We start from the raw sequence: 55,773 nt of genomic DNA, 5'->3' as shown, positions 1-55,773 counted from the left end.
CGGGTCGGCGAATGTCTGGGAAATGTCGTTGATCGGGCTGGCCGGCACGCCAGCCTGTTCCAGTGCGGCAAGGATTTCGGCACGGCCGAAACGGGCAAGTGCGGGCACCGTGTGTCCGCGCAGCGCATGGCGGTTGGCGACGCGTGCCGAATTGGTGGCGAATGCCGGGTCTTCGGCCAGTTCGGGGCGGCCGATGACGGCGCAGAACTTGGCGAACTGGCTGTCATTGCCGACCGCCAGGATAAAATGCCCGTCGCTGACCGGCAGCACCTCATAGGGCGCGATGTTGGGATGGGCGTTGCCCATGCGGTTGGGCGCGGTGCCGGACACCAGATAGTTCAGGTTCTGGTTGGCGAGAACCGACACCTGCGTGTCGAGCAGGGCCATGTCGATGTGCTGGCCTTCTCCTGTCTTCTCGGCATGGCGCAGCGCCGCCTGCATGGCGATGACCGAATAGAGGCCGGTGAAAATGTCGGTGACGGCGACGCCCACCTTCTGCGGTTCGCGGTCCGGTTCGCCGGTGATCGACATCAGGCCGGACATGCCCTGCACGATGAAATCGTAGCCGGCGCGAGGCGCATAGGGGCCATCCTGCCCGAAACCGGTGATCGAGCAGTAGATGAGCTTCGGATTGACCGCCTTCAGGCTTTCGTAGTCGAGGCCGTATTTCTTCAGGCCGCCAAGCTTGAAGTTCTCGATGAGAATGTCGGCATCGGCCACCAGCCGGCGCACGGTCTCAGCACCTTCCGGCGTGGAGAAATCGAGAGCGATGGAGCGCTTGCCGCGGTTGCAGGAATGGTAATAGGCGGCTGACAGGTTCTCGCCGTCCTTGCCCTCGACGAAGGGCGGTCCCCATTTGCGGGTATCGTCGCCCTGCGGGCTCTCCACCTTGATGACGTCGGCGCCAAGATCGGCCAGCATCTGTCCTGCCCATGGGCCGGCCAGAATGCGGGCCAGTTCGATGACGCGGATGCCTTGGAGTGGTGGAGGGGCCATGGTCTGCTCACTGCTTTGAAATGAAGGTTGAAGAGGTGGTAGCAAGGCTTTCCGATGCTGTCACGCCGCGTGAGATGGGCCAGATCCGGTGGGGCAGACCCTTTCCAGCCACGCCATGAAGCCGGCCATGATCTGGTCCCGGTTGATCTCGTTGAGGCTCTCATGGCGGGTCTGCGGCCAGATGGTCGTGGTCACGTCGGAAAAGCCCATGGTCTTCATGCGCGAGGCAAGCTGGCGCATGCTTTTGCCGCCGTCCGTTGCAGGATCGCTTTCGCCGCCGACCAGATAAAAGGGCAGGGTGCGGCGGATGCCGGCGAATTGCGCATTGTCGGCTCCGTTGCCGGCAAGGCGAAACAGGTCGATCCACAGCGAGACCGACGCATTCCAGCCGCAGAGCGGGTCGGCGATATAGGCATCGACCACGGCCGGATCGCGCGACAGCCAGTCGAAGAGCGTGCGATGGCCGGGAACCGCCTTGCCCCATGCTTCAAAGGTCAGCTTCGGCAGAAGCCGCGAAGGCACGTCGGAGCCGAGGCGGAAGCGCTCGATGGCGAGGATTGCCCGTGCGGCGAGTGCGGGAAGGCCGGACTGGAAATTCGAATTCCAGACGGAGGCGGCATGAATGCGGCCGGAGTGACGCATCACATAGTTGAGCGCGATCATGCCGCCCATCGAATGGCCGAAAACCACGACCGGCAGGCCGGGATGTTTTTGGGCGATGAGGTCGTGGACGGCATCGACATCGGCGATCAGCTTGTCAACGCCATCCTTGCCGGCAAACCGGCCTTTGGTCGTATCGGGGGCCGCAAAGCGGCCGGGGGGTGCATCGGGCGCGCGGGTGAAGCCGTGGCCGCGATGGTCGTGCGCATAGACGTGGAAGCCGTGGGCGGACAGGAATTTTGCGAAAGCCGCGTAGCGGGCGGCATGTTCGGCAAGGCCGTGATTGATCTGGATGACGCCGCGTGGCACTGCCGAGGCAGGCTCGACATACAGGTTCAGCGTTGCCCCGCTGCTGGTCGAAAGCGTTTGTCGGTCGCTGAAGCTCATCTTTGTTCCCGCCCACCGGAAAACTGCACGATTGGCGCGGGTCCGATGTCCTTACGGGCAAGGGAGCGCCAGCCGCATGGCTGCACAGAAAGCTTTTACGTGCAACAGCTTCAGACGGGTCATGATGAATTCAGATGGAATGATGCGCGCGGCGACTGAACGGATCAGGCCGCACCTGTGGGGGCACCCTTCGCGTGTCTGGCAAGACGCTCCGGGGGCTGCAGCATCAGTTTCCGTGTACAGCTGTCACCTTGTTTTATGAACGGGTCCGGGCAAAATGACGGTTACGGGTATTATATGCAATAAACATGATATATCGATATGTCTTTCAGGGAGGATATATCGATGAAGTTGAGACTTGGGATCGCAATCGTCATGATGGCAATGGCTGTTTTTTCGACATCAGGCCCCGCCGGCGCGGGCGAACGCTACGGCCAGCAGAAGGTTGTCTATCACATCAATGGCGATGGTGGTCCCGAGGGCAAGCTCTACAAGGCGGCGCTGACCAATGTGCAGAACCACGTCAACGCGGTGGGGCGCGAGAATATAGAGGTGAAGATCGTTCTTCACGGCGACGGGCTGAAGCTGTTGATGCAGGCGCAGGACGATGTCACGCTGCAGTCGGCGGTGACCAGCCTGAAGACGCAGAACGTCTCCTTTCTGGTGTGCAACAACACGCTGACGGGCCGTCACATCGATTTCGAATCGGAGCTGTTCGAGGTCTTCGACGACGACATCGTTCCCTCCGGCGTTGCCGAACTCAGTCATCTGCAACAGCAGGGCTACACCTATATAAAGCCCTGACAGGTGCCATCAGGCCGGCCCGGCAGGGGGAGCAGGGGCATTGCCCCCAGCCGGTCTTTCGCCTACATAGCGGCCAACCTCCGATCACGAATTGTTCAAGGAAGAGCGCGTGGCACGCCAGTTCATCTATCACATGGCCGGCCTGAACAAGGCCTACGGCACCAAGAAGGTGCTGGAGAATATCCATCTTTCATTCTACCCGGACGCCAAGATCGGCATTCTGGGACCCAACGGCGCCGGTAAGTCGACGATCCTGAAGATCATGGCCGGGCTCGACAAGGAATATACCGGCGAAGCCTGGCTGGCCGAGGGTGCCACGGTCGGCTACCTTGCGCAGGAGCCGGATCTCGACCCGGAAAAGACCGTGTTCGAAAACGTCATGGACGGCGTTGCCAAGAAGACGGCCATCATCGAGCGCTACAACGAACTGATGATGAACTATTCCGACGAGACGGCGGACGAGTCGGCCAGGCTTCAGGACGAGATGGATCGCCTGAACCTGTGGGATCTCGAACAGCAGGTCGAGATGGCCATGGATGCGCTGGCCTGCCCGCCCAAGGATGCGGACGTGACCAAGCTTTCCGGTGGCGAGCGCCGCCGCGTGGCGCTGTGCCGCCTGCTGCTGGAAGAGCCCGATCTTCTGCTGCTCGACGAACCGACCAACCACCTTGACGCCGAGACCACCTCGTGGCTGGAAAAGCACCTGCGCGCCTACAAGGGCTCGGTGCTGCTCATCACCCACGATCGCTACTTCCTCGACAACGTCACCGGCTGGATTCTGGAGCTCGACCGCGGCCGCGGTATTCCGTACGAGGGCAACTACACCAAATATCTGGAAGCCAAGGCCAAGCGTCTCAAGCAGGAAGGCCGCGAGGACGACGCCCGCCAGCGCGCCATCAGCCGCGAGCGCGAGTGGATCCAGTCCAGCCCCAAGGCCCGCCAGACCAAGTCCAAGGCCCGTATCAAGGCGTTCGAGGATCTGCTCACCGCAGCGGATTCGCGTCGCCCGACCGATACCCAGATCGTCATCCCGCATGGCGAGCGGCTGGGCAATGTGGTCATCGAGGTCGAAGGTCTGTCCAAGGGCTTCGGCGACGAACTGCTGATCGAGAACCTGTCGTTCAAGCTGCCTCCGGGTGGCATCGTCGGCGTCATCGGTCCGAACGGCGCGGGCAAGACCACGCTGTTCCGCATGATCACCGGGCAGGAAAAGCCGGATGCCGGTTCGATCCGCGTCGGCGAGACGGTCAGGCTCGGCTATGTCGACCAGAGCCGCGATGCGCTCGATCCCAACAAGACCGTGTGGGAAGAGGTGTCGGGGGGTGCCGAAGTCGTCAAGCTCGGTAAGTTCGAAGCCAACACCCGCGCCTACTGCTCGTCCTTCAACTTCCGTGGGCAGGACCAGCAGCAGAAGGTGGGCAATCTTTCGGGCGGTCAGCGCAACCGCGTGCATCTGGCCAAGATGCTGCGCAACGGCGGCAACGTTCTGCTGCTCGACGAACCGACCAACGACCTCGACACGGAAACGCTGGCGGCGCTTGAAGATGCGCTGGAGAACTATGCCGGCTGCGCCGTCATCATCTCCCACGACCGCATGTTCCTCGACCGTCTGGCCACGCATATCCTGGCCTTCGAGGGCGACAGCCATGTCGAATGGTTCGAGGGCAACTTCGAGGATTACGAGCAGGACAAGATCCGCCGGCTGGGTCCGGATGCGGTCAATCCGCACCGCATGACCTACAAGCGCCTGACCCGCTGATATTTCAAACGACGCCCCGCCAAAAACGGGGCGTTTTGTTTTGTCGAGTAAGCCATTGGGGGAGCCATGAAAGACTGGTCGGCCACACAATATCTGAAGTTCGAGGACGAGCGCACGCGCCCCTCGCGTGACCTGCTGGCGCAGGTGCCGGCCGTGTCGCCCCGTCGCGTCGTCGACATCGGGTGCGGACCGGGAAATTCGACCGAGCTGCTGGCCGGGCGCTGGCCGGATGCGGAGGTTTCCGGCATCGATACGTCACCGGACATGCTGGAAAAAGCCCGCAAGCGCCTTCCGGACCTTCGTTTTGAATTGGCGGATGCCGAAAGCTGGTCGCCTGCGGAGAAGGCGGACGTGCTGTTCGCCAACGCCGTGTTCCAGTGGCTGCCCAATCACCCGCAGGTGCTGGTGCGGCTGATGGAGCAGCTTGCGCCGGGGGGCACGCTGGCCGTGCAGATGCCCGACAATCTGGGCGAGCCCTCGCATCGGCTGATGCGAGAAACGGCTGCCGAAATGCCGTTCGCGGCGAAGATCGCCGATGCGGCGCGCGATCCGCTGCCGCCCGTGCAGCATTATTACGACCTGCTGACGCCGCTGAGCGCGAGCCTCGACATCTGGCACACATTCTACAACCACCCGCTGGCCGGGCCGGATGCCATCGTCGAGTGGCTGAAATCGACCGGGCTGAAGCCCTTCGTCGATCCTCTGGAAGAGGATGAGCGGCAGGTGTTCCTTGCGCGCTATCCGGAAAAGATCGCGGCTGCCTATCCGGCCGCTGCCGATGGCAAGGTGCTGCTGCGCTTTCCGCGCCTGTTCATCGTGGCCGTGCGCAAGGACTGAAACTGCTCAGCTGTCGTCCTCGTCAGGGTCGAGGAGGCGCGTGGCCCGCCATTTCGTCAGCCATGCATTGATCTCGTCGACCACGAAGAACCGGGCCGAATCCCGGTCATAGCCTTCGGCCAGCAGCTTTTCGTAGTCCGTGTGCGCATGGCGGATATGGGCGACCGTTGCCAGCCAGACGGCGATGGAGGCGGGCAGGGCTTTCAGATGCGGCGCGCCGGCATCGGCCCTGATCTTCTCGATATCGGCGTAGGGCGCCATCGGCAGAAGCGTGGTGATTGCCTTCGCGATCGCCTTCTGGCGCCCGGTGGAGCGGATCATGTCCGCTCCTTGTTCGGGATTTTCGCGTCCGCGATGGCATCGACGGACGGGAAATAGGGCTTGATGTCGAGGACAGGCGTGCCGTCCAGCACATCGATCGCGTCCAGATCGATGGTTCCAGAACTCCGGTCGATGCGGAGGATGGTCGCGGTGTGCAGGCCGATGGGGTTGGGGCGGGCCGGCGAGCGGATCGCGAAAACGCCTTTGGCTTCAGTCGCATGGCGCGGTTTCTGCACAATCAGATTCCGCGGCGAATGGTGCAGCCATGTCAGGATGTGGATGTGGCTGTAGCCTTCGAGCCCGGAAAGCCCCTCGCGGTAAGCGGGTTCAAGCACCAGCCTTGCCGGTGCGTCACGCTCGCGCGCCTGCCGCATGTTCTTCGGGCATTCCTCGCGCAGGGTCCATGGCGAGGACATGCGGCCGATGAAGACGACATGCCCGTCAGGCTCCATCCCGGCGGGGTCTTCAGTCAGCTTCAGCTCGTCGTGACGTTGTTCAAACATGCTCTTGCACTCCGGATTTTCACATAACGGGTAGGATAAAAATCACCCGTTGCAAATCTGTCGACAATGACATAAACATATCTTTATATCTTTTTTGAATGTCACCCTGGGTAAGGCTGGGCATGAACGTCACCCTCGATACGATGGTAGATACCTTGAAGGCGGCTGCGGAATCCAGCCGGCTGCGCATCCTGATATTGCTGGCGCAGGGCGACCTGACGGTATCCGATTTCACGGAAATTCTCGGCCAGTCGCAGCCGCGCGTTTCGCGCCATCTCAAGCTGTTGCTCGAAGCGGGACTGATCGGCCGCTATCAGGAGGGGTCGTGGGCCTTTTTCCGGCTCTCGGATCAGGAAATGTCGCGTGCTTTCGTGATGCGGCTGATCGCCGGCGTCGATGCCGCCGATCCGCAGATCGAGCGCGACATGGAGCGGCTGGAGACGGTCAAGCGGCGCCGGCAGGAGCGGGCGACCGAATATTTTTCGCAAAATGCCGCGAGTTGGGACGAGATTCGCTCGCTGCATGTGCCCGACAAGGCGGTGGAGACGGCTATTCTGGAACTGGTCGGCAAGCGTCCATTCCAGTCCATGCTCGACCTTGGCACCGGCACCGGGCGTGTGCTGGAGATCCTGTCGCCGCTCTACCGGCGTGGCGTCGGCATCGACATGTCGCGCGAGATGCTGGCCGTTGCGCGTGCCAATCTTGAGCGCGCCGGCGTCACCAATGCGCAGGTGCGGCAGGGCGATATCTTCGCGCCGCCGGTGGAGCGTGATGCCTATGACCTCGTGACCATTCATCAGGTCCTGCACTATCTCGATGATCCGGCCCGCGCCATTTCCGAGGCCGCGCGGCTGCTGCGCCCGTCCGGGCGGCTGATCATCGTGGATTTCGCGCCGCATTCGCTGGAATTCCTGCGCGAAGAGCATGCACATCAGAGACTGGGCTTTTCCGACCGCCAGATCGGCGAGTGGTTTGCGGAGTCCGGGCTTGATCTGGAAAGCAGCCAGGAATTCGAGCCGCAGGGCAACAGCGGCGGCAGGCTGACCGTCAAGCTCTGGCTCGGTCGCGACCGTCGCCTGCTGATCGCCGATCCCATCCCAACCTCCCATGCAGTACGAATCGGGGAAGTCGCCTGATGAACCAGTATCGTTTTTCCCGGCGTGCCGATCTGGGAGACAGCATCCGTGTCTCGTTCGAGTTCTTCCCGCCCAAGACGGACGATATGGAGACGCGGCTCTGGGAAACCGTTACGCGCCTGCAGCCGCTGCATCCACATTTCGTGTCGGTGACCTATGGCGCGGGCGGTTCGACGCGCGAGCGCACGGCGCGCACCGTTGCCCGCATCATCCGCGAGACCAGCCTTGCGCCTGCCGCCCACCTGACCTGCATCGATGCCTCGCGCGAGGAAGTCGACGCCGTGATCCGGCAGTTCGTGGAGCTTGGCGTCACGCGTTTCGTGGCCCTGCGCGGTGATCCCGCTGCGGGTGCCGGCACCGGCTACCGGCCGCATCCTGACGGCTATGCCAATGGCGCGGAGATGGTGGCGGCGCTTCGCCGTCAGGGCGATTTCGACATTTCGGTCTCGGCCTATCCCGAAAAGCATCCCGAAAGCCCGGACTTCGCCACGGATATCGATATGCTCAAGCGCAAGGTGGACAACGGCGCGACGCGCGCCATCACCCAGTTCTTCTTCGACAACGACGTGTATGAGCGCTATGTCGAGCGCGTGCGCCGTGCGGGCATCTATATCCCCATCGTTCCGGGCATATTGCCGGTTCACAACATCGGGCAGGTCGTGAATTTTTCGGCCCGCGCCGGCGCGCATGTTCCCCTGTGGCTGCGCGAGCGCTTTGTCGGGCTGGAGAACGATCCGCAGACGCATGCGCTGGTGGCCGCCGCCGTGGCAGCCGAGCAGGTGCACGATCTCGTCGAGCGTGGTGTCAGCGATTTTCATTTCTACACGATGAACCGTTCCGATCTCGCCTTCGCGGTGTGCCATATGATCGGCATTCGCCCGCGCAACGGAAACGGAGCGAGCGTGGCCGCTTGACGAGACGGCCACAGGCCAAACACCACAAACAAAAAAGGCCGGGCTCTGTGCCCGGCCTTTCTGTTTGATCTCTGCTTTCAGGTTGTGGGTTCTGTATTACTGGCCCCCGTGACCTTCAGGTCAGGGAAGGACGCCTATGATCAGAGCGCCGACGAACGCGAAAGCGGCGCAGATTATCAATGCGTTGATAGGCCTCGTAAGTCCCATAAATAGCCTCCTTCTGAAAAGCTATTCACGGAATCTAGAAGCATTTTGCCGGCAGACAAGCAAAAAATTTTCGCCATTGCGGCGGATTTGTGGAGAGGTTTCTGCCTACTCGCTGAATTTGCAAGGTAAAACCGGTTTAACATTTGTGCATAAATTATGACGGTGCAACCTGTGGCGAGGGGAAATCCCGGATGACGCCATGCAGGTTGTGCTGCCTGCGATGACGAAAACCGGCGCAGGGATTCGGTGCCTGCGCCCTCAATAGCTGCCTTGACGCATGTGGGCTTCGCGAAACCGGCCCTGCGCTTTTTGCGAAAGGGCCTCAAAGCCGGGACAGAAGATCCATTGTCGGCCAGCCGTCGGCGGGGATGCCGAGGCGGATCTGCTCCTGCCTGACCGCCTCGCGCGTGTTGGTGCCGAGAATGCCGTCGACATTGCCGACATCGTAATTCAGGGCCTGAAGCTTGCGCTGCAGATCCTTCATCTGCTCCATGCTGAGCCCCTGTTCGGGCGAGCGCGGATCATAGGGCTGGGCACCGTCGAGGCGGGTGGCCAGCACCGCCGCCGTGAGGGCGTAGGTGAAGGACTGGTTCCACTTCAGGTAGACCTCGAAATTATCGTAGGTGAGGAAGGCCGGCCCTTTGCGGCCCATCGGCAGGGCAAGGCCGGCGGTCTGGCCATTGTCGGCCAGCGGGCTGCCGTCGCGGCGGGTGACGCCCCACTGGTTCCACTGGGCCACGGACAGCTTGTTGGTGCGACTGGTCTGCTCCCACGGCAGATCGTCGGGGATGCGGACTTCCTCGATCCAGGGCTGGCCCGGGATCCAGCCGCGCGACTGGATCTTCTTGGCGGTGGTCATGATGGCGTCAGGCGCGCTGTTGCGCAGGTCGACAATGCCGTCATTGTCGCCGTCGACGCCGTTGTTGAGGTAATCCGCCGGCAGGATCTGGGTCTGGCCGATCTCGCCGGCCCATGCGCCCTTCACGTCGGCGGGCAGCACGCCGCGGTCGATGAGGGTGAGAAGCGGCACCAGATGCGGGCGGAAGAGCTGCGGGCGGCGGCAGTCATGCGCCAACGTCACCAGCGCGTTGAGTGTGGGGAAATCACCCTGCACGGCACCGAAATCGGTTTCCAGCGCCCAGAAAGCGGTGATCACCGAGGCGGGCGCGCCATAGTCCTGCTCGGCCCGGTCGAAGACGGAGGCGTATTTGCGCATGTTGGTTGCGCCGTGCTTCAGCCGGTAATCGGAGATCATGCGGCCGGAGAACTCGATGAAGGTCTGCGAGAACACGCCCTGCGAGCGGTCGCGTGCCAGAACGCGGGTGTCGATGTCGGCGCCCTCAAGAGCGCGCAGGCCCGTTTCGCCAACGCCGGCGGCCCGGGCTTCCTCAGCCACGCCCTGCTTCCATGCATCGAAATCCGTGCCGCATTCCTGGGCAATGGCCGCACTGGACAAGGCCGTCATCAGTGTAGCAAAGGCAAGAACAGGCGTACGCATGGGTTTCCTTCCGGACTCGACGGGATTCTCAAAGGCATCCTTAAAGGGCGCTCTATGGCAACCGCTTATGTCGAAAAGCGGGCAGGAGCCATGGCCGGAACCATGAATGTCATTGGCTCAGGGCTGTCAACGGGTGTTCTGCTTCAGCCATTTTTGCCAGGCGGCCTGTGTCCCGTTGAACACGTTTATGTCGGCCTTGCCCCTGATGCCGGGCACGATGCCGGTGCCCGTATATTGCCAGAAGGTGAAGGGGTGCGGCCCGTAACGGTTCGACGGATGGCCGGCGACGGAGCGCAGCCAGTAGGGGTAGCCATGGAAGGTGGCGAGCCTGTTGTCGTCGAAGAAGTCGATCGAGGTGTAGATGATCGGCTTCTTGCCGTAGTGGTTCTCGATGGTCTTCAGGAAGATCGACATTTCCGTTCGCACCGTCTCAGGCGGCGGGCGCAGCTTGCAGGTCGGAGACTGCGGGTTCCATTCCATGTCGAGCACGGGCGGCATTGCCGACGGGTCCTTCGGCACGTTCTGGATGAACCAGCGCGCCTGCTCGATGGCCGGGCGGCAAAAATAGTAGAAGTGATAGGCCCCGCGCGGCACGCCGGCGGCCTTTGCGCCGCGCCAGTGCTCTTGGAAATAGTCGTCCACGCGGTCGCCGCCCTCCGTGGCCTTGATGAAAGCGAAGGAAATGCCGGCGGCCTTCGCCTGCGCCCAGTCGACCGAGGTCTGGTATTTGGACACGTCGGTTCCGTGCACGGCATAATGCCATGGCGTGGTTCCCTGCCAGTCATGCGGGTTGCTGTCGCCAAAGCGTGGAGCTTTGCCGGAGACAGATGAGGGGGCGGTGGTGGACGGCACGCTCGTGGGGGCCATGTCCTCCAGCGTGGTGGAGCAGGCGCCGAGCAGGGACAGTCCCAGAATGAATGCCAGTCGGCGCATTTGTAACCCCAAACCCGTTTGCAATGGCAGGTGCAGGCGCCGGGGCATCCCGCAGCGCTTCCCCGTCCCGACGGAATGAACTCTTCCTCAGGTCATCGCCCGGACATGGTTTATATTCGGTTGATGGGGCGGTGCAGAACCGCAAATATGCGTGCGTGTTCAGGGCGAATCGAGGGGAAGGCGATGCGGTTGTTCATCAGGCTCCTGAAAGCGGTGGCGGGGCTCGCCGTGCTTGTCGTTGCCGGCATGTTCGCATGGCTCTATGCAGCGCCGCCCGAACTGATCCGGGTGGGCTCCGGCTATGCCGCCAAGATCGTCTGCTCGAACGTGTTCATCGCCGGGCGTGAACCGGACGAGGTGCTGGAGGTGGACGTGCAGGCGCCCGGCCATCCGCTGCTGAAGCTGATGCGGGTGTCGGTCGATCGCGATGCAAAGACGGTGAGGGCCGGTCTGCTCGGCGTTCTGGGGCAAAGCACCGCCATCGCGCGCGACGGACTGGGCTGCGCGAGCGTGCCGGATGGCGATCTGGAGCAGGCGCGCGCCGTGCAATTGACGCAGGAGCCGGTTGCGCCGCCGGCATCGGAAGCGTCGTGGCCTGCGGGGGAGGGGGCCGGGCCGGCTTTGCCCGAAATCGCCGCCATTGTGGGCGACGACAATCTGGCGGGGCCGGGAATGCGTGCCATCGTCGTGGTGCAGGACGGGAAGATCGTGGCTGAGCGCTACGGCGCGGGTTTTTCAGAAAAGATGCCGCTGCTTGGCTGGTCGATGTCCAAGACGGTGAACGCCGCCATCATAGGCACCCTGATAAGGGAGGGACGGATGCGCGTGGAGGCCAGCCATCTATTTTCCGGTTGGGACGGCGACGGGCGGGCGGACATCACGATCGCCGATCTGATGGCGATGTCGAGCGGGCTCGTCTTCAATGAGGATTATGGCGCCGTCGCCGACGTGACCCGCATGCTCTATCTGGAGCCGGACATGGCAGGCTTCGCCGCCACGAAGGAACTCGGCGGGCGCGTGGGAGACACATTCTCCTATTCGAGCGGCACCTCGGTGTTGTTGTCGCGGCTGTGGCAGCAGGCGCAGGACGATCCGCAGCAGGCGCTGCAATGGCCGCGCCGCGCCCTGTTCGGGCCGCTCGGCATGTCGAGCGCGGTGATCGAGGCGGATGCAAGGGGCACCTTCGTCGGATCTTCCTACATCTATGCCACGGCGCGTGACTGGGCGCGGTTCGGGCAGTTCCTGCTCGATGATGGCGTGTGGAGCGGCGAGAGGATCCTGCCCGCCGGCTTCGTGTCGTGGATGCGAGAGCCCGCGCCCGCGTCCAACGGCGTCTATGGCAGGGGGCAGCTGTGGCTGGAGGCACCGGGCGGCAATGGCTCGCGGATGGGTGTTCCCGCCGACACATTCTGGCTGAAGGGGCATGACGGGCAGACAATTGCCGTCATCCCGTCGCGCCGCATGGTGGTCGTGCGCATGGGGCTGACGCCGAGGGCAGCCGGGTATGGCTCCGAGCTGCTTGTGGCCGCCCTTGCGACCGCGCTTACGACGGCAGGTGACGTGCAGTGACCACCGCGCGCACGGCATAGCCGCGATAAAGGCTTTCAAAGCAGAGGCTTGCGCCCCGCTTCGCAGATTCCGATTCCAGAACTTCGCGCAGAGAATCACGCGGCGTGACGTGGAACCGGGCCAGCCAGTTGCGCAAGACGGCCCGAAACCAGCGGGGCAGGCGTTCCTGACGCCCGAAATCCACGATGTGCAGGGAGCCGCCCGGCGCCAGCGCCGCGAGCGCGGCGGAGATGGCTTGCTGCCATCCGGGGATCATGGAGAGGGAATAGGAGAGGAAGATGCGATCGAAACGGCCGGAGCCGACAAGGCTTTCGGGATCGAAGTCGGTGGCATCGCCAACGGCCAGCGTGACACGGCTTGCCAGCCCCTTCTGCGCAAGGGCTGCGCTGGCGGTCGACAGCATCTCGGCGGAGATGTCGAGGCCGAAGAAGCGCGCCTGCGGATAGCGTGTGGCCGCGACCGCAAGGTTGCGTCCCGTACCGCATCCAAGTTCCAGAACGGTGTCGCCGGGTGCCGCGTCCAGCCCCTCGATCAGCCGGTCGCGGCCGAGGAGGTAGTATTTGCGGGTCAGGTCATAGATGTGCCGCTGACGGCGGTAGATGCCGTCCATGAGCGCGGCATGGCTGCCGGTGCTCACTGCCCGTCCTTCACATAGAGGTGGAAGCCGCCATAGATGGCCGAACGGTCGGTCCTGCAGAAGGCGCGGGACGCTTCTTCTTCATAGGACCACTGGTCGAGCAGTTCCGCAGCCACGCGCCCGGGCAGGACGCTGGGTTCTGCGGCCGTGCGGAAGATCACGCGCGCGCCTTGTGCCGCGGTGCGGGTGATCTGCGCCCACAGCGCGTTGAGCTGCGCGTCGGTCATCCAGTCCTGCGCGTCGAGCAGCACGAAGCGGTCGACTGATCCATCCGGCTTTGCGGCCAGATAGTCGGTCATGTTGACATGGTTGATGCTGGCGCGGCCGATGTTGCGTTTCACCACCTCGTGGCGGGCTGCCACCAGATAATCGGGCAGCGCACCTTCGCCAGCGGCGGGATAGCGGCGGGCGAAGGCCTGCCAGGCGAAGTAGTTATCCTTCAGCGGAAAGTCGCAGGCGAGCTTTTCAAGCCGGGCGCGCAGCACCCCGGCCATCGAGCCGTCGCCGCAGGCGAGCAGCGCGTCGTACTGGGCGGGCGGGATGCCGAGCGCGAACAGGGAGGATTTGCGCGAGGTGATCCATTTCAGCAGCGGCCGGTCGAAGAGGGGAGCGAGCCGCCCCTCGAAGAAGCGGCGCTGCTCTTCAGGCGTTTTGGCCTGCATGATTTCGGCTGGATCGACACCCTGCCATCTGGCGATGCGATGGCCGGCCGACAGGAAGAAGCCGAGCAGGCCGGCATTGTAGAAATTGCCGTTGAACAACTCGATGCGCCGCCTGCCGCGCCAGTTGCGCTTTTCCCAGTACTGGCGGCTGGCCGGATCGAGATGCGGGGCGATGAAGGCGTCATAGGCGTGAGCATTGTGATCATTGCCCGGCTCGCCGAAGAAGCGGAACAGGTCGCCATGGGAGGGAAGGTGGCGGACCGCGGCGAATTTCATGCGGTTCAGCGCGACATGGGCCGCATTGAGGTCCACCGCCTCGACGCTGGCCGGGGAGCGGGTGAGATAGGCGAGGATGTTGCAGCCGCCGGAGGCTATGGTGACGACCCGATGGCCCTCACCGAGCTGCATCGCCTCCATGTCCGTTTCGGGATCCTCCCAGATCTGGGGGTAGACCAGGCCGGAAAACAGCAGGGCGAACAGGCGCTCCGACAGGCCGTCGCGGGAGAGGGCACCATTTCGGCAAACGGCTTTGCCAACTTCCTTGCCGCGCCGGAAAACCAGTTCGCCTGAAACGTCGGTCATGAAAAGATTCTCCCCTGTGGTTGTGGGCACAGCGGGTATCGCAGGGCAATGACAGGCACGTGACGATGGATGAAGAGAGCGCGGAGAAAGGGAGCGCTGTTACAGAACGAAACGCAACGTTATGAAACAGATAGCGCCTTTCGGCATTACATTCGCAACCGCCAGGGAAGGCGGGGGTGTTTGTAAGGAGACTGAAACATGAAGAAGCTCGTTCTTGCATCGATTTCCGCCGTGGCGCTTTTCGGCGTTGCCGCCTGCAGTGACAGCGGTTCCGATGCGACCACCACCCAGAGCACCACGCCGCCGGCCGCCGAGCAGCCTGTTGCGCCTGATGCGACCGCGCCTGCCGCGCCGCCGCCCGCCACGGACGGTTCCACCACGCAGAGCATTACTCCGGCCCCGAGCGACAGCGGTTCGCAGGTTGATCCCGTGATGCCGGCGCCGGCCGAATAATATTTCCACAACCGTTACGGTTGCAAAGGGTCGGCGTTGCCGGCCCTTTTTCGTCGGGCAGGGTGGTCATGGGAGCCATAAGGGGAAACAGCATGCTTCCCTGTGCGCGCGAAAGGCTCTAAACAGCCACCATGTCCATCTGGAACCGCATCGGCGATTTCATTCAGCGCCTTTCCTCCTCTACGGCTCACGGCGTGGCCGACATGGTGGAGGCCGTCCGTACCCTGTTCGCCGGTGATCCCGAGCTACGGCGCAAGGTGGCTTTTTCCGTGGCCATGATTGCGCTCTCGGCCAAGATGGCCAAGGCGGACGGCGTGGTGACGCAGGACGAGGTGCGGGCCTTTCAGGCGATTTTCGAGGTGCCGCCGCAGGAAGCGCGCAATGTCGCGCGTCTCTATGATCTGGCCAAGCAGGATACCGCTGGCTTCGAGGTCTATGCACGCCAGATGGCGGGGCTGTGCGGCAGTGGCGGCCCCAACTGCATGATGCTGGAAGACATCCTCGACGGGCTGTTCCACATCGCGACCGCTGATGGGGTGCTGCACGAGCGCGAGGAAGGTTTTCTGCGCCGGGTGGCCGAGATTTTCAGCATCGCCGAGGATCATTACCAGACGATCCTGTCGCGCCATGTCGAACTGGGAACGGCCGATCCGTATATCGTGCTGGGCATCGAACGCGGGCAGCCGCTGGCCGAGGTGAAGCGGCACTACCGCAAGCTGGTGGCGGAGAATCATCCCGACAGGCTGATCGGCCGGGGGCTGCCGCAGGAGTTCATAGCCATCGCCACCACACGGCTGGCGGCAATCAATGCCGCCTATGAGCTGATCGAGCGGAGCCTGCAGGCGGCATGAGCGGTTTCGCCCCCGATCATGCCGGTGCCGAAATCAGGGTCTCGCCCAATTTCGGCCCGCGGCGCGAAGGGATGCGGGCTGACATGATCATCCTGCACTATACCGGCATGGAGAGCGGCCATGCGGCCGAGGTGCGGCTTTGCGATGCCGAGAGCGAGGTTTCATCGCATTATCTGGTGCATGAGGATGGGCGCATCGTGCAGATGGTGCGCGAAAGCGACCGCGCCTGGCACGCCGGCAAAAGCTCGTGGCGGGGCGTGAGCGACATCAATTCCACCTCCATCGGGATCGAGATCGTCAATCCGGGCCATGCGCTGGGCTATCCGCGTTTTCCGAAGCGGCAGATCGATGCCGTCATCGCCTTGTGCAGGGGCATCATGCAGCGCCACAAGGTGCGGCCGGAACGAGTGCTCGCTCATTCCGACATCGCTCCCGGCCGCAAGGTCGATCCGGGCGAGAAATTTCCGTGGAAGCGGCTGTTCGGGGAAGGCGTCGGCCATCTGGTGCCGCCTTCGCCGGTGCGCGCCGGCCCGGTGCTTGCCGAGGGCGATGCAGGACCGGATGTCGAGAAATTGCAATCCATGCTGGCGCTCTACGGCTATGGCGTGGAGATCACCGGGATCTACGACGCGCAGACGCGCATCGTCGTGGAGGCCTTCCAGCGCCACTTCCGCCGCCGCATTGTCGACGGAATTGCCGATGGTTCCACTTTGAGGACGCTAGAGCGGCTGCTCGCTTCCATCGCGCAAGGTATTGATTAGATTATAATAAATTGCACTTCGTAATATAGTGTAATTTTAATTGAACGACTTTGCCATTTTTGCTCCGGCATCGCCCTTCAGAGGAATGCCCAAGCTGATCGGTCCTCCCGGAAAATAACTCCCGGTCGCATCATATCCAGTGCGCACGTTGTTCTTCGTGCGCCGATACTGAACAGGATAAAATGACAAAAATAACCGTTTTCACGGCGGCTGTTGCTGCCGCTATGCTCGCTATTGCTTCTGGTCCGGTAAAGGCCGACCGTTTCGATCCGCAACTGGGAGGGCGCGGACTTCTCGTAAAGAAAGCAGAGAACAGCGAAACGCCCCGGAAGGCTGCTTCCACCAGGGCAAAACCTTCTACGGGAAAGAAGCGCTCCGCCCGCAAGGCAGGCAAGGCCGCGGCGGTTTCGGGAACCAGCTATTCCACGCTGATCAGCAAATATGCCGCCAGCTATGGCGTGCCGGTTTCGCTTGCGCATGCCGTCATCAAGGTGGAAAGCAATTATCGCCCCAATGTGGTGGGCAGTTCCGGCGAGGTCGGCCTGATGCAGATCAAGCCTTCAACCGCGCGCATGATGGGTTACAGCGGCTCGTCGAAGGGGCTTTTCAACCCGGAAACCAACATAAAATACGGGATGAAATATCTGGCCATGGCGCACAGCCTCGGCGGCGGAACCACCTGTGGCACGATCCTGAAATACAATGCCGGCCATGCCGCCAAGCGCATGAATCCCGTTTCCTCGGCCTATTGCAGCAAGGTGAAGGTGCACATGGCTTCGCTGGTGCCGTCGAGTTAACGGGGAAGAGGCTGCTTTTCTATTGCGTTTTGGCGGCGGAACACCTTTATACGCAACTGCCAGCCGGCCGGGCGGCCGCACCAGCAGGAGCCGAAAGGCTGCGGGTGAGGAAAGTCCGGGCTCCATGGAAACACGGTGCCGGCTAACAGCCGGCGGGGGCGACCCCAGGGAAAGTGCCACAGAAAGCAAACCGCCGCGCCTCGTGCGCGGTAAGGGTGAAAGGGTGGGGTAAGAGCCCACCGCGCGACCGGCAACGGAAGCGGCACGGTAAACCCCACCGGGAGCAAAACCGAATAGGGGCGGTGCGGGGGAAACCCCGGGGGCTGTTTCCGGCCCACCGTCCGGGTAGGTTGCGTGAGGCGTCTGGCAACAGGCGTCCAAGATGAATGGCCGCCACGTTTCCGTGCCGCAAGGCGCGGAGGCCATACAAAACCCGGCTTACAGGCCGGCTGGCATTTTTCTCCGGTTTCTGTCGCCTGTGGCCCGCCCGTGAGGCGAGCGACCATCCCATGCCGCCTGAAAGGAAAACCCCGCCGGAGCGGGGTTTTGCTGGGTTCAGTTTGCCTTGTGAATGGCCTGAACAGACTTCTTCGCGCCTTTGACGGGGCTGGAGCCGCCGGCGCCGGAACTGTCGATGATGGCGCTGCCGCGCTTGGCGCAGATGTTGGCCGCATCCGCATGGCTGATCTGCTGGGTGCCGTTGCCACGGGTCCATCTGTCGCCATTCTCGCAGGTCACGCTGTATCTGCCGTCCTTGTAGTGGATCGTATAGGCGTAGGCGCCGGAGACAGAGGCGGTCAGGACGCCGGCGGCGACGGCCAGTCTGGCAAGGGTTGCGATGGTCATGGTGTGCTCCTCCCGTTGATGACGATGACACCTTGCCGGCAGGGCCATGAACCCGCTCTGAATGGCGGATTCAGCCGGTTTTCATGTCGCGGGACAGCGGTGCCGGAGGCGGCGCAAGCGGGATGCTGAGTACCGCCCGGGTAAGGTTTCGTTAGGCTTAATGGATCATAAAGAACGGTACCGCAAAACTCTCCGCCGGGACGGAGGGTGGAGAGGTGATCGTGCAATGTGTTCCCGTTGACGCCCATAAAACCCCATGTTATCCCATTTGCAGATTCAAGCCTTTGTTTCGTTTCAGGGTTATGCGTTTGCCAGACGGGCGGCCGCGTCGGCTGCTCGCGTGATGGCGTGCGCCTGTAAGCTCAATGGCAGGGGTCTGAACGAGGGACCGCGCCGCGGCGGCGTGGATGCGACGATGGAAAGGGGTGCGGCGGCGCAAGCGGCTGCAGCACATCATGGACCGTTTTCTGTCAAGCTCAGTGAACCGGATCGACGCCAAGGGGCGGGTGTCGGTACCTGCGCCCTTTCGCGCGGTGGTGCTGAAGCGCGGCTACTCCGAACTCTATGCGCTGAGGGGGCTCGATACGCCGGCCATGGATGTTGGCGGGCTCGACCTGCTCGACCGCTACGAACAGCGCATTGCGCAGGAAGACCCTTTCCAGCAGACGGCGGACGACATGTCCTTCTTCTGCCATGGCGACGGCACGTTCCTGAAGCTGGATCAGGACGGGCGAATCATGATGACGGACTTCATCCGCGCGCATACGGGCATCTCTCAGGAGGTGGCCTTCGTCGGTCGCGGGCAGTTCTTCCAGATCTGGGAACCGGGCCGGCTGGCGGAGCATGGTGCGAAGGTGCGCGAGAGGCTTCTGAGGCTGCGGCAGGCGGCTGCCGGTGCCACCATCGGGGGGCAGACGCCATGACGGCCGGTTCCGACACCGCAGCGCCCCATATTCCCGTTCTGCTCGATGAAGTCATCGAAGCACTGGCGCCGGTGCCCGGCGACGTGATCGTCGATGGCACATTCGGGGCCGGCGGCTACACGCGCGCCATTCTCGGCACCGGCGCATCGGTCGTCGCCATCGATCGCGATCCCGACGCCATCGCGGCGGGAAGGGCGCTGGAAGCAGAGCATGAGGCGCGCCTGCGCCTCGTTCATGCGCCGTTTTCGCTGCTGGACGAACATGTCGAACAGGTCGACGGCGTCGTGCTGGATATCGGCGTTTCCTCCATGCAGCTCGATCAGGCCGAGCGTGGCTTCTCGTTCCGCGCCGACGGGCCGCTCGACATGCGCATGGCGCAGGCGGGCCTGAGCGCCGCCGACGTCGTCAATACCTACAAGACTTCCGATCTGACCCGCATCTTCGGGCTGCTGGGCGAAGAACGGCATGCCGGACGCATCGCCCGCATGATCGAGGCGCGGCGGGAGAAGCGGCCCTTCACCCGTACGCTGGAACTGGCCGACGCCATCGAGACGCTGGTCGGGCGCTCGCCCAAGGACAAGATCCATCCTGCCACGCGCGTGTTTCAGGCGCTGCGCATCTACGTCAATGACGAACTGGGCGAGTTGTCGCGCGCGCTGGTCGCGGCTGAGCGGGCGCTAAAGCCCGGCGGACGGCTTGTCGTCGTGACCTTCCATTCGCTTGAGGATCGCATCGTCAAGCGCTTCCTTGCCGATCGCGACGAGACGACGGCCGGATCGCGCCATCTGCCGCAGGTCGTGCAGCGGGCCGCCACGTTCCGCCGCGCCGGCAACGGAATCACGCCCGGCGAGGCCGAGGTGGAACGCAATCCGCGCGCGCGCTCCGCACGGCTCCGGGCTGCAATACGCACCGACGCACCGCCGCGCGGCGACGATCTTTCGGTTTTCGGGCTTCCAAGACTTCCCGCCATTTCGGGAGAGAGGTGAGAGCATGTTCCGCACCAGCGACATCGTTCTGATAGGCGTCATGGTGGCCGCGGCGGCCATGACCTATTCGATCAAGCGCGACGCCGGCGAGCAGCTTGCGACGGTTCGCAAGCTTCAGACGCAGATCCGCACCGAGGAAGAAACCATCGATCTTCTGAAGGCCGACTGGAGCCTGCTTACTCAGCCCGCGCGGTTGCAGCGGCTGGTGGAGCGCTATCAGGAGCAACTCGGCCTTGAACAGGTCAATCCCTACCAGTTCGCGCGCATCGACAGCCTGCCGCAGCGGCCCCTGTCCATCGAGGACATCACGGCCGCCGATGCGGCCGGACGGCTGATCGATCAGACCCAGACCGGAGCCGTCGAATGATCGGCAGGATCAACCCGTTCCGGCGCATCCGCCAATCCGGCGATGACAGTTCCATCGTCATGGACTCCGCCCGCAAGTCCACCGGCGGGCGCACGCGCAACCGCGTGATCATGACCATGGCGGTTTTCTTCGGCATCTATGCCACGATTGGCGGCCGTCTTGTCTATCTGGGCTTTCAGGATCCCGTGCCTTCGGGCGCGCCGGCAAGCCGGGTGACCGCATCGCGGCCCGACATCATCGACCGCAATGGCGAGGTGCTGGCGACCGACATCAAGACGTCTTCGCTGTTTGCCGAGCCGCGCCATATCGTCGACGCCGACGAGGCGATCGAGAAGCTGGCGACGGTGCTGCCGAACCTCGACTACGAGCAGACCTACAACAAGCTCAAGAGCGGTGCGGGCTTCGTGTGGCTGCAGCGCCAGCTTACTCCGCGCCAGCAATCGGAGATCATGCAGCTCGGCATTCCCGGCATCGGTTTCCGCACGGAAACGCGGCGCTTCTATCCGGCAGGCGCGACCACGGCCTACATCGTCGGTCTCACCAATATCGACAATCAGGGCATATCCGGCCTTGAGAAATACATCGACGGGCAGGGGCTTGCCGATCTTCAGCAGAGCGGTCTGGCGTTGCCCAAGGATCTGGCTCCGGTGCGCCTGTCGGTCGATCTGCGCGTGCAGCATATCGTTCATGACGAAATCAGCTCGGCCATGGAGCGCTTCAGGGCGATCGCCGCCGGCGCCGTCGTGCTCAACGCCAAGACCGGCGAGGTCGTCGCCATGGCTTCGGTGCCGGATTTCGATCCCAACAATCCGGTCAACGCCCAGGATAAGGATCGCCTGAACCGCATGTCGGCGGGCCTCTATGAGATGGGCTCGACGGTGAAGAGCTTCACCACGGCCATGGCGCTGGATTCCGGCAAGGCCAACCTGAACTCGACCTTCGACGCCACCCGCCCCATCACCATCGGGCGCCAGACCATCCGCGACTTTCATGGCAAGGGCCGGGTGCTGACGTTGCCGGAGGTGTTCATCTACTCCTCCAACATCGGCTCGGCCCGCGAGGCCGACATCGTCGGTATCGAAGGCCATCGCGAGTTCCTGCACAGGCTCGGCATTCTTGAACGGATGAAGACCGAGTTGCCGGAAGTGGCGCGGCCGGTGGAGCCGAAAGTGTGGAAGAAAGTTCATTCCATCACCGCATCCTTCGGTCACGGTTTCACCACCACGCCGTTGCAGACGGCGGTGGGAGCCGCCGCGCTGATGAATGGCGGCCATCTCATGAATCCGACATTCCTTGCGAGGACCGTCGAGGAAGCGATGGCGGACGCCACGCGCGTGGTCAGCGAAAAGACCAGCGCCGACATGCGCTACCTCTACAATCTCAACGCCACGGCGCCGGGCGGCTCGGGGCGGCGCGCCACGGTTCCCGGCTACCGCGTCGGTGGCAAGACCGGCACCGCCGAAAAGGTGGTGAACGGGCGCTATGTCAGCGGCAAGCGCTTCAACGCCTTCCTCGCCGCATTCCCTATGGACGATCCGCAATACATCGTTCTGTCGGTCATCGACGAGCCGCAGGCATTGCCGGGGCAGGGTGCGACCGCGGGCTTCAATGCGGCACCGATCGTTTCCAGCATTATTCGCCGTTCGGCGGCCCTGCTTGGCGTCGAGCCGGAATTTGGCCAAGAAAAGGCGGCAACGCTGGCATCCTATTGAGTGATTCTGCTGCAATCCCGCGCAGTCTGAAGAGGTGAGCGTAGATATATGAGACCCGATGATCTGACCGGCATAGTGCCTCTCCACGAGGCGTTTCCCTCCGATACGGAGATTGCCGGCCTGTCGTCGGACTCGCGTGCCATCCGGCCCGGCATGCTGTTTTTCGCGCTCGCGGGCGCGAAGGCCGATGGCGCAAATTTCGCTGCTGACGCCGCCAGCCGCGGTGCGATCGCGGTGGTGGCTGCGAAGGGCCGTACGAACGGCGGGCTGTCCGTGCCGGTGATCGAGGTGGATGATCCGCGCCGCGCGCTGGCGCTGGCTGCCGCGAAATTTTACGGCGCGCAACCGCAGACCATGGTTGCCGTGACCGGCACCAGCGGCAAGACCTCCGTTGCCGCCTTCACCCGTCAGATCTGGGAGCATGCCGGCTTTGCCGCGGCCTCCATCGGCACCACCGGCGTGGTGGCGCCCGGCCGCAACGAATATGGCTCGCTGACCACGCCGGATCCGGTCGCGCTGCACAAGCTGCTTGCCGAACTGGCCGGCGAAGGCGTCAGCCATGCCGCGATGGAGGCTTCCAGCCACGGGCTCGACCAGCACCGGCTGGACGGCGTGCGCCTTGCCGCTGCCGCCTTCACCAATCTCGGCCGCGACCATATGGATTATCACCCCACGGTGGAGGACTATCACGCGGCCAAGCTGCGCCTGTTCCGCGGCCTGCTGCCGCAAGGCGCGCCGGCCGTCATCTTCGCCGACGATCCGTGGTCGCAGGCGACCATCGACGCGGCAAGGGCGGCCGGAAATCATGTGTTGACCGTTGGCCGCAAGGGCGATTTCCTCAAGCTCAACCGTGTCGAACATGAGCGTGCGAAGCAGCGCGCCGAGATCGTCCATGACGGCGACATCTATGAGATCGACCTGCCGCTGGCCGGCGATTTCCAGATCGCCAATGCGCTGGTTTCCGCCGGCCTCGCCATTTCCACCGGCACATCGGCTCCGGCGGCGATGGCCGCGCTGGAGAAGCTGAAAGGTGCGCCGGGCCGCCTCGATCTGGTGGGTGCGACCGCCGCCGGCGCGCCGGTCTATGTCGATTATGCCCACAAGCCGGATGCGCTGGAGAACGTTCTGGCCTCCGTGCGTCCCTTCACCACCGGGCGGGTGATTGTTGTGTTCGGCTGCGGCGGTGACCGCGATCGCGGCAAGCGTCCGATCATGGGCGAGATCGCCACGCGGCTGGCCGATGTGACGATCGTCACCGACGACAATCCGCGCACCGAAGTGCCGGCCGAGATCCGCGCCGCCATCATGGCGGCGGCGCCGGGCGCCATCGAGATCGGCGACCGCCGCAAGGCGATCCACGAGGCGGTGGCCATGCTGCGGGCGGGCGATACGCTGATCGTGGCCGGCAAGGGCCATGAGGAAGGGCAGACCGTTGGAGCCGAGACGCTGCCGTTTTCAGACCATGACGAGGTGCGCATGGCGCTGAAGGAGGTTGCGCAATGAGCTATCTCTGGACCGCCGAAGCGCTGATCGACGCCATGGGCGGGCGTCCGCTCGGCAACATGCCGGCGGGCATTCACGGCATATCCATCGATACCCGTACGCTCCAGGCTGGCGACGCCTTCTTCGCCATCAGGGGCGAGACGATGGACGGGCATGATTTCGCCACGGCTGCAATCAAGGCGGGCGCTGCCGTTCTGATCGTCGCCGAAGGCAAGCTGCCCGCGCTCGGCCGCCTGACCGCGCCGATGATCGTCGTTCCCGACGTGCTGGCGGCGCTGGAAAAGCTGGCGATGGCCGCCCGCGTCCGCTCGCGCGGCAAGGTGATCGCGGTGACCGGCTCTGTCGGCAAGACGACCACCAAGGAGGCGCTGCGCCATGTGCTGGGCTCGGTCGGCTCCGTGCATGCGTCCGACAAGTCGTTCAACAATCACTGGGGCGTGCCGCTGACGCTGGCCCGCCTGCCGGAAGATACCGAATATGCCGTTTTCGAAATCGGCATGAACCATCCGGGTGAAATCCGCCCGCTGGTGAAGATGGTGCGCCCGCATGTGGCGCTGATCACGCTGGTGGCTGCTGCCCATCTCGGCTTCTTCCGCGACCTCGACGAGATCGCGGAAGCCAAGGCCGAGATTTTCGAAGGCATCGAGCCGGGTGGAGCGGCACTTCTCAATCGCGACGACCCGCGCGCCAACATGCTGGGCAAGCTGGCGCGTGAGGCCGGCGTCGAGCATGTGCTGGGCTTCGGCGAGCATCAGCGCTCGACCTACCGGCTGATCAACTGCGTTCTTAATGCCGACCATTCGACCATGACCGCCCGTATCGGGCGTCGCGAGGTGGTGGCGCGCATCGGCGCGCCCGGCCGCCACATGGTGCAGAACGCGCTGGCGGTTCTTGGGGCTGCCGACCTTGTGGGCGCAGACATCGACCGCGTGGCGCTGGCGCTTGGCACCCTGCCTGCACCGGAAGGCCGCGGCCAGCGCCATGTGCTTGCCCATGGCGGCGGTTCCTTCACGCTGATCGACGAGAGCTACAACGCCAATCCGGCTTCCATGAAGGCGGCGCTCGATCTGCTCGACGCCACGCCGCTGGAGGGCGACGGCCGCCGCATCGCGGTGCTCGGCGACATGCTGGAACTGGGCGCGCATTCCGAGAAGCTGCACGCAGACCTGTCCGAACTGATCGTCGGCACCGGCATCAGCCATGTGCTGCTCGGCGGGCCGCACATGAAGGCGCTGGCGGAGGTGCTGCCGAGCGACGTCGCCGTCGTCCATCGCGACGAGGCCGAGGATCTCGGGCGGCTGCTCATCGACACGGTGCAGCCGGATGACGTGATCATGGTGAAGTCGTCGAAGGGGATCGGCTTCTCAAGGATCGTTACCGCGCTGCTGAACAGATTTCCGGCTCACGCCGGCCATTGATGAACGGGCCTGAGGGCCTCTGGGGACGATAAGTATGCTGACGCTGCTCGTGGAATTCGCGGACCGGATCACGGTCTTCAACGTTTTCCGTTACATCACTTTCCGTACCGGCGGCGCGCTGATCACCTCGGCCCTGATCGTCTTCATCTTTGGTCCGGCCATCATCGATTCGCTTCGTCTGCGGCAGGGCAAGGGTCAGCCGATCCGTGCCGACGGGCCGCAGACCCATTTCAAGAAGGCAGGCACGCCCACCATGGGCGGCCTGATGATCCTGACTGGCATCGTCGTCTCCTCGCTTCTGTGGGCCAACCTTTCCAGCGTCTATGTGTGGGTGGTGCTGCTGGTGACGCTGGGTTTCGGCGCCATCGGCTTCTATGACGACTATCTGAAGGTGACGAAGCAGTCGCATCTCGGCTTTTCCGGCAAGGCGCGCCTGACCTTTGAATTCCTGATCGCCGGCATCGCCGCCTGGGTGATCATGCATTACGGGCAGGAGCCGTTCTCCTCCTCGCTGACCTTCCCCTTCGCCAAGGAATTCATCATCAATCTCGGCTGGTTCTTCATTCCCTTCGCCGCCTTCGTGGTGGTGGGGGCAGGCAATGCCGTCAACATCACCGACGGACTCGACGGCCTCGCCATCGTGCCGATCATGATCGCGGCCGCGTCCTTCGGCGTCATCGCCTATCTGTCGGGCAACGCCATCTTCGCCGATTATCTGCAGATCCACTTCGTGCCCGGCACGGGTGAACTGGCCGTCATTCTGGGTGCGGTGATCGGGGCAGGGCTCGGCTTCCTGTGGTTCAACGCGCCGCCGGCGGCCATTTTCATGGGCGACACCGGCTCGCTCGCCATGGGTGGCCTGATCGGCACCATCGCGGTCGCCACCAAGCACGAGATCGTGCTGGCCATCATCGGCGGCCTGTTCGTGGTCGAGATCCTGTCGGTCATCATTCAGGTCGGTTATTTCAAGATGACCGGCAAGCGCGTCTTCCTGATGGCGCCGATTCATCACCATTTCGAAAAGCTCGGCTGGACCGAGAGCCAGGTGGTGATCCGCTTCTGGATCATCGCCGTCATTCTCGCCCTCATCGGGCTCTCGACCCTCAAGCTGCGGTAGGCGCCAGATGATTGCGGCCAGTTCCTTCGCAGGCAGGCAGGTAGCGCTCTTCGGGCTTGGCGGCTCCGGACTGGCGACGGCGCATGCGCTGGTCGCCGGCGAGGCCGAGGTGCTGGCGTGGGACGACAATCCGCAAAGCGTGGAGAAGGCGCAGGCGGAAGGCATCGTCACCGTCGATCTGCGCGGCATCGACTGGTCGCGCCTTGCCGCTTTCGTGCTGTCGCCGGGCGTGCCGCTGACCCATCCCAAGCCGCACTGGAGCGTGGAACTGGCGCGTGCGACCGGCGTCGAGGTCATCGGCGACATCGAGCTGTTCGTGCGCGAACGCAACGCCCATGCGCCTGATGCGCCGTTCATCGCCATCACAGGCACCAACGGCAAGTCGACGACGACGGCGCTGATTTCGCATATCCTGAAATCGGCCGGACGCGACACGCAGATGGGCGGCAATATCGGCCGCGCGGTGATGACGCTCGACCCGCCGCTGCCTTCAAGGCATTACGTGGTGGAGTGTTCCTCCTACCAGATCGATCTTGCGCCCTCGCTCAACCCGAGCGCTGGCATATTGCTCAATCTGACGCCGGACCATCTCGACCGTCACGGCACCATGCAGCACTACGCCGAAATCAAGGAACGGCTGGTGGCGGGCAGCGACACGGCCATCATCGGTGTCGATGACAGTTTCTGCGTGCAGATCGCGGAGCGGCTGGAGCGGGCCGGGGCGAAGGTGGTGCGCATCTCCAAGCGCCTGCCGCTGAGCGACGGCTATTTCGCTGAAGGAAGCGACCTGATCGAAGCGGCGGACGGCCGCCGCACCCGCATTGCCTCGCTGGACGGCATCGGCTCGCTGCGCGGCCAGCACAATGCCCAGAACGCGCTTGCAGCCCTTGCCGCCTGTCTCAGCGCCGGCCTGACGGCTGAGGAAATACAGGACGGTTTCCGGAGCTTTCCGGGACTGGCTCACCGCATGGAGCAGGTGGGCCGCAGGGGATATGTGCTGTTCGTCAACGATTCCAAGGCGACCAATGCGGAAGCGGCGGCACCGGCGCTGTCGAGCTTCGAGCACATCTACTGGATCGCCGGCGGCCTGCCCAAGGAAGGCGGCATCGGTTCGTTGAGGGGCCTGTTCCCGCGCATCGCCAAAGCCTATCTGATCGGCGAGGCGGCACCCGCTTTTTCCGCGACGCTGGGCGAAGCGGTTCCTTATGAGATTTCCGGCACCCTTGCAGCGGCGGTGGAACATGCAGCGGCCGATGCCGCAGCCAGCGGGGCGGGCGAGGCCGTGGTGCTTCTGTCGCCCGCCTGCGCCAGCTTCGACCAGTTCAGGAATTTCGAATTGCGCGGCGAAGCCTTCAGGCAAGCCGTGTATGCGATTGATGGCATCGAGCCCATCGGAGGGACACGATAATGCAGAGCCGTCTCGATACCAGCCCGATTTCCAACTGGTGGTGGACCATCGACCGCTGGTTCCTTGCCGCGTTCCTGTCGCTGCTTGGCCTTGGCATCGTTCTGTCCTTTGCCGCCAGCCCGGCGGTGGCGGAGCGCATCGGCCTCGATTCATTCCATTTCGCCACCCGCCAGATCATCTTCAGCATTCCCGCACTTGGGGTGATGCTTGCCGTGTCGTTCCTGAATGCCCGCCAGATCAGGCGTCTGGCGCTCGGCATATTGTGTCTGATGCTGGTGATGATGGTGGCGGTGCTTTACATAGGCGTCGAGGTGAAGGGCGCAAGGCGCTGGCTCTCCTTCGCCGGCATGTCGATCCAGCCGTCTGAATTTCTCAAGCCCGCCTTCGTGGTTATCTGCGCGTGGCTGTTCGCCGAGCACAAGCGCCAGCCGGAAATCCCCGGCAATCTGTTCGCCATGATCCTGCTCGGCCTCGTTCTGGCGCTGCTTCTGGCGCAGCCTGACATGGGGCAGACGCTGCTGGTGGTCGGCACATGGGGCGTGATGTTCTTCATGGCCGGCCTGTCGTGGGTGTGGATCATCGCGCTTGGCGGCCTTGGCGTTGCCGGCCTGTTCGCCGCCTATGAAATCTTCCCGCACGTTGCCGGCCGTATCGATCGCTTCCTGACCGGGGAGGGCGACACATTTCAGGTCGATATGGGTCATGAAGCGCTGGTCAATGGCGGCTGGCTGGGGCTGGGGCCGGGCGAGGGCACCATCAAGCGCCTCATTCCCGACAGCCATGCGGACTTCGTGTTCGCCGTCGCCGGCGAGGAATTCGGCCTGATCACCTGCATGGTGATCGCCGCCATCTTCGCTTTCATCGTGCTGCGCGGCCTTTCGGTGTCGCTGAAGGAGCATGATGACTTCACCCGCTACGCAATCGGCGGGCTGGTGACGGTGTTCGGCCTGCAGTCGGTCATCAATATGTGCGTGAACCTGCAGCTGATGCCGGCCAAGGGCATGACGCTGCCCTTCATCTCCTATGGAGGCTCCTCGCAGATAGCCATCGCCGTTTCCATGGGCATGGTGCTGGCGCTGACCCGGCGCAAGCCGCAGAAGCGCAAGCCGCTCGCCTATGGCTTCTCCAGCTCGATCCTGCCGGCGGAATAATGTCAAAGGGCACCATTCTTCTGGCTGCCGGGGGCACCGGCGGCCATCTGTTTCCGGCCGAGGCGCTGGCGCATGAGCTGAAGGCGCGTGGCTGGCAGGTGCATCTGGCGACCGACGACCGCGCCCAGCGTTTTGCCGGGCAGTTTCCGGCCGATGCCATTCATCCGATTCCCTCCGCCACCATCGGTTCCAAAAATCCGCTGGCGCTGGCGAAGACGTTTTTCAAGCTGTGGCGCGGCGTGCGCGTCGCTTCCGGGGTGATCGCGCGGGTGAAGCCGGCGGCGGTCGTCGGCTTCGGCGGCTATCCGACCCTGCCGCCGCTCTATGCAGCGACGCGGCGCGGCCGGCCGACGCTGATCCATGAGCAGAACGCGGTGATGGGCCGCGCCAACCGGGCGCTGGCGGCGCGGGTGACGGCGATTGCCGGGGGCTTCCTGCCGGAGGACGCCAGTGCTGCCGGGCGTAAGACGATCACCACCGGAAATCCGGTGCGGCCAGCCGTCATCGAGGCGGCGAAGGTGCCTTATAGCGTGCCGGGCGAGAATGAGCCGTTCCATCTGCTGGTGTTCGGCGGAAGCCAGGGCGCGCAGTTCTTTTCCGATGCCATTCCGGCTGCTGTCGCGCTGCTGCCCGAGCCTCTGCGCAAACGCCTCGTCGTGACCCAGCAGGCGCGCAAGGACGATGCGGAGCGGGTGGCGCAGGCTTATGCCGAACTCGGCGTGCCGGCCGACATCGCGCCCTTCTTCACCGACATGGCCGAGCGCATGACGCGGGCGCATCTCGTCATTTCGCGCTCGGGCGCTTCCACTGTCTCGGAAGTCGCGGTGATCGGCAGGCCGGCTTTGCTGGTGCCTTATCCCTATGCACTCGATCACGATCAGGCGGCCAATGCAGCGGCCCTTGCAGGTGCTGGCGGCGCGGAGGTGCATCCGCAATCCTCGCTCGATGCCGGGCGTCTGGCGGAGCTGATCGGCGGGCTGATGAGCGAGCCGGAACGGCTGAAGGCAATGGCTGCGGCAGCGCGTTCGGCTGGCCGTCCGAATGCCGCAACCTTGCTCGCCGATCTGACAGAGGCTATTGCGTCGGGCAAATCACCCGACGCGTTCAGGAAGGAAATTCAAGCATGAAGATGCCGCAGACGATTGGCCTCGTGCATTTCATCGGCATAGGCGGCATCGGCATGAGCGGCATAGCCGAAGCGCTGCACAATCTCGGCTATCACGTGCAGGGCTCCGACCAGAACGACAGCGCCAATGTCCAGCGCCTGCGCGAGAAGGGCATCGAGTGCTTCGTCGGGCACCGCGCTGAAAACCTTGGAGAGGCCGAGGTGGTCGTGGTTTCGACCGCGATCCGCAACAGCAATCCCGAGATTGTGGCGGCGCGTGAGAAGCTGCTGCCGGTTGTGCGCCGGGCCGAGATGCTGGCCGAGCTGATGCGCTTCCGCAATGCCATCGCCATCGGCGGCACGCATGGCAAGACGACGACCACCTCCATGGTGGCGACGCTCCTGGAAGCCGGCGGGCTCGATCCGACCGTCATCAATGGCGGCATCATCAACGCCTATGGCACCAATGCGCGCATGGGCGACGGCGAATGGATGGTGGTGGAGGCCGACGAGAGCGACGGCACCTTCCTCAAGCTGCCGGCCGACATCGCCGTCATCACCAATATCGATCCCGAGCATCTCGACCACTATGGCAGCTTCGACAAGGTGCGCGATGCCTTCCGCCAGTTCGTCGAGAACGTGCCGTTCTACGGCTTCGGCGTGATGTGCATCGATCATCCGGAAGTGCAGGCGCTGGTCAGCCGCATTGGCGACCGTCGCGTCATCACCTATGGCGAGAACGCGCAGGCCGATGTGCGCTTCACCAACCATCGCATGGACGGCGCGGTGTCGGTGTTCGATGTCGCCATCCGCAACCGCAAGAGCGGCGAGCAGCTCGTGATCAGTGACCTTCGCCTGCCGATGCCCGGCCGCCACAATGTTTCAAACGCCACGGCGGCGATTGCCGTTGCCCATGAGCTTGGCCTGACTGCTGAAGCGATCCGGAAGGGCCTGTCGTCGTTCGGCGGCGTGAAGCGGCGCTTTACCCATACGGGTTCGTGGAACGGCGTCGAGATTTTCGACGATTACGGCCACCATCCGGTGGAGATCAAGGCGGTGCTGAAGGCGGCGCGCGACGCCACGCAGGGGCGTGTCATTGCCATTGCCCAGCCGCACCGTTTCACGCGCCTGCGCGATCTGTTCGACGATTTCGCAGTGTGCTTCAACGATGCCGACACGGTCATGGTGGCGCCCGTCTATGCGGCGGGCGAGGATGCGATCGATGGCGTTTCCAGCGAGGCGCTGGTGTCGAAGATGCGCGCGGGCGGCCATCGCGATGCCCGCCATATCGCCGATGCGGCAGCCGTGGCGCCCCTGGTGCGCGAACTGGCGAAGCCGGGCGATTTCGTCGTGTTTCTCGGTGCCGGCAACATCACGCAATGGGCCTATGCTCTGCCGCGCGAACTGAGCGGGGACGCAAAATGAGCAGGGGCCAGGCACTTCTCGACAGTCTGGGCGACCGGCTTTCGGGCCTGCGTGGCCGCATGACCCCCGACGCCGGCATGGACAAGGTTACATGGTTCCGCGCCGGCGGACCGGCTGACGCCCTGTTCCAGCCGGCCGACGAGGAAGACCTGGCTGCTTTCCTGAAGGCGGTGCCGGAAGAGGTTCCGGTGATGGTGGTTGGCGTCGGCTCGAACCTGCTGGTGCGCGATGGCGGGCTTGCAGGCTTCGTGGTCCGGCTTTCGGCCAAGGGTTTCGGCGACGTCGAGACGATGTCGCCGACACGCCTGCGCATCGGTACGGCACTGCCCGACAAGCGGGCAGCGGCAGCTGCGCTGGAAGCCGGCATCGGCGGTTTTCATTTCTATCACGGCATTCCCGGCGCCATCGGCGGGGCGCTGCGCATGAACGCCGGCGCCAATGGCGTCGAGACGCGCGAGCGCGTGGTGGAGGTAAGGGCGCTCGACCGCAAGGGCGAGGTCCATATGCTTTCAAATGCCGACATGGGCTATGCCTACCGGCATTGCTCGGCCCCGAAAGATCTGATCTTCACCTCCGTCGTCATGGAAGGCTATGCCGAGGACAAGGATGTGATCCGCGCGGCGATGGACGAGGTGCAGCATCATCGCGAGACGGTGCAGCCGATCCGCGAAAAGACCGGCGGTTCCACCTTCAAGAATCCCGAAGGCACTTCGGCCTGGAAGGAAATCGACAAGGCGGGATGCCGCGGCCTGATGATCGGCGGGGCGCAGATGTCGCCCATGCACTGCAACTTCATGATCAACACCGGGCTGGCCACCGGTTACGACCTCGAAACGCTCGGTGAGACGGTGCGCGCGCGCGTTCTGGAAAATTCCGGCATATGCCTGCACTGGGAAATTCGCCGTCTGGGTGCATTCCGTCCTGGGCAGGAAGTTCAGGAGTTCCTCGGACAGTTGCTCTGAGGACTCACAAGGGTAAATTTTCATTCAAATTTGATGAAATTGAATCTCTTGGAATCCTAAGGGCTTGTCACGGAATCAACTCTCTGATTCTTTGGCCTTAAGCGTTTCCTGATTTGAGTCGTTCGGCGCGTAGGTCGCGATCCCCGGTGGGTCGCGGTGCGGGCTCGGATTCTGAGTCGGGAAACAGAGATGGAAGCCCGCCGAGGGGATGACGGGATATGACCAAAAAGCACGTTGCTGTTCTGATGGGGGGATTCTCGTCCGAGAGGCCGGTTTCCATTTCGTCGGGCAATGCGTGCGCCGATGCGCTTGAGGCGGAAGGCTACAGGGTCACGCGTGTCGATGTGGGTCGCGATGTCGGTGCGGTGCTGGCTGAACTGAAGCCGGATGTCGCCTTCAATGCGCTGCACGGCCCTTATGGCGAGGATGGCCTCATTCAGGGTGTGCTTGAATATCTGGAGATCCCTTACACCCACTCCGGCGTGCTGGCTTCCGCTCTGGCGATGAACAAGGAGCAGGCCAAGAGGGTTGCCCGTGCCGCCGGTATTCCGGTAGCGGAATCAAAGGTCATCAATCGCTTTGATATTGGTGGCGAGCATCCGATGGTGCCGCCCTATGTGGTGAAGCCGGTGGCTGAGGGTTCCAGTTTCGGTGTGGTGATTGTCAGGGAGGATCAGTCGCATCCGCCGCAGATCGTCTCGTCGCCCGAATGGAATTACGGCGAGGCTGTCATGGTCGAGCGCTATGTGTATGGCCGGGAGCTGACCTGCGCTGTGATGGGCGATGTGGCGCTTGGGGTGTGTGAAATCATTCCGACCGGCCACGCCTTCTACGATTATGATTCCAAATATGTGCCCGGCGGCTCAAAACACGAAACTCCGGCAAAAATTTCACCGAATATTTACCAAAAAATACAGACACTGGCGCTTAAGGCTCATCAAGCAATCGGCTGCCGGGGCGTGTCCCGGTCTGACTTTCGTTACGACGATCGCCATTCCGAAAATGGAGAGATCGTCTGGCTGGAGGTTAACACTCAGCCGGGCATGACGCCGACGTCTCTGGTGCCTGAGATCGCCGCGCACGCAGGGCATTCGTTCGGCGATCTGTTGAGTTGGATGGTGGAGGACGCTTCGTGTCTTCGTTGAGGTCGGGACGGATGGTTGAGGGAAGGCTGGCGGGCCTGTCGCCGCTCGCTCGTCCCGTGTTGCCGCGCTGGCTGCGCCGTCCTCTGCGCGTGTTTTCGAGGCTGGGCGAGGGTGCCTATACGGTGCCGCGCTTTGCCGCTACGATCCTTTCCGTTGCGCTGCTGTCGTCCAGCGCGACCTATGGCGCCTATATCGGCGGCCAGCTTGATGATTTCGTGCAGGGCGTGACCGCCCGCACCGGTTTTGCCGTCGATCAGATCAGGGTTGTGGGCAATCAGCATACGTCGGAAATCGATATTCTCGACCGCCTCGACCTCAATGGCTGGACTGCGCTGGTGGGTCTCGATGTGATCGATGCGCGCGAGCGCATCTCCGCTCTGCCATGGGTTCAGCATGCGACCGTTCGCAAGGTGTATCCGAACACGCTGGAAGTGCGGATCGATGAGCGTGAGCCATTCGCGATCTGGCAGCAGGGCCAGTCGCTGAGCGTCATCGAAAAATCGGGACGGGTGATTGCGCCATTCACCGGCGGACGTCTGGCGGCGCTGCCGCTGATCGTCGGCATGGGCGCGCCTGAGAACGCTCCGTCGCTGGTTGCGCGGATCGCGCAGGTTCCCGAACTGGCTGGTCGTGTGAAGGGCTATGTGCGCATCGGCGAGCGCCGCTGGGATCTCTATCTCGACAATGGTGTGAAGGTTAAGCTTCCCGAGCTTGATGTCGACACTGCGCTTGAACGGCTTGCCCTGATGGATCGCGAGCAGGGTCTGCTCGGACGCGATATCGTGGCGGTCGATCTGCGCATCTCCGACAGGGTTGCTCTCGAGCTTTCTCCGGATGCTTCCAGCGCGCGTCTGGCGGCACTGAAAGGTGCCAAGGGCGGCGCGCGCAAGGCGGGGAGCAGCATATGAACTGGCTGCGTAAAAATGGCGATGCTTCGTCGCGGCGTTCAGGCATCCTGACTGTTCTCGATGTCGGCTCCAGCAAGGTCTGCTGCGTCGTCGCGAAGCTGAAGCCTTGCGAGGATGGCAATCTGCTGCGTGGGCGCACCCACCGCATTCAGGTCATCGGCATCGGTCATCAGAAGTCGCAGGGCATGAAGTCCGGCGTGGTCATCGATCTGGAGCGTGCCGAGCATGCCATCCGGCTCGCCGTGGATTCGGCCGAGCGCATGGCGGGGCTGACGGTCGACTCGCTGATCGTGAACATGACCGCAGGTCGCCTGAAGAGCGATATCTTCTCCGCCACCGTCAATCTCGGCGGTCATGAGGTGGACGAAAGCGACATCAAGCGCGTGCTGGCCGCCGGCGCGCGGCAGGCGCTGAGATCCGAGCGCGAAGTTGTGCATTCGCTGCCCGTCGGCTTCTCGCTGGACGCGGAACGCGGCGTGCGCGATCCGCGCGGCATGGTCGGCGACACGCTGGGCGTGGACATGCATGTGCTGACCGGCGATGCAGCGCCCCTGCGCAACATCGAGCTGGCCATCAACCGTTCGCATCTTTCGGTCGAGCGCATGGTGGCGACGCCTTATGCAAGCGGCCTTGCCGCGCTGGTGGACGACGAGCTGGAAATGGGCGCGGCGTGCATCGACATGGGCGGCGGCACCACCACCATCTCGATCTTCTCGGAAGGCAATTTCGTGCATGGCGACGCCATTCCGGTCGGCGGCAACCATGTGACGCTGGATCTGGCCAAGGGCCTTTCCACCACCATCGAGGCGGCGGAGCGGCTCAAGGTCATGCACGGTTCGGCGCTGCCCGGCAGTGCCGACGACCGCGATCTGGTCACCATTCATCCGATCGGCGACGACCATGGTGCGCCCATGCAGATTCCGCGCTCGGTGATGACGCGCATCATCCGCGCGCGGGTCGAGGAAACGCTCGAAATGCTGCGCGACCGCATCAGCAAATCAGGCTATGGCAGCGCCATCGGCAAGCGAATCGTTTTGACGGGTGGAGCCAGCCAGCTGGCGGGCCTCCCGGAAGCGGCGCGCCGCATTCTTGGACGGAATGTGCGCGCCGGGCGCCCTCTGGGCGTTGCGGGGCTGCCGGAGGCAGCCAAGGGGCCGGCATTCTCCACCGTGGTTGGACTTCTGATCTATCCGCAGGTGGCGAATTTCGAAAGCCGTCCGTCGAAGGGGATTGCCGGTTTCAAGATGACCGGCACCGACGGGCGCCTGTATCGCGTAAGTCAGTGGTTGAGAGACAGTTTCTAGAGTTTGACGGGGACAGCCCCATACACGGCCGCTACGGCGAAGCGGCGGGAAAGGCAAAAGGACGAGGACAATGGCAATCAATCTTCAAAAGCCGGACATCACCGAGCTGAAGCCCCGCATCACCGTGTTTGGTGTCGGCGGCGGCGGCGGCAATGCTGTCAACAACATGATCACCTCAGGCCTGCGCGGCGTCGAGTTCGTGGTGGCGAACACCGATGCTCAGGCGCTGACCATGTCGAAGGCCGAGCGTCTCATTCAGCTGGGCGCGCATGTCACCGAAGGTCTGGGCGCGGGCTCGCAGCCCGAGGTCGGTCGCGCTGCCGCTGAAGAGTGCATCGACGAGATCAACGACCATCTGTCCCACACGCATATGTGCTTCGTCACCGCCGGCATGGGCGGCGGCACCGGCACGGGTGCGGCCCCCGTCGTCGCCCGCGCTGCCCGCGAAAAGGGCATCCTGACGGTCGGCGTCGTCACCAAGCCGTTCCACTTCGAGGGTCAGCGCCGCATGAAGACGGCAGACCTCGGCATCGAGGAGCTGCAGAAGTCCGTCGACACGCTGATCGTCATTCCGAACCAGAACCTGTTCCGTCTGGCCAATGACAAGACCACCTTCGCCGATGCCTTCGCCATGGCTGACCAGGTGCTCTACTCGGGCGTTGCCTGCATCACCGATCTGATGGTCAAGGAAGGCCTGATCAACCTCGACTTCGCCGACGTTCGCTCGGTGATGCGCGAGATGGGCAAAGCCATGATGGGCACTGGCGAGGCTTCCGGCGAGGGCCGCGCGATGGCTGCTGCCGAGGCGGCAATTGCCAACCCGCTGCTCGACGAGACCTCCATGCGCGGCGCCAAGGGCCTGCTGATCTCGATCACCGGCGGCAGGGATCTGACCCTGTTCGAGGTGGACGAGGCCGCAACCCGCATCCGCGAGGAAGTCGATCAGGACGCCAACATCATCCTGGGCGCCACTTTCGACGAAGAGCTGGAAGGCGTCATCCGCGTGTCGGTCGTCGCCACCGGCATCGACAAGTCGGCCGAGGACATTGCTGCGGCTCCGATCGCCATTCGTCCGGCGCAGCCGCCGAAGCCGGTCATTCGCCCCGCTGCCGAGGCCCGTCCTGTCCAGCCCGCGCCGCAGCCGGCTCCTGTTCAGGAACCGCGTGCTGCCGATCCGGTTGCCGAAGCATTCCAGATGGCCGAGCAGAACGCCGCAGCCCTGTCTCACAATGCCGGGTCCCACAATGCGGGTCAGAGTGCGGATGGCTTTCGCCCCCAAAGCCAGCTCTTCCAGCAGCCACAGCCCCACCAGCCTGTTCAGCCATTCCAGCAGCCGGTCGTGACCCAGCAGGCAGCCCTGCAGATGCAGCCTGCGCCGCAGCCTGCTCCGCAGCCGCGCGAGATGCACCATCAGCCCGCTCCGCAGCGCATGCCGCGGGTTGAGGATTTCCCGCCGGTCGTGCGTGCGGAAGTGGAAGCGAAGAAGAACCCGGTTGACCATGAAGAGCGTGGGCCGATGGGTCTCCTGAAGCGCCTGACCAATGGTCTGACGCGCCGCGAGGAGGAGCCTGCTGCCCGTCTGCAGCCGGCACAGCCGCGCGAGCCGAAGCTGCGTCAGGCGGCTCCGGAAGTGCGCCGGGCGCCGAGCCATGATTCGCAGCTCTACGCGCCGCGCCGTGGCCAGCTCGACGATCAGGGTCGCCTTGTCGCCCAGCCGCGTGCTGCGCATGATGACGACCAGCTGGAGATTCCGGCCTTCCTGCGCCGTCAGGCCAACTGACCGCCGCAACATCGCCATGATTTCAAAGGGGCAGCCGGGAAACGGGCTGCCCCTTTCTGCTGTTTTCTTTCCTGTTGATGTCCCGCAAAAACAGGCATTTATCGCGCATCTGCGGATGACGCTGGCTGTTACATGGGGTAAAAAAGCGTGATTTGGATGAAGTGGGGCGCGTCACTATCTTCGCCGGCAGCATAGTTTGCGCGGCCTGCAGGTTGGGGGAATTGCCTTCTTGCCGTATCTGAAACGCCGTTGACCGGTAGTTGGAAGCCAACGGAACGAGCGGGCATACGGGGATCGTTTTGAACGATTATCAGACCACCATAAAATCGCGCGTGACCCTTGCAGGCACAGGCGTTCACAGCGGCAAGCCGGTTTCGGTGACGTTCGCTCCCTCCGATCCCGACACGGGCATCATCTTCCATTTTGTCGACGGGCGCGAGCCCGGCAAGGAGTTGCGCGCTCTGGTTTCCGAGGTCGGCGCGACCGACCTCTCCACCATGATCGGCAACCCCGACGGCGCGCATGTCGCGACCGTCGAGCATCTGATGGCGGCTGTTCTCGGCGTGGGCCTCGACAACCTCGTCATCGAGGTGGAAGGCAATGAAGTTCCCATTCTCGACGGCAGTGCCGCGGTGTTCGTGGAAGCCATCGACCGGATCGGAATCGAGACCCAGGCCGTGAAGCGCCGCTTCATCCGCGTACTCAGGGACGTCCGCATCGAGAACGGGGCGTCATGGGCGGAATTCCGCCCTCACACGGGAACGCGCTTCGAGGTCGAGATCGATTTCGAGAGCCCGGCCATTGGCCGCCAGCAGTTCGCGATCGATCTGAACGGCGAATCGTTTCGCAACGAAGTGGCGCGGGCGCGCACCTTCGGTTTCCTCAAGGATGTCGAGCGCCTGTGGGCCGCCGGCTATGCGCTTGGCTCTTCGCTGGAGAATTCCGTGGTCATCGGCCACGACAACCGCGTCATCAACATGGGCGGCCTGCGCTATCCCGATGAGTTCGTGCGTCACAAGACGCTGGATGCCATGGGCGATCTGGCGCTGGCCGGCGCGCGCTTCATCGGCTGCTTCCGCTCCTATCGCGGTGGGCACAGGCTGAACGCGGCCGCTCTGCGACGGCTGCTTTCGGACCGCAGCGCCTATGAGATCGTCGAAACCACGCGGTATGAACGCGGCCGTATCGCGGAGATCAGCGCCGTCAGCGGCCCGGTTTTCGCGCCCTGGATGATCTGAGCGCTTGAGCGGTTCCGATACCAGATCTTTTCACGAAGGTATTTTTCCCGCATATGCCGGGAAGAGCGACGCTTGCCACAAAAATGTGCGATTGGCGGCGGATAGCGTTGCCGCGCGTGGCTGTTATGGTCTATGGCTGCACGCTGACCGAGGAAACGGTGCCGAAAGGGCGAATCCCAATCATGATGTTCACACGGGCTGATCGATCGATGGCACCAGCGAAGGGTCCCCTGGGGTGGGTTGTCCTGGCTTTGTCGGTTGCCGTCGCGCCGATGGTTCTTGCCGGCTGCTCGGCCTCGGGCAAGGATCTCGACCTTTCGACCTATGTGGAGCAGACCGAACCTGCGGACGTGCTCTACAATCAGGGCCTCGCCAACCTCAATGCCGGACGCCTCGGCGAAGCCGCCAAGAAATTCGCCGCCGTCGACCGCCAGCATCCCTATTCGGAATATGCCCGCAAGGCGATGGTGATGGGCGCCTTCACCAATTACCGGCAGGGTAAGTATGACGACGCCATCCAGATGTCGCAGAGATACCTCAATCTCTACCCGACGTCAGAGGACGCCGATTATGCCGTCTATATCGCCGGCCTGAGCTATTTCCGCCAGATCCGCGACGTGACACAGGATCAGAAGGAAGCGCGCCAGACCGTGCAGACCATGCAGGAACTGGTCAACCGCTGGCCCGATTCACAATATGCGGAAGATGCCCGCACCAAGATCCGCTTCGCCAACGACCAGCTCGCCGGCAAGGAGATGCAGGTCGGCCGCTATTATCTGGAGCGGCGCGAATATCTGGCATCGATCAAGCGCTTCCGCACCGTGGTCGAGCAGTATTCCAACACCCGTCATATCGAAGAGGCGCTGGCGCGTCTGGTCGAGGCCTATTATGCGATGGGCCTGACCGACGAGGCGCAGACCGCAGCCGCTGTTCTCGGCCAGAACTATCCGAGCAGCCAGTGGTACAAGGATTCCTACAAGCTGCTGCAGAGCGGCGGGCTGACACCGCGTGAGAATGCCGGCTCGTGGATATCCAAGGCCGGGAAGCTGATTACCGGCTGAAGGCTGCCATGCTCTCCAGACTGTCGATCCGCGATATCGTTCTGATCGAGAAGCTGGACATAGACTTTGCTTGCGGTCTCTCCGTGCTGACGGGCGAGACTGGTGCCGGCAAGTCGATCCTGCTCGATTCGCTTTCCCTTGCGCTCGGCGCGCGCGGCGATGCCTCGCTGGTGCGCCATGGTGCCGCGCAGGGTCAGGTGACGGCGGTGTTCGACGTTCCGCGCAACCATCCCGCGCGCGACATTCTTTCCGAAAATGCCATAGACGATGATGGCGACATCATCCTGCGCCGTATCCAGACGGCGGACGGGCGCACGCGCGTCTTCGTCAACGATCAGCCGGCCAGCGTGGCGCTGATGCGCACCATCGGCCATGCGCTGGTGGAAATCCACGGCCAGCACGACGAGCGCGCGCTGGTCGACGCCAGCGCCCATCGTGAAGTGCTCGACGCCTTTGGTGGCCATGCCAGCGCCGTGCGCGAGACGGCGGAAGCCTGGCGCGTGTGGCGCGGTGCCGAGCAGGAGCTTTCGCGGCACAAGGCGCGCGTGGAGGCGGCTGCCCGCGAGGCGGATTATCTGAGGGCCGCCGTCGCCGAACTCGTGCAGCTTGATCCGCAGCCCGGCGAGGAAAGCGAGCTGGCAGCCCTGCGCACGGATATGATGCGCGCGGAAAAGATCGCTTCCGAGATCAGTGATGCGCAGGACGTTCTGTCCGGTCCGTCCTCGCCCCTGCCGCAACTGGCAAGCCTGCTGCGCCGCCTGCAACGCAAGGCGGCGGAGGTTCCGGGTCTGCTCGACGATGTGGTGACGTCGCTGGATGAGGCGATGCTTTCCCTCGATGCCGCGCAATCCGGGGTCGAGGCGGCCCTGCGCGCCACGGAATACGATCCGCAGCGGCTGGAGCAGGCCGAGGAGCGGCTGTTCGCGCTCAGGGCAGCGGGGCGCAAGCACAATGTGCAGGTCGATGATCTGGCCCGGCTGCGTGACACAATGTCTGCTGATCTGGCGGACCTCGATGCCGGCGAAGAGCGGCTGGGGGTTCTGGTGCAGCAGGCGAAGCAGGCGCGCGACCTTTATGATCAGAGCGCTGCGCACCTTTCCGATCTTCGACAGGCCGCTGCCAGAGGGCTGCGCGACGCGGTGATGGCCGAACTGCCCGAGCTTAAGTTGGAACGGGCCGAATTCATCGTGGAAATGTCGAGCGAGCCCGACAATCGCATGGAAGAGGGCATCGACCAGATCGAGTTCTGGGTACGCACCAACCCCGGCACGCGCCCCGGCCCGATGATGAAGGTGGCCTCGGGCGGCGAGCTGTCGCGCTTCCTTCTGGCGCTCAAGGTGGCGCTGGCAGATCGTGGTTCCGCGCCGACGCTGGTGTTCGACGAAATCGACACGGGCGTGGGCGGTGCGGTGGCCGATGCCATCGGCCAGCGTCTTGCCCGGTTGGCGAAGGGCGGCGTGCAGGTGCTTTCCGTCACCCATGCCCCGCAGGTCGCGGCGCGCGCCTCCACCCATTTCCTGATCTCCAAGTCGGGTGGAGCGGACCGTGTCGCCACCGGCATCGTCGCCATGGACATCGATGCCCGGCAGGAGGAGATCGCCCGCATGCTGGCCGGTGCGACCATCACCGACGAGGCGAGGGCGGCGGCGGAGCGGCTTCTGCGCGAGAACACGGCGGCGGCGATCTGAATTATTGAACCGATAACGGAACAACCAAAACCGGAGTCCACTTTCCGGTCGGATGCTCCGGGCCGAACCTGTCTGTCCACAACTGACAAGATGATTCAGGAGAGAGGCGCATGCGCCTGTTTCCGTTCGGCTTTGCGCGCGCTACATACATCATCTTCGCGCAGGTCAACCTGCCGCCCATGAGAGATTCCGCCATGTCCGAGAAACCCGTCGATCTGCTTACCGAGAGCGAGGCCGCTGCCGAGCTGGAACGGCTGGCGAAGGAGATCGCCGGGCACGACAGGCGCTATTACGCGGAAGACGCGCCGACGGTTTCCGATGCCGACTATGATGCGCTGCGCATCCGCAATGCCAGCATTGAGGCGCGCTTTCCCGAGCTGGTGCGCGAGGATTCGCCCTCGCTGAAGGTCGGCACCGCGCCTTCCGGCGTGTTCGGCAAAGTGGTCCATGCCGTGCCGATGCTGTCGCTCGACAATGTGTTTTCGGATGAGGACGTGCGCGATTTCGTGACCAGCGTGCGGCGCTTCCTGGCCCTTCCGGCGGATCGTGAACTGGTGTTCACCGCCGAGCCCAAGATCGACGGGCTTTCGATGTCGCTGCGCTATGAGAACCGGCGGCTGGTGACGGCGGCGACGCGCGGCGACGGCACCACCGGCGAGAATGTGACGGCCAATATCCGCACCATCGCCGAGATTCCCGAAACGCTGCCGGCGGATGCGCCTGAGGTGGTGGAGGTGCGCGGCGAAGTCTATATGCGCCGTGACGATTTCTTCGCGCTCAACCAGCGCATGGCCGAAACCGGCCGCGTCTTCGCCAATCCGCGCAATTCCGCCGCCGGCAGCCTGCGCCAGCTCGACCCGGAGGTGACGCGCCAGCGCCCGTTGCGCTTCTTCGCCTATGCATGGGGGGATGCCTCCGCGCCGCTTGGCGAAACGCAATATGAAGTCGTGAAGCGCTTTGGCGAGTGGGGCTTTCAGGTCAACAGCCTGATGACGCGCTGCGATACGGTCGAGGCGATGCTGGAGCATTACCACCGCATCGAGGCGGAACGCGCTGAAATCCCCTATGACATCGACGGTGTCGTCTACAAGGTCGACCGGCTCGATCTTCAGGAGCGGCTGGGCTTCCGCTCGCGCAGCCCGCGCTGGGCGACCGCGCACAAGTTTGCCGCCGAGAAAGCGATGACGGTGCTGAACGGCATCGACATTCAGGTCGGCCGCACGGGCGCGATGACGCCGGTGGCGCGGCTGGAGCCGGTGACGGTGGGCGGCGTGGTCGTCACCAATGCTACCATGCACAACGAGGATTACATCCGGGGCATCGGCAACAGTGGCCAGCCGATCCGCGAGGGCCGCGACATTCGCATCGGCGATACGGTGATCATCCAGCGGGCCGGCGACGTCATTCCGCAGATCGTCGACGTGGTGCTGGAGAAGCGTCCAGCCGATGCGGTTCCTTATGAGTTCCCGCACACATGCCCCGCCTGCGGCAGCCATGCCGTGCGCGAGGAAGGGGAGGTGGTACGCCGTTGCACCGGCGGCCTGATCTGCCCTGCGCAGGCAGTGGAGCGCCTGCGCCATTTCGTGTCGCGCAACGCCTTCGACATCGAGGGGCTGGGCGAAAAGCAGATCGAGTTCTTCTTCCAGTCGGATGATCCGGCCCTTCAGGTGCGTTCGCCCGCCGATATTTTCACGCTGAAGGAGCGCCAGCGCGATTCGCTGACCAAGCTGGAAAATGTCGACGGTTTTGGCGCCGTTTCGGTGAAGAAGCTGTTCGCGGCCATAGATGAGCGCCGGCGGGTGGAGTTTTCCCGCTTCCTGTTCGCGCTGGGCATCCGCCATGTGGGCGAGACCAATGCGAAGCGCTTCGCCCGCCATTTCCTGTCATTCGAGGCGTTCCGCAAGCTGGCCGAGGAAGCTGTGATGCCCGAGGGCAAGGGCGATCCCGGCAATGCCGCCTGGCAGGAACTGAACAACATCAACGGCATCGGCTCCATCGTTGCCGGTGCGGTGGTTGAGTTCTTCAACGAGGATCACAACCGGCAGGTGCTCGACGCGCTTCTGAAAGAGGTGACGCCGGTGGACGAGGAGCCGGTCGGCACGACGGATTCGCCGGTTGCCGGCAAGACGGTTGTGTTCACCGGAGCGCTGGAGAAGATGTCGCGCGACGAGGCCAAGGCGATGGCCGAAAAGCTTGGCGCCAAGGTTGCGGGTTCCGTGTCGAAGAAAACCGATCTGGTGGTAGCCGGGCCGGGTGCCGGCTCCAAGCTCAAGCAGGCATCGGAACTCGGCATCGAAGTGATCGACGAGGATGCGTGGTTCGCACGTGTGGGCAAGGAATAATATTCCCGCCCGTCATCCAGTTTTGCTGATCTGCTGGCTCAAGCGAATTCATGTGACAGCACGCGGCTGGCTAAATAGATAGAATCTTTTTCCGGGAGAGGTCCATGGCAGGACAGGCGGCAGGCGAACGCTCGATTGTGAGCGAATATCTGTACGGCGTACGCTTCGGGCTTCCGGTCTGTATCGCGGTGTCGCCCTTCGGCTTGCTGTTCGGGGCGCTTGCCGTGGAAAATGGCCTTTCGGTTTTCGAAGCATTCTTCATGAGTGCCGGCGTTTTCGGCGGGGCCAGCCAGATGGTCGGTATCGAGCTGTTTGGCCAGAAGGTTGCGCCATGGCTGATCGCTTTCTCCATTTTTGCCGTGAATTTTCGTCATGTGCTGTATTCGGCGGCCTTCGGTCGCCACATGGCCGGCTGGCCGCGCACTCAGCAGGCCATCGCCTTTTTCCTGCTGACCGACGCGCAATATGCGCTGGCTGAAAGCCAGATGCACAGAGGGCGCAAGCTCACCTTCGCATGCTATATGGGTGCGGGTTTCACCGGCTATCTGGTCTGGGTCGGGATGTCGGTGCTCGGCGCAATCTTCGGCAGGCTCATTCCCGACACCAGCGCCATCGGCGCGGATTTTCTGCTGCCGATCTATTTCCTCGGCCTGATGATGGATTTCCGCAAGCGGCCGCTCTGGCTGCCGGTGGTGGCGGTCAGCGCCGTGGCTTCGATCATAGCGTTTCGCTTCGTCGGTTCGCCATGGCACGTGTTGCTGGGCGCAATTGCGGGTGTCGCCCTTGCCGCCATCCTGCCGCCGTCGCGCAGCGGCATTGACGTAACGCCGGCACAACCCGTGGAGAATCAGGCATGAGCACCACTTTCTGGGTGATTTTGGCCGGCGGTATCGCCACCTATCTGACGCGCATCGGCGGGCATCTGGTGATTTCGCGGCTGGAACGCATTCCACCGCGCGTCGAGGCAGGCCTCAACGCCGTTCCGGCGGCGGTGCTCACCACGCTGGTGGCGCCTGCCGTGCTGACCGCTGGCCCGGCCGAATGGCTGGCGCTGATCATTGCGGGGCTGGTGGCCTTGCGCGGCGGACTGCTCAGCATGTTCATAGCGGGCGCGGCCGTGCTGCTTCTTGCCCGCCATTTCATGGCCTGAGGTTCAGTCGAGCGGCGCGCAGGCCTGTTCCAGCCACGCCAGCGCTTCACCATCGACCATCGGGCCGATCTCGGACAGCACGCGGGCATGATAGGCGTCGAGCCAGTTGCGTTCTTCGGTTGAAAGCAAATCGGAAACGATCATGCGCCTGTCGAAGGGGGCGAGCGTCAGCGTCTCGAAGCTGTGCATGGCGACGTCGCCGCCTTCGATCTCAGCGGCCTTTTCGACCACAATCAGGTTTTCAAGGCGGATGCCGTAGGCGCCTTCCTTGTAGTAGCCGGGCTCGTTGGAAAGGATCATGCCTTCGCGCAGCTTCTCCATGCCGGTCTTGGCGATGCGCTGCGGTCCCTCATGCACGGCGAGATAGGAGCCGACGCCATGGCCGGTGCCGTGGGCGTAGTCGAGGCCATGCGTCCACAGCGCCATGCGGGCGATGGCATCGATGTCAGCGCCACGTGTACCGGCTGGAAAGCGCAGGACGGAAATGCCGATCATGCCCTTCAGCACCAGCGTGTAGCGCTGGCGCATTTCCTCGGTGGGGGTTCCGATGGGAACGGTGCGGGTGATGTCGGTGGTGCCATCCTGATATTGCGCGCCGGAATCGAGCAGGAACAGCTCGCCGTCACCGAGCTTGCGGTTGGTGGCGTGCGAGACGCGATAGTGAATGACGGCGCCGTTCGGGCCTGAGCCGGAGATGGTCTCGAAGGACACCTCGCGCAGCGGCATCTGCGTTTCCTCGCCCGCCTGCCGGCGGAAATTTTCCAGCGCCTTGACGGCCCTGATCTCGTCAGTCGCGCCCGGCTTCTGGCTATCCAGCCAGCACAGCATGCGCGCAACCGCAGCCCCGTCGCGGCGATGGGCGGCGCGGCTGCCTTCCAGCTCGGCGCTGTTCTTGGTGGCGCGCGGAATGCGGGCCGGATCGGTGGCCGCGACCACCGTGCCGCCATTGGCCTCGATCACCATGCGCAGCTTCTCTGCCGCCAGCACAGGATCGAGCGCGATGCGCGCGCCCTTGCCGGCGAGTTCAGCGATTGCCGGCTCGAAGTCCACGGGCTGGTGCGGTTCGGCAAGCTGGGTGAGATAGGCCTCGACTTCGCGCGAGAATTTCGCCTTGTCCATGAACAACTGGTGCGAGCCGTCCGCCGCCAGAATGGCGAAGCCGAGCGCCAGCGGCGTGTGTGGCACGTCGTTGCCGCGGATATTGAAGGCCCAGGCGATGGAGGAGGGGTCGGTGAGAACGGCATGCGTTGCGCCGTCGGCCTCGATGGCCGCCGCCAGCCGCACCAGCTTGTCCTTCGCCAGTTCGCCGGCGAAGGCGAGGGGCTGGATTTCCACCGGGGTAACGGGCGCTGCCGGCTGGTCCTCCCAGACGGCATCGACCGGGTTCGTTTCCAGCGGCACCAGCTCGACGCCGGCCTTCTTTGCCGCCGCCTTCAGCGTATCGATCTCGCCGGTGGTGTGCAGCCACGGGTCGAAGCCGAGACGGGTGCCGGATTTCAGGTTCGGGCCGATCCATTTCGCCGGCGGATTGTCGACGAGGCTGTCATAGCTGAAAATGGCCGGATCGGTTTCCTTGCGCACCTGCAGGGTGTAGCGGCCATCTACGAAGATGACGGCGCTGTCGGCCAGCACCAATGCCACGCCGGCAGAGCCGGAAAAGCCGGTCAGCCATTTCAGACGGGCAGCGCGCGCCGGCACATATTCGCCCTGATGCTCGTCGGCGCGGGGCACCAGAAAGCCGTCGATGCCGTTTTCGGCCAGCCATGCGCGAAGGGCGGCAACACGCGGCGAGGCAAGCGAGGGATCGCTGGACGAATCGAACGACTGGAACATGTCAGGAATTCCCGGAAATGAAACTTGCCGGAACCTAGCCCTCCCGCGCCATGCTGACAATGCGCCAGCGGGCAGGGCAGGCCTGATCAGGCCGCAGGCTTGAGATGGATGGTGACCCAACCTTCGCGGTGCAGCGTGGTGATGTGGGCAAAGCGCGCAGCCACATAGGCTTCCACCACGGCGTCATGCTGGCGGTCGAGAATGCCGGACAGGACCAGCGAGCCGCCGGGGCGCACATGTGCGGCCATCTGCGGGGCGATTTCGATCAGCGGTCCGGCCAGAATGTTGGCGACGATCAGCGCGAAGGGGCCGCGCTCGGCGAATACCGGATGATCGAACCCCGTCGCCGTCACGGCATCGACATGACCGGCGACGCCGTTGAGCTTCACGTTCTCTGCCGCGACTTCCGTTGCGACCGGATCGATGTCGGTGGCCAGAACCGGGATGGCGGACAGCTTTGCCAGCGCAATCGCCAGAACCGCGCTTCCGGTTCCAAGATCGAGCGCGTTGGCGGGCTGTTCGGAAGCCACCACCTGTTCCAGCATTTCGAGGCAGCCGGCGGTGGTGCCGTGGTGGCCGGTGCCGAAAGCGAGGCCGGCCTCGATCTCGATGGCGATGTCGCCTTCCTGGCGCTGGTCCCGGTCATGCGCGCCATGAACGAAAAAGCGGCCGGCACGCACCGGCTGCAGCCCTTCGAGCGAACGGGTGACCCAGTCGATGTCGGGCAGTTCCTCACGCCCGATTTCGGGATCGGCGGAGAGGGATGACAACACAGCGCGCAGGCGGGTCTCGGCCTGGTCGATGTCGCCATCGGCATAGAGTGAAACCTCGTGGATATCTCGATCCTCATCGATTTCCAGAACGGCAATCGGCCAGCCATCGTCCTCGAAGGCGGTTTCGAGGCTGGCAAAAATGCGCTCGGCCTCGTCCTTCGAGGTGGTGAAGTGGAGGCGCGTCTGGGTCATGAGGTCGGGAACCTGTTGGTGTCAGCTACCGGCGGCCAGGCGCTTCAGCTTTGCCTTGGCCGTATCGGGGCTCTCGCCATAAGCGATGGTGCCGAAAAAGTCACCTTGCGAATTGAGCAGCAGGATCGATGCGGTGTGGTCGAGCGTGTAATCGCCGTCCTCCGTGGGCACCTTCTTCCAGTAGATGCCGAAGGATTTGGCCATATCAAAGACCTTATTGGGCTCGCCGGTGATGCCGATGATCCGGTCGGAGAAGTTGCTGATATAGGTGTTCAGGATCTGGGGCGTGTCGCGCTCGGGATCGACCGACACGAAATAGGCGCGGATGTCCTTGCCCTCGTCGCCCAGCGCGTTCAGCCAGCCGGCGAGCTCGAACAGCGTCGTCGGGCAGACTTCCGGGCAATGGGTGAAACCAAAGAACAGGGCCGTGGGCTGGCCGCGGAAAGCCGCCTCGGTGATCGGCTCGCCCTTCTGGTCAGTAAGCGCGAAAGGCGCGCCGAAGGGTTCTCCGCCGTGGCGCTGATTGTACCAGCTGAAGGTTATGAAACCAATGCCGGCGGCGATGAGGATGAGAAGGCCGACGAGAATCTTGCGCATGGGAGGATAGTCCGCTTTCAGGCGGCGCGGGCCGCATCGGTGAACAGATGAACCAGTTCTGATATTCGGTTCTAATGGTTGGGCGCACACTGTCAAAGTGGGCCCATTGCCGCAAGGTCGAAGCGCTCACATCGTCGTGCTTGCAAAGCCGGTTGCAGCATCCCACGTTGCAGGAAATTCCTGCCGCAGACGGAGACAGACGTGCGCAAGACCATAGCCTGCCTGACAACCGCCGCCGCCATCGCCGCAAGTGCCGGTTCCGCTCATGCCGAGCAGGTCGGCAAGATCGGCGTCGACTGGTTCGGAAACGACATCAAGATCGAAGCCGTGACCGACCCGAAGGTGGAGGGCGTGACCTGCCATCTGGCCTATTTCGACCGTGGCGTCATCGACCGCCTCCAGAAGGGAAACTGGTTCGAGGACCCGTCGAACGCAGCGCTTTCCTGCCAGCAGACCGGACCGATCAGGATCGGCGACATCGACCTCGGCAAGGGCGGCGAAGAGGTGTTTCGCCAGTCGATCAGCCTGATCTGGAAGAAGCAGGTGGTGAAGCGCATCTACGACAAGGCCAATGACACGCTGATCTATCTGGCCCATTCGCAGCAGGTCCAGGACGGCTCGGCCAAGATGGCGATCACCACCATTCCCCTCTATGGCCAGCAGGTGGAGTGGGCGAAGGGCAAGCCGCAATAAGGGGCCGGGCGCGCGAAGGCTTGCCGAAGGGCGGGGGGCGTCGTACAGCCGCCTGATGGACGATCCGCAAAATCCCGAGCCGCGCGAACCGCAGCCGCGCATCCATCCGACGGCCGAACTGAAGGGCTGCCGGCTGGAGCCCTATGTGGCCATCGGCGAGCGGGTGGTGCTGCGCGAGGTGATGGTGGGCGCCTTCACCTATTTCGAGCGCCATTCCGAAGCGATCTACGCGACGCTCGGCAAATTCTGCTCGGTTGCCGCCAACACCCGCATCAATGCGCTGGAACATCCGATCGAGCGGATCACCCAGCACAAGGTCAGCTACCGGCCGAACGAATATTTCCGCTATCTCGGCGTCGACGCTGCTTTTCGCGAGCGCCGGCAGGCAAGGCACGTCACGATCGGCCATGACGTGTGGATCGGACACGGTGCGGTGATCCTGCCTGGCGTGAAAGTGGGCAATGGCGCGGTGATTGGCGCCAACGCCGTGGTGACGCGCGATGTGGAGCCCTATGCGATCATGGCCGGATCGCCGGCGCGGCGGCTGCGCTATCGTTTCGCTCCGGGGATTGCCGCGCGCATTGAACGGCTGGCCTGGTGGGACTGGCCGGCCGGGAAGATCGGGCGTGCGGTTCCCGACATGCAGGCGATGCCGATCGAAGACTTTCTCAGGCGCTGGGAAGATCCGCAGAGCTGACATGGCATCTGCGCCGGTAACCATATCCCTTAACGTAAAACATTAGCGTTAAGATTCGGTTTATAGGTTGTTTCCATGAATACTGGCAATCTATGGTTGTGTTTCTTTCCGAAATTCATATCCTGACATCGGAGGTACTCATCTGAGGCGCAAGTACAAACGGAACAACAGAGGAGAGTGTCATGAACAAGTTCACCGTTATTCTTGCAACCGCAGTCGTTTCTTTCACCGCAGTCAGTGCTCATGCCGGCGGATGGGGTTCCAAAGGCAACAACAACAATTCCAGTGGCGGTCTGATCAATGTGGCGCCGGCCGTGGCGCTCGGCGACATCAAGCTGCTGAATGGCCTTTCCATTCTCAACAAGTCGCCGATCCTGTCTGGCAACAACACCGTGCTCGGCAATGGCATCCTGAGCGGCATCGGGCTCGGCATTCTGGGCGTCGGCGCAGGCTCGGCCAACTCGCCCGTCGGCATCGCCGGCGGTGGCAACAGCTACACCGACAACAGCGGCAACAACTACAACAGCGGCAACGGCAACTCGTCCTATTCCGTGAAGAAGCGCCGCTGATCCAACAAGTCGGATTCCGGATCCGGCAGCGGGCAGGAGGGTTCGCGTCCTTCCTGCCCGCACCGTTTGAAAGCGGCCCAAAATTCTGAATATGCCGCCGCGGTTCAGGCGGGTGAGATGTTCACAGCTATATCTGCGCGCGCAAGCCGAGGAACACGTCTGTCGTGCGCTCGCGAATATCGAGAATGGTCTTGAAGGTTCTGGTGACGTCCACCCGGAAAACGGCGCTGAGGGGCTTGCTGAACGCATAGCTGGCCTCGGCATAGAAGCCGCTGCCGCGTTCCTCGTTTTCCATCAAAAGGTTCTGCTTCACCTCGCGATAGACACCGGCCGACAGGGCAAGCCGTTCCGTGACTTTCCAGCCGAGTTCCGCTTCCGCCCGATGAAGCCATGAGGCGAGCGGGTCGTCGCTGTCTCCGGTTTCGTAGCGTCCGAACCAGCTTCCGCGCAGTTCGAAATCGCGGGGCAGGGGTATTGCGGCTTTCACCTGCCATGCAGGTCTGATCCCGGAATAGATGCCGTGCGCGCCGCGCAGGGATTCCGCGCCCAATGCCAGTCCAACCGTCATTCCCGCTTCAGTGCGCATTTCGAGCTGACCCTGTGCGCCGTAGAGCGCGTAAGACAGGGCCACGGGCGGTGAACCGAGCTTCTCGACCGAGGCAAACAGCGCTGAAAGCGATCCGCCGACGGCAACGGGACCAATCGAGCGCATGACGCGCGCGGCAAGCCTGACCTTGTTGACATCGGGATCGAGCCGCGCCCGCCCGATGATGCCTTCCTCGAAATGCGTGCGGCCTGTCGTCTCGAAAACGTTCGAGACGTCGATGACCAGCGCAGTGGCTTCATCCAGCGCGATGCCGGCCTGCGTCTGTGCCGCAGCAACCTGCTTCAGTGCCCTTGTGCCGATGGCAACAGGGCCGATCTCCAGATGGTCGCCCTTGCTGACTGCCGAATAAGTCAGCGTGCCGCGCAGTTCCAGCCTTGGCGAGATGCGGCGGAAGGCATGCGCCGACACGGCGATGCTGCGATCGTCCTCGATCACGATGCGGTCATGGCGCGTAAGCTGGAACTCGGCCGCGATGCCGGCGTTGGCTTCGTCATCGCCCACATCCTGACGCAGGGATCCTCGCAACAGCGTGTACCAGTCGGCAATCGCGAATTCGCTGTCCAGCGCATTGCTGGTCCAGTGGCGTTCGAGTGAGGCGGAAATTTTCGGGCCCGCCTGATCCGCCAGCGCTGGGCAGGAGAGGCCGAGGGCGGGAAGAGCAAGAGCCAGCGCGGGAAAGGAAACCGTATGGGTCAATTGCCGCCTCCGCTTCGGCCTCTTCACCATCCCGCTTCTCCCGGTTCCGGGACCCCTTCCGCCGTGCGGGGGTGGCGAGGCGGAAGGGGCCGGAGGTTCCGCTGAAGCGGAAGGAGCAGGCATCATTGCCTGCATGGAAACTGTGGCTCAATTGCTATAAGGTGTAATTACTTATTTTTACACCTTATGGTTGTGTAAAGTTGTGCATAGCCACGAGTGCGGAACCGTTCGTCGCCATGGCGGTTGTTTCGTCAAGCGAGGACCCGACATGCTGGAAAAACCCTTCACCAAGGCAGCCAATGCCGTGGCCTATGTCACTGGCATGCCTATGACTTTCATTCTCTGTGTGGCCGTTGTCATCATCTGGGCTGTGAGTGGCCCGTTGTTCGGCTTTTCGGACACATGGCAGCTCATCATCAACACGGGCACGACGATCATCACCTTTCTCATGGTGTTCCTGATCCAGAACACCCAAAACAGGGATGGTGCGGCCATGCAGGCGAAGCTGGATGAGCTTATCCGCATCAGCAAGGCCAACAACCGTTTCATCGGCATCGAGCATCTGACCGAAACCGAGGTCGAGAAGATCCGCAGCGCCTGTGAGCGGGCCGTGAATCGTCCCGGTGGGCGGAGGCGGAATAAGGGGGAGCAGCGGGCCGGAGATTGACCTTTTCGTTCAAGCAGTCATGCTTGCCGGCTACAACAAGGGAACACCGTGGCAGACTGGATTGAAATCCTGCGCAAACAGACCGAAACCGGCCAAAGAATGGCCCGTGAAGTGCCGGGAATTCTTGGCAGCCCGCATGTCACCGAAGCGCAGGTGAGAGCGCTGTTCGACGAACTCGACAAGCAGGCGGAATTCGTCGAGGGCCTGCGCGAGACGCTGGAAAAGTTCGGCCACGACTTTTCCGTGATCGAGGCGGCGGAAAAACTGGAAGAACGCTTCGACGACCTCGCCGCATCCGCCGCCGAAAAGCTCAAGGCGATGCGCAGCCGGACATAGATCGCCTTGCGTCCATTCGGACGCACGAAGGACGATCTAAGTTATTGATAGAGCGTCGGAATAACCGAAAATCGGGTTCCGCTTTTCGGTCCGATTCTCCAGGGTCCAAAACGGGCCGTTGCCGATGCGTCGCGCGTCAGGCCGCGGTGACGAAGCTGTCCAGAACCTTTTTCTGCCCGGCGCGGTCGAAATCGATGGTCAGCTTGTTGCCTTCGACAGCCGAGACGTTGCCGTTCCCGAATTTCATATGGAAGACGCGGTCGCCGACGCTGAAAGCGGATGGGGTGTCCGCGACCGACTTCGCCACCAACTCGCCTTCGATGGTGCGGCTTTTCACCGAACCACGCCCCGCGCCATAGCCGGAATCGGCTTCGCCATAGCCGATGCGCTCAACCGCATGGCCCGAACGCGTGCCCCAGTTGCGGCTCGTCGCTTCCGTGCGGTTCTGGCGGGCGCGCTGCCAGCCGGGTGTCGCATAGGTATTGGAGAAGGCGCCACCGCTGCCGCCCTGATCGCCGCGCTTGGCATATCCGCCGGTGGGCGAACCGATATTGTCGAAGCGCGAGGCCCCATAGGGATTGCCGTAGCCGCCGAAGCCTGACCCGCTTTCACTCACCTCGACATGGGCCTCCGGCAGCTCGTCGAGGAAGCGGGAGGGGATTGTGGATTGCCACAGGCCGTGGATGCGCCGGTTGGAGACGAACCAGATGTGCAGGTTGCGCTTGGCGCGCGTGAGCCCGACATAGGCGAGCCTGCGCTCTTCTTCCAGACCGGAACGCCCACCTTCATCGAGCGCGCGCTGATGCGGGAACAGGCCTTCCTCCCACCCGGGCAGGAACACGGTCTCGAACTCAAGCCCCTTGGCCGAATGGAGCGTCATCAGCGAAACGGCATCGAGGTCCTCGTTCTTGTCGGCATCCATGACCAGCGCGACATGTTCGAGGAAGGCACGCAGGGATTCGTAATCCTCCATGGAGCGGATCAGCTCCTTGAGGTTGTCGAGCCGCGTCGGCGCATCGGCCGAACGGTCGTTCTTCCACATGTCGGTATAGCCGCTTTCCTCAAGGATGGTCTCGGCCAGTTCCGTATGCGGAGTGGTTTCCAGCAGATCCTGCCAGCGCGCAAAATTGGCGGCGACCTCGCGCAGCGCTGCCCGCGGCTTCGGCTTCAGCTCGTCGCTTTCGGCAAGCGTGGCGGCCGCCTGCAGCATCGGCACGCCAAGCGCGCGGGCCGTGTCATGCACCTGACGGATGGCGGCTTCGCCAAGGCCGCGCTTCGGCACGTTGACGATGCGCTCGAAGGCGAGGTCGTCGCCCGGATTGGCCACGACGCGCATATAGGCCATGGCGTCGCGGATTTCCTGCCGCTCATAGAAGCGCGGGCCGCCGATGACCCGGTAGTTCAGGCCGATCTCGATGAAGCGATCCTCGAAGGAGCGCATCTGGAAGGAGGCGCGCACCAGAATGGCGATGTCGTTGAGCGCATGATTGTTGCGCTGCAACGCCTCGATCTCCTCGCCGATGGCGCGGGCCTCCTCGTCGGAATCCCATGCGGCATGGACATTGACCTTGGGGTCGTCAGGATCGGGGCTGTCCGTGAACAGGGTCTTGCCGAGCCGTCCTTCATTGTGGGTGATGAGATGGGCGGCAGCGCCAAGGATATGGGCGGTGGAGCGGTAGTTACGCTCCAGCCGGATCACCGTCGCGCCCGGAAAATCCTTCTCGAAGCGCAGGATGTTGTCCACTTCCGCGCCGCGCCAGCCATAGATCGACTGGTCGTCATCGCCGACGCAGCAGATATTGACTTTGTTTTCGCTCACGGGCCGCACCGCCACCTGCGGCGGCTGGCCCTCCGCGGGAGCGGGCGAAACGTCGCCCGGCGCGCCGTCGCGCGCCCGGTCTTCGGCCGGTTGGGCAGAGCTGGCGCGCGGGCGCTGGGCCAGAAGGCGCAGCCACATGTATTGCGCGGTGTTGGTGTCCTGATACTCGTCCACCAGAATGTAGCGGAAGCGCTTGTGGTATTCGGCCAGAATATCGTGATGGGCGCGGAAGATGCGGATCGGGTGCAGGAGCAGGTCGCCGAAATCGCAGGCGTTCAGCGTCGTCAGCCGATCCTGATAGGCGCGGTAGAGCTCGCGGCCGCGCCCGTTGCCGAACGAACGCGCATCCCCTTCGGGAATTTCTTCCGGGCCGAGGCCCTTGTTCTTCCAGCCATCGATCATCTGGGCGAAGGTGCGCGGCGCCCAGCGCTTGTCGTCCAGACCTTCGGCCTGAATGAGTTGCTTGATGAGACGGATGACGTCGTCGGTGTCGAGAATGCTGAAATCGGAGCGCAGGGCGGCCAGTTCCGCATGGCGGCGCAATATCTTTACACCGATGGAGTGGAAGGTGCCGAGCCATGGCATGCCTTCGACCGCTTCGCCGACCAGCAGGCCGATGCGCTGCTTCATCTCGCGCGCGGCCTTGTTGGTGAAGGTCACGGCAAGGATCTGCGAGGGGAAGGCGCGGCCGGTGGCAAGGATATGGGCGATGCGGGTGGTGAGCACCCGCGTCTTGCCGGTGCCGGCGCCGGCCAGAACCAGCACGGGCCCTTCGGTGGTTTCCACCGCCTGCCGCTGTTCGGGATTGAGCCCCTTGAGATAGTCGGGCGGGCCGTTCTGCGCCTGTCGCGCGGCCATGGCACGCGCGGCTATGCCGGACGGCGCACCGGCGCTGCCGGAGGCAGCCGGAGGTCGTGCGCCCGGTTCGTCGAAGAAGGGCATATCGTCGGAAAAGCCGGACATTGTTCCCGAATGTAGTGATTCGGTCCCGAAAGACCAGAAGTGTCGCCGTTTTGTTCTGTTTTCTGAGCATGGCTTAGCCCTGTCGGCGCGCGCCTGCAAGGAAAGCCTGTTGATGGAGGGAACATTGCGGCGCCCGCGCCATTATCCCTGATTACTCATTCCGGCACTCGAAGTTGGGGGATCAGCTTTGGCCATCATCATCACTTCACTGTTGTTCGCCTTGTTCGGCGCCTGGCTTGGCACAGGCGGCCTGTGGCTCATCACGCTTGGCGGCAGCTGGTATTATGCCGTCGCTGGCGTGGTTTTCCTGATTGCGGCATGGTTGCTCTACCGGCGCAGCATGGCCGCACTCTGGCTTTATGCCGCCTTCCTGCTGGCGACCCTCGTGTGGGCCATATGGGAGACAGGCTTCGACTGGTGGTCGCTCGGCGCGCGCGGTGGCTTGCTCGTGTTGCTTGCCATCTGGCTGCTGATGCCGGTCATCTGGCGCAGGCTTTCCGGCACGGACGGCCGTGCGCCGCTGAT

The 55,773-nt window shown here is 63.5% G+C and carries 52 protein-coding genes and 1 other RNA gene (2 of these 53 cut by a window edge); 39 read left to right on the top strand and 14 right to left on the bottom strand.

Annotation, left to right across the window (positions count from 1 at the left end; translation table 11 throughout):
- Both AC5XE7_RS14475 and AC5XE7_RS14470 read right to left on the bottom strand, forming a co-directional pair.
- A protein-coding gene (locus tag AC5XE7_RS14475) for a CaiB/BaiF CoA transferase family protein (RefSeq protein WP_495366506.1) crosses the window boundary here: on the bottom strand, positions 1-996 show its 5' portion. The gene continues 180 nt to the left of window position 1, outside the view; the window shows 996 of its 1,176 coding nt (coding positions 1-996); its start codon is at positions 994-996; its stop codon lies beyond the left edge, outside the window.
- A gap of 60 nt (positions 997-1,056) precedes the next feature.
- Positions 1,057-2,043 carry an alpha/beta hydrolase gene (locus tag AC5XE7_RS14470; RefSeq protein WP_495366507.1) on the bottom strand — a complete coding sequence of 329 codons (987 nt, stop codon included), beginning with the start codon at positions 2,041-2,043 and terminating at the stop codon, positions 1,057-1,059.
- 345 nt (positions 2,044-2,388) lie between these two features.
- Between AC5XE7_RS14470 and AC5XE7_RS14465 the strand changes: the two genes are divergently transcribed.
- From AC5XE7_RS14465 to tam, 3 genes are all read left to right on the top strand, one after another.
- Positions 2,389-2,847 (top strand): DsrE family protein, encoded by a 459-nt coding sequence (locus AC5XE7_RS14465; protein ID WP_495366508.1) that lies wholly within the window; start codon positions 2,389-2,391, stop codon positions 2,845-2,847.
- Between the two features lie 109 nt (positions 2,848-2,956).
- Complete coding sequence (gene ettA, locus AC5XE7_RS14460) at positions 2,957-4,606, top strand: energy-dependent translational throttle protein EttA (RefSeq protein ID WP_495366509.1); 1,650 nt, start codon at positions 2,957-2,959, stop codon at positions 4,604-4,606.
- A gap of 66 nt (positions 4,607-4,672) precedes the next feature.
- On the top strand, positions 4,673-5,443 hold the full coding sequence (gene tam / locus AC5XE7_RS14455) for a trans-aconitate 2-methyltransferase (protein WP_495366510.1): 771 nt from the start codon (positions 4,673-4,675) through the stop codon (positions 5,441-5,443).
- A 6-nt stretch (positions 5,444-5,449) separates the two neighbouring features.
- Here the strand turns inward: tam and AC5XE7_RS14450 are convergent, their stop codons facing one another.
- Complete coding sequence (locus AC5XE7_RS14450) at positions 5,450-5,764, bottom strand: DUF2293 domain-containing protein (protein WP_495366511.1); 315 nt, start codon at positions 5,762-5,764, stop codon at positions 5,450-5,452.
- Positions 5,761-6,267, bottom strand: a complete 507-nt coding sequence (tsaA, locus tag AC5XE7_RS14445; protein WP_495366512.1) for a tRNA (N6-threonylcarbamoyladenosine(37)-N6)-methyltransferase TrmO — start codon at positions 6,265-6,267, stop codon at positions 5,761-5,763. Before tsaA ends, AC5XE7_RS14450 begins: the two co-directional genes overlap by 4 nt.
- A 122-nt stretch (positions 6,268-6,389) precedes the next feature.
- On the opposite strand from tsaA, the gene AC5XE7_RS14440 reads away from it, so the two are divergent.
- Together AC5XE7_RS14440 and metF are read left to right on the top strand one after the other, a co-directional pair.
- Positions 6,390-7,403 carry an ArsR/SmtB family transcription factor gene (locus AC5XE7_RS14440; protein ID WP_495366513.1) on the top strand — a complete coding sequence of 338 codons (1,014 nt, stop codon included), beginning with the start codon at positions 6,390-6,392 and terminating at the stop codon, positions 7,401-7,403.
- Complete coding sequence (gene metF, locus AC5XE7_RS14435; protein ID WP_495366514.1) at positions 7,403-8,317, top strand: methylenetetrahydrofolate reductase [NAD(P)H]; 915 nt, start codon at positions 7,403-7,405, stop codon at positions 8,315-8,317. The genes AC5XE7_RS14440 and metF overlap by 1 nt, the downstream gene beginning before the upstream one ends.
- Before the next feature lie 529 nt (positions 8,318-8,846).
- Here the strand turns inward: metF and AC5XE7_RS14430 are convergent.
- Complete coding sequence (locus AC5XE7_RS14430) at positions 8,847-10,022, bottom strand: lytic murein transglycosylase (RefSeq protein WP_495366515.1); 1,176 nt, start codon at positions 10,020-10,022, stop codon at positions 8,847-8,849.
- A gap of 126 nt (positions 10,023-10,148) precedes the next feature.
- Positions 10,149-10,955, bottom strand: coding sequence for a glycoside hydrolase family 25 protein (locus AC5XE7_RS14425; protein ID WP_495366516.1), 807 nt, complete (start codon positions 10,953-10,955; stop codon positions 10,149-10,151).
- Positions 10,956-11,138: 183 nt separating this feature from the next.
- On the opposite strand from AC5XE7_RS14425, the gene AC5XE7_RS14420 reads away from it, so the two are divergent.
- A complete protein-coding gene (locus AC5XE7_RS14420; protein ID WP_495366517.1) occupies positions 11,139-12,524 on the top strand; it encodes a serine hydrolase domain-containing protein in 1,386 nt (461 codons plus the stop codon).
- On the opposite strand, the gene AC5XE7_RS14415 is transcribed toward AC5XE7_RS14420, so the two are convergent.
- Positions 12,499-13,134, bottom strand: a complete 636-nt coding sequence (locus AC5XE7_RS14415; protein WP_495366586.1) for a class I SAM-dependent methyltransferase — start codon at positions 13,132-13,134, stop codon at positions 12,499-12,501. The two genes, AC5XE7_RS14420 and AC5XE7_RS14415, sit on opposite strands and share 26 nt — an antisense overlap.
- Positions 13,135-13,157: 23 nt before the next feature.
- A complete protein-coding gene (locus AC5XE7_RS14410; protein WP_495366518.1) occupies positions 13,158-14,405 on the bottom strand; it encodes a BtaA family protein in 1,248 nt (415 codons plus the stop codon).
- Positions 14,406-14,603: 198 nt separating this feature from the next.
- Between AC5XE7_RS14410 and AC5XE7_RS14405 the strand changes: the two genes are divergently transcribed.
- From AC5XE7_RS14405 to rnpB, 5 genes are all read left to right on the top strand, one after another.
- Complete coding sequence (locus AC5XE7_RS14405) at positions 14,604-14,858, top strand: hypothetical protein (protein WP_183831155.1); 255 nt, start codon at positions 14,604-14,606, stop codon at positions 14,856-14,858.
- Positions 14,859-14,989: 131 nt separating this feature from the next.
- Positions 14,990-15,709, top strand: coding sequence for a TerB family tellurite resistance protein (locus tag AC5XE7_RS14400; RefSeq protein ID WP_495366519.1), 720 nt, complete (start codon positions 14,990-14,992; stop codon positions 15,707-15,709).
- Positions 15,706-16,470 carry a peptidoglycan recognition protein family protein gene (locus AC5XE7_RS14395; RefSeq protein WP_495366520.1) on the top strand — a complete coding sequence of 255 codons (765 nt, stop codon included), beginning with the start codon at positions 15,706-15,708 and terminating at the stop codon, positions 16,468-16,470. Before AC5XE7_RS14400 ends, AC5XE7_RS14395 begins: the two co-directional genes overlap by 4 nt.
- Positions 16,471-16,652: 182 nt before the next feature.
- A complete protein-coding gene (locus AC5XE7_RS14390) occupies positions 16,653-17,267 on the top strand; it encodes a lytic transglycosylase domain-containing protein (protein WP_495366521.1) in 615 nt (204 codons plus the stop codon).
- 59 nt (positions 17,268-17,326) lie between these two features.
- Positions 17,327-17,724: RNase P RNA component class A (gene rnpB, locus AC5XE7_RS14385), an RNA gene on the top strand.
- A gap of 98 nt (positions 17,725-17,822) precedes the next feature.
- On the opposite strand, the gene AC5XE7_RS14380 is transcribed toward rnpB, so the two are convergent.
- Entirely contained in the window at positions 17,823-18,113 is a 291-nt protein-coding gene (locus tag AC5XE7_RS14380; protein ID WP_495366522.1) for a hypothetical protein, read from the bottom strand.
- Positions 18,114-18,568: 455 nt separating this feature from the next.
- Here AC5XE7_RS14380 and mraZ point away from each other — a divergent pair, with 455 nt between their 5' ends.
- The 22 genes from mraZ (at position 18,569) to AC5XE7_RS14270 (ending at position 44,806) form a co-directional block, all read left to right on the top strand.
- Positions 18,569-19,036 (top strand): division/cell wall cluster transcriptional repressor MraZ, encoded by a 468-nt coding sequence (gene mraZ, locus AC5XE7_RS14375; protein ID WP_495366523.1) that lies wholly within the window; start codon positions 18,569-18,571, stop codon positions 19,034-19,036.
- On the top strand, positions 19,033-20,022 hold the full coding sequence (gene rsmH / locus AC5XE7_RS14370) for a 16S rRNA (cytosine(1402)-N(4))-methyltransferase RsmH (RefSeq protein WP_495366524.1): 990 nt from the start codon (positions 19,033-19,035) through the stop codon (positions 20,020-20,022). Before mraZ ends, rsmH begins: the two co-directional genes overlap by 4 nt.
- A 4-nt stretch (positions 20,023-20,026) precedes the next feature.
- Positions 20,027-20,389 (top strand): cell division protein FtsL, encoded by a 363-nt coding sequence (gene ftsL / locus AC5XE7_RS14365; RefSeq protein ID WP_183831141.1) that lies wholly within the window; start codon positions 20,027-20,029, stop codon positions 20,387-20,389.
- Positions 20,386-22,101, top strand: coding sequence for a peptidoglycan D,D-transpeptidase FtsI family protein (locus AC5XE7_RS14360; protein ID WP_495366525.1), 1,716 nt, complete (start codon positions 20,386-20,388; stop codon positions 22,099-22,101). Before ftsL ends, AC5XE7_RS14360 begins: the two co-directional genes overlap by 4 nt.
- 48 nt (positions 22,102-22,149) lie before the next feature.
- On the top strand, positions 22,150-23,604 hold the full coding sequence (locus AC5XE7_RS14355) for a UDP-N-acetylmuramoyl-L-alanyl-D-glutamate--2,6-diaminopimelate ligase (protein ID WP_495366526.1): 1,455 nt from the start codon (positions 22,150-22,152) through the stop codon (positions 23,602-23,604).
- Positions 23,601-25,022, top strand: coding sequence for a UDP-N-acetylmuramoylalanyl-D-glutamyl-2,6-diaminopimelate--D-alanyl-D-alanine ligase (locus tag AC5XE7_RS14350; protein ID WP_495366527.1), 1,422 nt, complete (start codon positions 23,601-23,603; stop codon positions 25,020-25,022). Before AC5XE7_RS14355 ends, AC5XE7_RS14350 begins: the two co-directional genes overlap by 4 nt.
- Before the next feature lie 34 nt (positions 25,023-25,056).
- A complete protein-coding gene (gene mraY / locus AC5XE7_RS14345) occupies positions 25,057-26,139 on the top strand; it encodes a phospho-N-acetylmuramoyl-pentapeptide-transferase (protein ID WP_183831133.1) in 1,083 nt (360 codons plus the stop codon).
- Positions 26,140-26,146: 7 nt separating this feature from the next.
- A complete protein-coding gene (gene murD, locus AC5XE7_RS14340) occupies positions 26,147-27,547 on the top strand; it encodes a UDP-N-acetylmuramoyl-L-alanine--D-glutamate ligase (RefSeq protein WP_495366528.1) in 1,401 nt (466 codons plus the stop codon).
- Complete coding sequence (gene ftsW, locus AC5XE7_RS14335; protein ID WP_280197769.1) at positions 27,547-28,698, top strand: putative lipid II flippase FtsW; 1,152 nt, start codon at positions 27,547-27,549, stop codon at positions 28,696-28,698. Before murD ends, ftsW begins: the two co-directional genes overlap by 1 nt.
- Positions 28,698-29,825 carry an undecaprenyldiphospho-muramoylpentapeptide beta-N-acetylglucosaminyltransferase gene (gene murG, locus AC5XE7_RS14330; RefSeq protein ID WP_495366529.1) on the top strand — a complete coding sequence of 376 codons (1,128 nt, stop codon included), beginning with the start codon at positions 28,698-28,700 and terminating at the stop codon, positions 29,823-29,825. Before ftsW ends, murG begins: the two co-directional genes overlap by 1 nt.
- Positions 29,822-31,228, top strand: a complete 1,407-nt coding sequence (gene murC / locus AC5XE7_RS14325) for a UDP-N-acetylmuramate--L-alanine ligase (protein ID WP_495366530.1) — start codon at positions 29,822-29,824, stop codon at positions 31,226-31,228. The genes murG and murC overlap by 4 nt, the downstream gene beginning before the upstream one ends.
- Complete coding sequence (gene murB, locus AC5XE7_RS14320) at positions 31,225-32,190, top strand: UDP-N-acetylmuramate dehydrogenase (protein ID WP_495366531.1); 966 nt, start codon at positions 31,225-31,227, stop codon at positions 32,188-32,190. The genes murC and murB overlap by 4 nt, the downstream gene beginning before the upstream one ends.
- Before the next feature lie 218 nt (positions 32,191-32,408).
- Entirely contained in the window at positions 32,409-33,335 is a 927-nt protein-coding gene (locus AC5XE7_RS14315) for a D-alanine--D-alanine ligase (protein WP_495366532.1), read from the top strand.
- Positions 33,336-33,346: 11 nt separating this feature from the next.
- Positions 33,347-34,243 carry a cell division protein FtsQ/DivIB gene (locus AC5XE7_RS14310; RefSeq protein WP_495366587.1) on the top strand — a complete coding sequence of 299 codons (897 nt, stop codon included), beginning with the start codon at positions 33,347-33,349 and terminating at the stop codon, positions 34,241-34,243.
- The gene (gene ftsA / locus AC5XE7_RS14305; protein WP_495366533.1) at positions 34,240-35,547 is read left to right on the top strand and encodes a cell division protein FtsA; all 1,308 of its coding nucleotides are present in this window, start codon (positions 34,240-34,242) and stop codon (positions 35,545-35,547) included. The genes AC5XE7_RS14310 and ftsA overlap by 4 nt, the downstream gene beginning before the upstream one ends.
- 70 nt (positions 35,548-35,617) lie before the next feature.
- Entirely contained in the window at positions 35,618-37,327 is a 1,710-nt protein-coding gene (ftsZ, locus tag AC5XE7_RS14300) for a cell division protein FtsZ (RefSeq protein ID WP_495366534.1), read from the top strand.
- Positions 37,328-37,626: 299 nt separating this feature from the next.
- Positions 37,627-38,565, top strand: coding sequence for a UDP-3-O-acyl-N-acetylglucosamine deacetylase (gene lpxC, locus AC5XE7_RS14295; protein WP_495366535.1), 939 nt, complete (start codon positions 37,627-37,629; stop codon positions 38,563-38,565).
- A 209-nt stretch (positions 38,566-38,774) separates the two neighbouring features.
- Entirely contained in the window at positions 38,775-39,626 is an 852-nt protein-coding gene (locus AC5XE7_RS14290; RefSeq protein WP_495366536.1) for an outer membrane protein assembly factor BamD, read from the top strand.
- 8 nt (positions 39,627-39,634) lie between these two features.
- Positions 39,635-41,314 (top strand): DNA repair protein RecN, encoded by a 1,680-nt coding sequence (gene recN / locus AC5XE7_RS14285; RefSeq protein WP_495366588.1) that lies wholly within the window; start codon positions 39,635-39,637, stop codon positions 41,312-41,314.
- 194 nt (positions 41,315-41,508) lie between these two features.
- On the top strand, positions 41,509-43,656 hold the full coding sequence (gene ligA, locus AC5XE7_RS14280) for an NAD-dependent DNA ligase LigA (RefSeq protein WP_495366589.1): 2,148 nt from the start codon (positions 41,509-41,511) through the stop codon (positions 43,654-43,656).
- A gap of 104 nt (positions 43,657-43,760) precedes the next feature.
- Positions 43,761-44,513: an AzlC family ABC transporter permease gene (locus AC5XE7_RS14275; RefSeq protein WP_495366537.1), complete on the top strand. Its 753-nt coding sequence runs from the start codon at positions 43,761-43,763 to the stop codon at positions 44,511-44,513.
- Positions 44,510-44,806: an AzlD family protein gene (locus AC5XE7_RS14270; protein WP_495366538.1), complete on the top strand. Its 297-nt coding sequence runs from the start codon at positions 44,510-44,512 to the stop codon at positions 44,804-44,806. The genes AC5XE7_RS14275 and AC5XE7_RS14270 overlap by 4 nt, the downstream gene beginning before the upstream one ends.
- Before the next feature lie 3 nt (positions 44,807-44,809).
- Here the strand turns inward: AC5XE7_RS14270 and AC5XE7_RS14265 are convergent, their stop codons facing one another.
- The 3 genes from AC5XE7_RS14265 to AC5XE7_RS14255 form a co-directional block, all read right to left on the bottom strand.
- On the bottom strand, positions 44,810-46,639 hold the full coding sequence (locus AC5XE7_RS14265) for an aminopeptidase P family protein (RefSeq protein ID WP_495366539.1): 1,830 nt from the start codon (positions 46,637-46,639) through the stop codon (positions 44,810-44,812).
- 86 nt (positions 46,640-46,725) lie between these two features.
- Complete coding sequence (locus tag AC5XE7_RS14260) at positions 46,726-47,604, bottom strand: 50S ribosomal protein L11 methyltransferase (RefSeq protein ID WP_495366540.1); 879 nt, start codon at positions 47,602-47,604, stop codon at positions 46,726-46,728.
- A gap of 21 nt (positions 47,605-47,625) precedes the next feature.
- Complete coding sequence (locus tag AC5XE7_RS14255; RefSeq protein ID WP_287943690.1) at positions 47,626-48,201, bottom strand: SCO family protein; 576 nt, start codon at positions 48,199-48,201, stop codon at positions 47,626-47,628.
- Positions 48,202-48,402: 201 nt separating this feature from the next.
- Between AC5XE7_RS14255 and AC5XE7_RS14250 the strand changes: the two genes are divergently transcribed.
- The 3 genes from AC5XE7_RS14250 to AC5XE7_RS14240 all read left to right on the top strand — a co-directional run bounded on the left by AC5XE7_RS14250 (position 48,403) and on the right by AC5XE7_RS14240 (position 50,160).
- On the top strand, positions 48,403-48,894 hold the full coding sequence (locus tag AC5XE7_RS14250) for a CreA family protein (protein ID WP_495366541.1): 492 nt from the start codon (positions 48,403-48,405) through the stop codon (positions 48,892-48,894).
- Between the two features lie 55 nt (positions 48,895-48,949).
- Positions 48,950-49,591, top strand: coding sequence for a DapH/DapD/GlmU-related protein (locus tag AC5XE7_RS14245; protein ID WP_495366542.1), 642 nt, complete (start codon positions 48,950-48,952; stop codon positions 49,589-49,591).
- Positions 49,592-49,773: 182 nt separating this feature from the next.
- The gene (locus AC5XE7_RS14240) at positions 49,774-50,160 is read left to right on the top strand and encodes a hypothetical protein (protein WP_183831095.1); all 387 of its coding nucleotides are present in this window, start codon (positions 49,774-49,776) and stop codon (positions 50,158-50,160) included.
- A 127-nt stretch (positions 50,161-50,287) separates the two neighbouring features.
- Here the strand turns inward: AC5XE7_RS14240 and AC5XE7_RS14235 are convergent, their stop codons facing one another.
- Entirely contained in the window at positions 50,288-51,463 is a 1,176-nt protein-coding gene (locus tag AC5XE7_RS14235) for a hypothetical protein (RefSeq protein WP_495366543.1), read from the bottom strand.
- A 268-nt stretch (positions 51,464-51,731) separates the two neighbouring features.
- On the opposite strand from AC5XE7_RS14235, the gene AC5XE7_RS14230 reads away from it, so the two are divergent.
- Together AC5XE7_RS14230 and AC5XE7_RS14225 are read left to right on the top strand one after the other, a co-directional pair.
- On the top strand, positions 51,732-52,130 hold the full coding sequence (locus AC5XE7_RS14230; RefSeq protein ID WP_495366544.1) for a low affinity iron permease family protein: 399 nt from the start codon (positions 51,732-51,734) through the stop codon (positions 52,128-52,130).
- 48 nt (positions 52,131-52,178) lie between these two features.
- On the top strand, positions 52,179-52,466 hold the full coding sequence (locus AC5XE7_RS14225) for a hypothetical protein (RefSeq protein ID WP_495366545.1): 288 nt from the start codon (positions 52,179-52,181) through the stop codon (positions 52,464-52,466).
- 136 nt (positions 52,467-52,602) lie between these two features.
- Here AC5XE7_RS14225 and AC5XE7_RS14220 read toward each other — a convergent pair whose 3' ends face one another.
- Positions 52,603-55,248, bottom strand: a complete 2,646-nt coding sequence (locus AC5XE7_RS14220; RefSeq protein ID WP_495366546.1) for an ATP-dependent helicase — start codon at positions 55,246-55,248, stop codon at positions 52,603-52,605.
- Between the two features lie 187 nt (positions 55,249-55,435).
- On the opposite strand from AC5XE7_RS14220, the gene AC5XE7_RS14215 reads away from it, so the two are divergent.
- Positions 55,436-55,773, top strand: partial view of a glucose/quinate/shikimate family membrane-bound PQQ-dependent dehydrogenase gene (locus AC5XE7_RS14215; protein ID WP_495366547.1) — the beginning only. The gene runs 1,981 nt beyond the window's last position; only the first 338 of its 2,319 coding nucleotides appear in the window; the start codon lies at positions 55,436-55,438; its stop codon lies beyond the right edge, outside the window.

It is taken from the genome of Aquamicrobium sp. YD-1-mutant5 (genome assembly GCF_059509755.1).
The sequence above is the reverse complement of the archived record's forward strand: the minus strand, read 5'-3'. Positions and strand labels throughout refer to the sequence as shown.

Bases quoted from the DNA above. Each gene is read 5' to 3' on its own strand.
- mraZ (WP_495366523.1), top strand. From the start codon at position 18,569: ATGGACCGTTTTCTGTCAAGCTCAGTGAACCGGATCGACGCCAAGGGG.
- AC5XE7_RS14270 (WP_495366538.1), top strand. From the start codon at position 44,510: ATGAGCACCACTTTCTGGGTGATTTTGGCCGGCGGTATCGCCACCTAT.
- AC5XE7_RS14310 (WP_495366587.1), top strand. From the start codon at position 33,347: ATGGTTGAGGGAAGGCTGGCGGGCCTGTCGCCGCTCGCTCGTCCCGTG.
- ftsA (WP_495366533.1), top strand. From the start codon at position 34,240: ATGAACTGGCTGCGTAAAAATGGCGATGCTTCGTCGCGGCGTTCAGGC.
- AC5XE7_RS14470 (WP_495366507.1), bottom strand. From the start codon at position 2,043: ATGAGCTTCAGCGACCGACAAACGCTTTCGACCAGCAGCGGGGCAACG.
- AC5XE7_RS14275 (WP_495366537.1), top strand. From the start codon at position 43,761: ATGGCAGGACAGGCGGCAGGCGAACGCTCGATTGTGAGCGAATATCTG.
- murC (WP_495366530.1), top strand. From the start codon at position 29,822: ATGAAGATGCCGCAGACGATTGGCCTCGTGCATTTCATCGGCATAGGC.
- mraY (WP_183831133.1), top strand. From the start codon at position 25,057: ATGCTGACGCTGCTCGTGGAATTCGCGGACCGGATCACGGTCTTCAAC.
- murG (WP_495366529.1), top strand. From the start codon at position 28,698: ATGTCAAAGGGCACCATTCTTCTGGCTGCCGGGGGCACCGGCGGCCAT.
- ftsL (WP_183831141.1), top strand. From the start codon at position 20,027: ATGTTCCGCACCAGCGACATCGTTCTGATAGGCGTCATGGTGGCCGCG.
- AC5XE7_RS14430 (WP_495366515.1), bottom strand. From the start codon at position 10,022: ATGCGTACGCCTGTTCTTGCCTTTGCTACACTGATGACGGCCTTGTCC.
- ftsZ (WP_495366534.1), top strand. From the start codon at position 35,618: ATGGCAATCAATCTTCAAAAGCCGGACATCACCGAGCTGAAGCCCCGC.
- metF (WP_495366514.1), top strand. From the start codon at position 7,403: ATGAACCAGTATCGTTTTTCCCGGCGTGCCGATCTGGGAGACAGCATC.
- AC5XE7_RS14260 (WP_495366540.1), bottom strand. From the start codon at position 47,604: ATGACCCAGACGCGCCTCCACTTCACCACCTCGAAGGACGAGGCCGAG.
- AC5XE7_RS14450 (WP_495366511.1), bottom strand. From the start codon at position 5,764: ATGATCCGCTCCACCGGGCGCCAGAAGGCGATCGCGAAGGCAATCACC.
- AC5XE7_RS14410 (WP_495366518.1), bottom strand. From the start codon at position 14,405: ATGACCGACGTTTCAGGCGAACTGGTTTTCCGGCGCGGCAAGGAAGTT.
- AC5XE7_RS14355 (WP_495366526.1), top strand. From the start codon at position 22,150: ATGAGACCCGATGATCTGACCGGCATAGTGCCTCTCCACGAGGCGTTT.
- ftsW (WP_280197769.1), top strand. From the start codon at position 27,547: ATGCAGAGCCGTCTCGATACCAGCCCGATTTCCAACTGGTGGTGGACC.
- AC5XE7_RS14465 (WP_495366508.1), top strand. From the start codon at position 2,389: ATGAAGTTGAGACTTGGGATCGCAATCGTCATGATGGCAATGGCTGTT.
- AC5XE7_RS14400 (WP_495366519.1), top strand. From the start codon at position 14,990: ATGTCCATCTGGAACCGCATCGGCGATTTCATTCAGCGCCTTTCCTCC.
- ligA (WP_495366589.1), top strand. From the start codon at position 41,509: ATGTCCGAGAAACCCGTCGATCTGCTTACCGAGAGCGAGGCCGCTGCC.
- AC5XE7_RS14245 (WP_495366542.1), top strand. From the start codon at position 48,950: ATGGACGATCCGCAAAATCCCGAGCCGCGCGAACCGCAGCCGCGCATC.
- tsaA (WP_495366512.1), bottom strand. From the start codon at position 6,267: ATGTTTGAACAACGTCACGACGAGCTGAAGCTGACTGAAGACCCCGCC.
- AC5XE7_RS14380 (WP_495366522.1), bottom strand. From the start codon at position 18,113: ATGACCATCGCAACCCTTGCCAGACTGGCCGTCGCCGCCGGCGTCCTG.
- AC5XE7_RS14315 (WP_495366532.1), top strand. From the start codon at position 32,409: ATGACCAAAAAGCACGTTGCTGTTCTGATGGGGGGATTCTCGTCCGAG.
- AC5XE7_RS14415 (WP_495366586.1), bottom strand. From the start codon at position 13,134: ATGGACGGCATCTACCGCCGTCAGCGGCACATCTATGACCTGACCCGC.
- recN (WP_495366588.1), top strand. From the start codon at position 39,635: ATGCTCTCCAGACTGTCGATCCGCGATATCGTTCTGATCGAGAAGCTG.
- murD (WP_495366528.1), top strand. From the start codon at position 26,147: ATGATTGCGGCCAGTTCCTTCGCAGGCAGGCAGGTAGCGCTCTTCGGG.
- AC5XE7_RS14395 (WP_495366520.1), top strand. From the start codon at position 15,706: ATGAGCGGTTTCGCCCCCGATCATGCCGGTGCCGAAATCAGGGTCTCG.
- AC5XE7_RS14290 (WP_495366536.1), top strand. From the start codon at position 38,775: ATGGCACCAGCGAAGGGTCCCCTGGGGTGGGTTGTCCTGGCTTTGTCG.
- AC5XE7_RS14420 (WP_495366517.1), top strand. From the start codon at position 11,139: ATGCGGTTGTTCATCAGGCTCCTGAAAGCGGTGGCGGGGCTCGCCGTG.
- tam (WP_495366510.1), top strand. From the start codon at position 4,673: ATGAAAGACTGGTCGGCCACACAATATCTGAAGTTCGAGGACGAGCGC.
- AC5XE7_RS14350 (WP_495366527.1), top strand. From the start codon at position 23,601: ATGAGCTATCTCTGGACCGCCGAAGCGCTGATCGACGCCATGGGCGGG.
- AC5XE7_RS14265 (WP_495366539.1), bottom strand. From the start codon at position 46,639: ATGTTCCAGTCGTTCGATTCGTCCAGCGATCCCTCGCTTGCCTCGCCG.
- AC5XE7_RS14240 (WP_183831095.1), top strand. From the start codon at position 49,774: ATGAACAAGTTCACCGTTATTCTTGCAACCGCAGTCGTTTCTTTCACC.
- AC5XE7_RS14440 (WP_495366513.1), top strand. From the start codon at position 6,390: ATGAACGTCACCCTCGATACGATGGTAGATACCTTGAAGGCGGCTGCG.
- AC5XE7_RS14220 (WP_495366546.1), bottom strand. From the start codon at position 55,248: ATGTCCGGCTTTTCCGACGATATGCCCTTCTTCGACGAACCGGGCGCA.
- AC5XE7_RS14405 (WP_183831155.1), top strand. From the start codon at position 14,604: ATGAAGAAGCTCGTTCTTGCATCGATTTCCGCCGTGGCGCTTTTCGGC.
- AC5XE7_RS14425 (WP_495366516.1), bottom strand. From the start codon at position 10,955: ATGCGCCGACTGGCATTCATTCTGGGACTGTCCCTGCTCGGCGCCTGC.
- AC5XE7_RS14390 (WP_495366521.1), top strand. From the start codon at position 16,653: ATGACAAAAATAACCGTTTTCACGGCGGCTGTTGCTGCCGCTATGCTC.
- murB (WP_495366531.1), top strand. From the start codon at position 31,225: ATGAGCAGGGGCCAGGCACTTCTCGACAGTCTGGGCGACCGGCTTTCG.
- AC5XE7_RS14360 (WP_495366525.1), top strand. From the start codon at position 20,386: ATGATCGGCAGGATCAACCCGTTCCGGCGCATCCGCCAATCCGGCGAT.
- AC5XE7_RS14230 (WP_495366544.1), top strand. From the start codon at position 51,732: ATGCTGGAAAAACCCTTCACCAAGGCAGCCAATGCCGTGGCCTATGTC.
- AC5XE7_RS14255 (WP_287943690.1), bottom strand. From the start codon at position 48,201: ATGCGCAAGATTCTCGTCGGCCTTCTCATCCTCATCGCCGCCGGCATT.
- rsmH (WP_495366524.1), top strand. From the start codon at position 19,033: ATGACGGCCGGTTCCGACACCGCAGCGCCCCATATTCCCGTTCTGCTC.